Origin of the sequence: Dyadobacter subterraneus (assembly GCF_015221875.1) — a bacterium.
Taxonomy (GTDB): Bacteria; Bacteroidota; Bacteroidia; order Cytophagales; family Spirosomataceae; genus Dyadobacter; species Dyadobacter subterraneus.
Genome location: NZ_JACYGY010000003.1, coordinates 1 through 46,429 on the forward strand (window position 1 = coordinate 1; position 46,429 = coordinate 46,429).

General features: G+C 39.6%; 40 protein-coding genes and 1 pseudogene. 28 read left to right on the plus strand and 13 right to left on the minus strand.

The annotated features are described in order from the left end of the window. Nucleotides 1-111: 111 nt before the first annotated feature. From tnpC (IEE83_RS32245) to IEE83_RS32290, 10 genes are all read right to left on the minus strand, one after another. Entirely contained in the window at nt 112-1,464 is a 1,353-nt protein-coding gene (gene tnpC, locus IEE83_RS32245; RefSeq protein WP_228102193.1) for an IS66 family transposase, read from the minus strand. A gap of 63 nt (nt 1,465-1,527) precedes the next feature. Beyond that, nucleotides 1,528-1,869, minus strand: coding sequence for an IS66 family insertion sequence element accessory protein TnpB (gene tnpB, locus IEE83_RS32250; RefSeq protein ID WP_228102194.1), 342 nt, complete (start codon nt 1,867-1,869; stop codon nt 1,528-1,530). Nucleotide 1,870: 1 nt separating this feature from the next. Further along, the gene (gene tnpA / locus IEE83_RS32255) at nt 1,871-2,179 is read right to left on the minus strand and encodes an IS66 family insertion sequence element accessory protein TnpA (protein ID WP_194124882.1); all 309 of its coding nucleotides are present in this window, start codon (nt 2,177-2,179) and stop codon (nt 1,871-1,873) included. Between the two features lie 629 nt (nt 2,180-2,808). Further along, complete coding sequence (locus IEE83_RS33685; protein WP_194124883.1) at nt 2,809-2,997, minus strand: transposase domain-containing protein; 189 nt, start codon at nt 2,995-2,997, stop codon at nt 2,809-2,811. Further along, on the minus strand, nt 2,994-3,374 hold the full coding sequence (locus IEE83_RS33690; protein WP_369009361.1) for an IS66 family transposase: 381 nt from the start codon (nt 3,372-3,374) through the stop codon (nt 2,994-2,996). Before IEE83_RS33690 ends, IEE83_RS33685 begins: the two co-directional genes overlap by 4 nt. A gap of 14 nt (nt 3,375-3,388) precedes the next feature. Continuing rightward, entirely contained in the window at nt 3,389-4,585 is a 1,197-nt protein-coding gene (locus tag IEE83_RS32270) for a PepSY-associated TM helix domain-containing protein (RefSeq protein ID WP_194124885.1), read from the minus strand. A gap of 70 nt (nt 4,586-4,655) precedes the next feature. Beyond that, complete coding sequence (locus tag IEE83_RS32275; protein ID WP_194124886.1) at nt 4,656-5,894, minus strand: DUF4374 domain-containing protein; 1,239 nt, start codon at nt 5,892-5,894, stop codon at nt 4,656-4,658. Between the two features lie 58 nt (nt 5,895-5,952). Further along, the gene (locus IEE83_RS32280; RefSeq protein ID WP_194124887.1) at nt 5,953-8,355 is read right to left on the minus strand and encodes a TonB-dependent receptor; all 2,403 of its coding nucleotides are present in this window, start codon (nt 8,353-8,355) and stop codon (nt 5,953-5,955) included. Between the two features lie 88 nt (nt 8,356-8,443). Then, on the minus strand, nt 8,444-9,121 hold the full coding sequence (locus IEE83_RS32285) for a hypothetical protein (protein WP_194124888.1): 678 nt from the start codon (nt 9,119-9,121) through the stop codon (nt 8,444-8,446). A 57-nt stretch (nt 9,122-9,178) separates the two neighbouring features. After that, entirely contained in the window at nt 9,179-9,727 is a 549-nt protein-coding gene (locus IEE83_RS32290; RefSeq protein WP_194124889.1) for an RNA polymerase sigma-70 factor, read from the minus strand. A gap of 533 nt (nt 9,728-10,260) precedes the next feature. On the opposite strand from IEE83_RS32290, the gene IEE83_RS32295 reads away from it, so the two are divergent. Together IEE83_RS32295 and IEE83_RS32300 are read left to right on the plus strand one after the other, a co-directional pair. Then, on the plus strand, nt 10,261-10,938 hold the full coding sequence (locus IEE83_RS32295) for a hypothetical protein (RefSeq protein WP_194124890.1): 678 nt from the start codon (nt 10,261-10,263) through the stop codon (nt 10,936-10,938). Between the two features lie 1,309 nt (nt 10,939-12,247). Beyond that, entirely contained in the window at nt 12,248-13,255 is a 1,008-nt protein-coding gene (locus IEE83_RS32300; protein ID WP_194124891.1) for a S1 family peptidase, read from the plus strand. A 53-nt stretch (nt 13,256-13,308) separates the two neighbouring features. Here the strand turns inward: IEE83_RS32300 and IEE83_RS33775 are convergent, their stop codons facing one another. Continuing rightward, the gene (locus tag IEE83_RS33775) at nt 13,309-13,482 is read right to left on the minus strand and encodes a transposase domain-containing protein (protein WP_379992395.1); all 174 of its coding nucleotides are present in this window, start codon (nt 13,480-13,482) and stop codon (nt 13,309-13,311) included. Nucleotides 13,483-13,491: 9 nt separating this feature from the next. Between IEE83_RS33775 and IEE83_RS32305 the strand changes: the two are divergent. Then, nucleotides 13,492-13,701: pseudogene (locus IEE83_RS32305) on the plus strand (IS66 family transposase); the annotation flags it as partial. A gap of 295 nt (nt 13,702-13,996) precedes the next feature. Here IEE83_RS32305 and IEE83_RS32310 read toward each other — a convergent pair. Further along, on the minus strand, nt 13,997-14,641 hold the full coding sequence (locus tag IEE83_RS32310) for a 3-keto-disaccharide hydrolase (protein ID WP_194124892.1): 645 nt from the start codon (nt 14,639-14,641) through the stop codon (nt 13,997-13,999). Nucleotides 14,642-14,817: 176 nt separating this feature from the next. On the opposite strand from IEE83_RS32310, the gene IEE83_RS32315 reads away from it, so the two are divergent. Next, nucleotides 14,818-16,590, plus strand: coding sequence for an ABC transporter ATP-binding protein (locus tag IEE83_RS32315; protein WP_194124893.1), 1,773 nt, complete (start codon nt 14,818-14,820; stop codon nt 16,588-16,590). A gap of 326 nt (nt 16,591-16,916) precedes the next feature. On the opposite strand, the gene IEE83_RS32320 is transcribed toward IEE83_RS32315, so the two are convergent. After that, on the minus strand, nt 16,917-18,656 hold the full coding sequence (locus IEE83_RS32320) for a T9SS type B sorting domain-containing protein (protein WP_194124894.1): 1,740 nt from the start codon (nt 18,654-18,656) through the stop codon (nt 16,917-16,919). Between the two features lie 444 nt (nt 18,657-19,100). Between IEE83_RS32320 and IEE83_RS32325 the strand changes: the two genes are divergently transcribed. From IEE83_RS32325 to tnpC (IEE83_RS32440), 24 genes are all read left to right on the plus strand, one after another. Next, a complete protein-coding gene (locus IEE83_RS32325) occupies nt 19,101-19,835 on the plus strand; it encodes a tyrosine-protein phosphatase (protein WP_194124895.1) in 735 nt (244 codons plus the stop codon). A 228-nt stretch (nt 19,836-20,063) separates the two neighbouring features. Continuing rightward, nucleotides 20,064-20,891 (plus strand): polysaccharide biosynthesis/export family protein, encoded by an 828-nt coding sequence (locus tag IEE83_RS32330; RefSeq protein ID WP_194124896.1) that lies wholly within the window; start codon nt 20,064-20,066, stop codon nt 20,889-20,891. A gap of 31 nt (nt 20,892-20,922) precedes the next feature. Continuing rightward, nucleotides 20,923-23,298: a GumC family protein gene (locus tag IEE83_RS32335; RefSeq protein ID WP_194124897.1), complete on the plus strand. Its 2,376-nt coding sequence runs from the start codon at nt 20,923-20,925 to the stop codon at nt 23,296-23,298. Between the two features lie 527 nt (nt 23,299-23,825). Continuing rightward, entirely contained in the window at nt 23,826-25,151 is a 1,326-nt protein-coding gene (locus IEE83_RS32340; protein ID WP_194124898.1) for a UDP-glucose dehydrogenase family protein, read from the plus strand. Between the two features lie 182 nt (nt 25,152-25,333). Continuing rightward, nucleotides 25,334-26,338 (plus strand): mannose-1-phosphate guanylyltransferase, encoded by a 1,005-nt coding sequence (locus tag IEE83_RS32345; RefSeq protein ID WP_194124899.1) that lies wholly within the window; start codon nt 25,334-25,336, stop codon nt 26,336-26,338. A 47-nt stretch (nt 26,339-26,385) separates the two neighbouring features. Further along, nucleotides 26,386-27,327 (plus strand): GDP-L-fucose synthase, encoded by a 942-nt coding sequence (gene fcl, locus IEE83_RS32350; RefSeq protein ID WP_194124900.1) that lies wholly within the window; start codon nt 26,386-26,388, stop codon nt 27,325-27,327. Between the two features lie 49 nt (nt 27,328-27,376). Continuing rightward, nucleotides 27,377-28,519, plus strand: coding sequence for a GDP-mannose 4,6-dehydratase (gene gmd / locus IEE83_RS32355; protein WP_194124901.1), 1,143 nt, complete (start codon nt 27,377-27,379; stop codon nt 28,517-28,519). 55 nt (nt 28,520-28,574) lie between these two features. After that, nucleotides 28,575-29,588 carry an NAD-dependent epimerase/dehydratase family protein gene (locus IEE83_RS32360; RefSeq protein WP_194124902.1) on the plus strand — a complete coding sequence of 338 codons (1,014 nt, stop codon included), beginning with the start codon at nt 28,575-28,577 and terminating at the stop codon, nt 29,586-29,588. A 102-nt stretch (nt 29,589-29,690) separates the two neighbouring features. Then, a complete protein-coding gene (locus IEE83_RS32365; protein ID WP_194124903.1) occupies nt 29,691-30,995 on the plus strand; it encodes an oligosaccharide flippase family protein in 1,305 nt (434 codons plus the stop codon). A gap of 4 nt (nt 30,996-30,999) precedes the next feature. Beyond that, nucleotides 31,000-32,280 (plus strand): hypothetical protein, encoded by a 1,281-nt coding sequence (locus IEE83_RS32370; RefSeq protein ID WP_194124904.1) that lies wholly within the window; start codon nt 31,000-31,002, stop codon nt 32,278-32,280. 59 nt (nt 32,281-32,339) lie between these two features. Continuing rightward, nucleotides 32,340-33,524 carry a glycosyltransferase gene (locus IEE83_RS32375; RefSeq protein WP_194124905.1) on the plus strand — a complete coding sequence of 395 codons (1,185 nt, stop codon included), beginning with the start codon at nt 32,340-32,342 and terminating at the stop codon, nt 33,522-33,524. A gap of 116 nt (nt 33,525-33,640) precedes the next feature. Beyond that, complete coding sequence (locus IEE83_RS32380) at nt 33,641-34,780, plus strand: glycosyltransferase (protein ID WP_194124906.1); 1,140 nt, start codon at nt 33,641-33,643, stop codon at nt 34,778-34,780. Next, nucleotides 34,743-35,225, plus strand: coding sequence for a serine O-acetyltransferase (locus IEE83_RS33375; protein ID WP_194124907.1), 483 nt, complete (start codon nt 34,743-34,745; stop codon nt 35,223-35,225). Before IEE83_RS32380 ends, IEE83_RS33375 begins: the two co-directional genes overlap by 38 nt. A gap of 200 nt (nt 35,226-35,425) precedes the next feature. Then, complete coding sequence (locus IEE83_RS32390; RefSeq protein ID WP_194124908.1) at nt 35,426-36,472, plus strand: glycosyltransferase family 4 protein; 1,047 nt, start codon at nt 35,426-35,428, stop codon at nt 36,470-36,472. Nucleotides 36,473-36,604: 132 nt separating this feature from the next. Continuing rightward, nucleotides 36,605-38,344 (plus strand): right-handed parallel beta-helix repeat-containing protein, encoded by a 1,740-nt coding sequence (locus IEE83_RS32395; RefSeq protein ID WP_194124909.1) that lies wholly within the window; start codon nt 36,605-36,607, stop codon nt 38,342-38,344. Between the two features lie 94 nt (nt 38,345-38,438). After that, on the plus strand, nt 38,439-39,227 hold the full coding sequence (locus tag IEE83_RS32400; protein ID WP_194124910.1) for a WecB/TagA/CpsF family glycosyltransferase: 789 nt from the start codon (nt 38,439-38,441) through the stop codon (nt 39,225-39,227). A gap of 32 nt (nt 39,228-39,259) precedes the next feature. Continuing rightward, a complete protein-coding gene (locus tag IEE83_RS32405; RefSeq protein WP_194124911.1) occupies nt 39,260-40,849 on the plus strand; it encodes a capsule assembly Wzi family protein in 1,590 nt (529 codons plus the stop codon). A gap of 144 nt (nt 40,850-40,993) precedes the next feature. Beyond that, a complete protein-coding gene (locus tag IEE83_RS32410) occupies nt 40,994-42,208 on the plus strand; it encodes a DUF5723 family protein (RefSeq protein WP_194124912.1) in 1,215 nt (404 codons plus the stop codon). Between the two features lie 121 nt (nt 42,209-42,329). Beyond that, nucleotides 42,330-43,427, plus strand: coding sequence for a glycoside hydrolase family protein (locus tag IEE83_RS32415; RefSeq protein WP_194124913.1), 1,098 nt, complete (start codon nt 42,330-42,332; stop codon nt 43,425-43,427). A gap of 208 nt (nt 43,428-43,635) precedes the next feature. After that, on the plus strand, nt 43,636-43,929 hold the full coding sequence (tnpA, locus tag IEE83_RS32420) for an IS66 family insertion sequence element accessory protein TnpA (RefSeq protein ID WP_194124914.1): 294 nt from the start codon (nt 43,636-43,638) through the stop codon (nt 43,927-43,929). Further along, the gene (tnpB, locus tag IEE83_RS33695) at nt 43,929-44,216 is read left to right on the plus strand and encodes an IS66 family insertion sequence element accessory protein TnpB (RefSeq protein ID WP_369009362.1); all 288 of its coding nucleotides are present in this window, start codon (nt 43,929-43,931) and stop codon (nt 44,214-44,216) included. The genes tnpA (IEE83_RS32420) and tnpB (IEE83_RS33695) overlap by 1 nt, the downstream gene beginning before the upstream one ends. Nucleotides 44,217-44,239: 23 nt before the next feature. Next, nucleotides 44,240-44,542 carry an IS66 family insertion sequence element accessory protein TnpA gene (tnpA, locus tag IEE83_RS32430; RefSeq protein WP_131962890.1) on the plus strand — a complete coding sequence of 101 codons (303 nt, stop codon included), beginning with the start codon at nt 44,240-44,242 and terminating at the stop codon, nt 44,540-44,542. 3 nt (nt 44,543-44,545) lie between these two features. Beyond that, a complete protein-coding gene (gene tnpB, locus IEE83_RS32435; RefSeq protein WP_194124916.1) occupies nt 44,546-44,893 on the plus strand; it encodes an IS66 family insertion sequence element accessory protein TnpB in 348 nt (115 codons plus the stop codon). 71 nt (nt 44,894-44,964) lie between these two features. Beyond that, entirely contained in the window at nt 44,965-46,317 is a 1,353-nt protein-coding gene (tnpC, locus tag IEE83_RS32440) for an IS66 family transposase (protein ID WP_194124917.1), read from the plus strand. The last annotated feature ends 112 nt before the right edge of the window (nt 46,318-46,429 follow it).

Genomic DNA, 46,429 nt, shown 5'->3' on the forward strand with positions numbered 1-46,429 from the left:
CGAACTTTTGAAGGTGAAAATGAATAATATTATGCAAAGCGATTTATCGGAAATATAGAGTCAACTACCTGGAAACATTGATTTTAGACTATTGCTTTGCATAATCTTTAACTATCCATAACCAATTGCTATTGGCCTGATGGCATTTTCCGCTAAGTTATTATCAATCTCAATTTGCCCGTGAAGTGCGTAAGCACTCAGTCCCTCCCAACGTGATAAGCTGTAAGCAATAGCCTGACCTAGGGGACTTTTTGGAATAACTAGCGGAAGCTGGTGTGTCATCCACTCCTTTAATTCCAAAAGAACCGGAACCGACTTTTCCTGTCTCAACTTTGTTTTCTCTTCCCAATCCAATTTTTCTTCCCGCATTTGCTGCTCGAGAGCGTAGAGTACCTGCATGCGTTCAAGCACATAAGTCGATCTTTCTTTATCGTATTTAAGGGCGTCTACGAATTTGCGGCGGGCATGAGCCATACAGTAGACCAAAAGAATATCCGGATCATTACCAAAAAGCTTTTCGTAGACGGAATAACCGTCCACTTGCAATATACCGGCATATCCTTCCAGCATCTGTTTAGGACCGCTTTGGTCTCGGCCTTTCTGGTAATCAAACAGCGTCAGTTTATCACAAGGGGCATTATATATCCAAATATAGCCTTGATGGATACCATTTTTATGATCTCTGTCAAGTACCTTCAATGGTGTTTCGTCGGCCTGCAAATATTTCTGGTTGAGAACCAGGAGTTTTAATAGCTCCCATAATGGAGCTAAATGCTGCCATCCCTTCATGATCCAGTCAGAAGCGGTGGAAGCAGGAACATTTACTCCTAACCGCCTGTACTTGTCAATCTGGCGGTGAAGTGGAAGGCCAAATACATATTTGTCTACAACCATTTGGGCAATGACCGCTTCGGAAGGGATACCCTTTTCGATCACACGATCCGGAAGTGATGCGGTTATAATGCCCTCACCATTAGCATGGGCATATTTGTAACGGATATATCGCTTTACATAGAACTCAGCAGGAATCAGATCCAAAACCTCTGTGACTTCTTCTCCGATGATAGTGCAGCCGGTAACATCTTCTGTGGGTTCAATGATAATAATTTCACGGCGTAGGTTTTCCGGAAGCGCCATTCGGCCTGCTCCTTTTTCACGTTTTTTAGCTGGCGCTTTTTCCTTTACAACTTCAACTGCCTGCTCGGAAAGCTCTTCCTGCTGATGTTGGACGGTACCCAGTTCAAAGAGGTCGATCTGGTTTACGTCCGTGTGGACGCCGGCCAGTTTCTCATTCTTTTTTCCGAATATGTACCGCTTGTATTTATCAAGTTCAAAGTTCAGCTCCTGGATCTGCTGATCCTTTTCGGATATTAATTCCAGCGACTTTTTATGCGCGGCAAGTGCCTGCTCATAGAGTAATTTATAGTCCGTCGCTGTATCTTCCATTACCCGAAGATAAGGCATAAAAACTAGCTATACAACCTTATAAGGCACTTTTTTGTGGCTTTTTCTGCCTGATTTATTGACCTAATTCACCCGTTGATATCGTTTTCTAAGGCGAACCGAATCCAGCATTACACCTTGCAGAAGAAGTGTTAACTGCTGGCTGGTGATGGATATATCTTCACCTTTTGGCCATTCAAAAGTACCTTGTTCCAGTTTTTTGACATACATGGCAAAACCATCCCGATCCCATTGTAAGAGTCGGATCTGATTAAGTCGTTTGCCCAGAAAAATGAAAACATCACCACTTGACGGATCAAAGCCCAGTTCATTCCGGACCAGGCCAGCCAGGCTATAGATGCCAAAACGCATATCTGTCGGACTCCGGTACAAAAAGTACCGACAGCTGTGAGATAAAGCCAGCATATTAAAGAATGAGCTTCTTGATAAAAGATGCGTCAAGAGATCCGAACAGCTCTATACGCGCTCCTGATGGAAAAGTAATTGCTGCCAGAGCTTGTTGGTTTTGCTCAATTACATCTGGTTGTTGAACTGGTATCTGGCTGAACCCACGGGTTGGTTCGACGGGAGCGACATTCTTGCGGCGGATTTTTTTAACCCAGTAATTGAACTTATGGTATCCCATACCATTTTGATTGCAAAAAGCCTGTTTGCTTATGCCTTGCGTCTGCCACTGATCGTATAGCTCACGCATTTTTTCTGTCTCATTTTTCATGAAACAAGATTACGAACTATGCGGATCTGTTAAAATATGGGTTTATCGGACGCATACGTTTCTTTTGCTTTTGATAGGAGCTATCCCTTTTCAATGGTTTCGAGGGTGTCGAAATTTTTACCCCCATGATTTGGGTTTGTCCCTTTCCACCTCTATCATAGCAGATTTCTTCCGGTAAGTATCCTTGCAAATTTTTCATTGTTCTAATAGAGGCTTGATCGTTTTGCTGTCGTGCGGATTGCTCTCAAATGGATCTATCGCAGTAACTACCAGTGTTTTGGAGTTGATAAACAAGCCCACTTTGCTGCCGAACTCATACTGTTTATGGCCTTTCCCTTTTGCGATGCAAGCTACAAAGAGTTTATGTAAACTGTATATTTTGTTGCTCCCAGCACGAGTCTGTGCCAAAACGGTCGTACAAGCTAAGTTCTTTATCCAATATATTCATTAAGGCTATTGCCCAATTTCGCCCTTAGCTCCCGCAGTTGCCTACCTGCAAGTGTCTTCAACTTCCGCATGGCTTTTAAAGCCTTTCTTTTCCTTTTAGGATGCTTGGCATTGTAAGTCTCCCGTACTAGCTGTTTCGAAATGCGTCGATAGTTTGTCTCGCTCCGACAAAACCCGTCTTGCTAATTTAGCAAACGTAGTTCTGGGTTACTTTCGAGATTTCTGGACTTCTCCCAGTTGTTTGGTAGCAATTGATAAAGATCTTTATGTTTATGGGATTCTTTTCTTTTAAACACATCGGCCAGCCACAGTTGCTCATCAACACCATTCTTTTTGCATGTTGCCACAAAGGAGTACATAGCTGCTGTCATTTCAGCTGCCTGGTGAGAGCCTGCGAACAAAAACGACTTTCACCCAATTGCAAGGGGGGCCAGATTACGTTCTCAGCAAGATTATTGCGGGTCGCCGCGCGATCAATCTCAATTTGCCCGTGCAGTGCGTAGGCACTTAGTCCTTCCCACCGTGGTAAGCTGTAAGCTATAGCTTGACTTAGAGGACTTTTGGGGATTACCAGCGGGAGCTGCTGTGTCATCCACACCTTTAATTCCAAAAGAATCGGAGCCGATTTTTCCTGTCTCAACTTTGTTTTCTCTTCCCAATCCAGTTGCTGTTCCCGCATTTGCTGCTCCAGAGCGTAGAGTACCTGCATGGGTTCAAGCACGTAAGTCGCAACATACAGAAAAGACATTGGCTACGCCGCGGTCAAACTAAAGACAATTTCCTCTCCAGGTTTTTCCTTTTCCGTCCCAGCCAAATCAACAACCCCGTAATTGGTAAGCTTGCTGAGAACAGACAAACCACAAAGGCCAGTATTTTGGTAGGCCGGCCGTAAAGACTCCCAACATGAATCGGATAATTAAGATTTCTTAGCTTTTGTCCTGCATGCATCTGTTCATTATGGATAGCAAAAAATTCCCGTCCATTGGTCACATCATAATAAAGCTCATCGCTTTTTGGCAAAATCGACCCATCCCAGTAGGTGCTGTAAGCCACAATCTGACCTGGCTCTAGAAGAATCACTGACAGCTCTTGCAGATGTTTCTTCTGATAACGTTTAAAAATATGCGAAACGGCATTATCCAAAGGATGTCCATCTATCTTTTGAGACGGGGATACCGGTGGCGCCGGAACTTCGATCGCTTTAATTTGTGAAACGCCCAATACAAAGTTAATGCCTTGCTGCCACCATCGAAATGACCATGCAAGGCCGGTAATCATTAAAATGAGCAGAAACGGATGCGCATAAAATCCTCCTACGTTGTGCACATCATGATTAAGCCGCTTGAATTTAGCATTCCACTTAATTTTAAACCGCTGTTTGAAAGCTGCCTTGTTTCTGGGAAACCATAAAATTAGCCCCGAAATAATCATCAAAATAAAAACAAGCGAACTAGTGGCCACAATCAAATGACCAATCTCATAGCGAAGAAGAAGCTGTTGATGCATCACTCTGAATAAATAAACCGGCTCATAGCGCATGTCCAACACGCCTGTAACTTTGGCTGTGTACGGATTGACAAAAACGCGGTGCCACCGTTCATATTCACTGAAATAAAAATAACCAGGCGTGTTTGGATTGTACTTTTTGGAAACAAACATCCAGGCGTGATCCGCTTTATCGGTAGTATATAAAAAGTCGATTACCTTTCCCCCCATGGCGTTTTCTGCCGCCGCCAGCATTTGCGACACCGGCTTTCTTTCCTTCGCTGGATGCACAATCACAATATCCTCATAAAAGAAATCGGTAAGCTCATTTTCGAAGACAAAGACTGCGGCCGCCACAGATATTACAACGATGACAGCTCCGACAACCAGCCCCAGCCACAGGTGAATTTGGCTGGTGATTTTTAGCCATTTTCGCTGCAGTTTAACTGTCTTTTTGACTTTGATCTGATTCATGCAGTTTGCAAACAAACAGATCATTGATTCCGGAAGTATCCGTAATCAATGATCTGTTGTTAATTTTAATTTACTTAACCGGATGTGGCGCAATCATGTTTGGCCATACATCATTTCCATCCAGTTTCATTCCTTTTTTAAAACCATTCGCATCACCCGCAGGGTCGAACTCATAAATATTGGCTTCGCCCGCTGATGGCAGTAGCGCGGTGTAATATTTCCCATTAAATACAAGCGGACTGCGGAACTGACCCACCGGACTCAGCGGCGTATTCATGGCCATGGCCGTTTTATTTTTCAGATCGATTTTGATAACCTGTGCAACTGACTTGTAACGATCTGATAGTGCGCTCATCAAATCTTCATATTGAACCGTTCCGAAAGCGATTCCATTGCCCATATAGCTGATTCCGGTAAGACATGCTTTTTTCCCAAGCAAGGTAGTTACGTCAAGAAAATAACTCTCGTCAAACACAGCTGTACCTTTTTTGATTCGTAATATCCCAGAGTTGCCACCATTGCCCAGCCAGTATTTTCCGGCGCTTGCCACAAAATAGTGATCTTCGTTTTCATCCACGGCCAAAGTTGAAAGATACTCCTGTCCTACGGTCGATGTGGTAGCGCTGCTTTTGACCAAAGTCATATTGGTCATGCCAGGATAGTCGTAAACCAGAGCATAAGAACCTTCATTGCTGCCTCCACCATATGCATATGTTGTCACATTATAGCGGTTCGTACCCATTATAAATTTGCCATTATCAACAAATCCTTTACCAAGATCAGACGCCATTCCTGTCGTAGCATCGTATGGAAGTTTGAAGGTGCCTTTATCAATTACAGTGAATTCAGGGATTTTGATACGTGCCCAGCCTGCATTTCCCATGTGCTCGTTCTCCGCGCCTAGTGCCAAAAATGTGTTGTCATCAACGATCGTTATTGAGTTGAAATAATTGGGTGTTATACCAGACGTCAGAATCGAAGCCACTTCCGTAATTTTCCCGTCCGCCCCCATTTTATACTGGATGAACTTTTTTGTGGCCGTATTCATCAGATAAATGTATTCTTTGTGATACAAATAACGGGCTGCACTGGTTTCTATACCGTTTCCTACAAATGATAATTCGCCTGTCAAAAGAGAAGCAGTACTAGCCAAATACTCCGATCCATTTGACTGCGAAACCACTGTAAAATATTGTTTGGAAACCGGATCCGGATCTTTATTATCATCACTGCTGCTGCATCCTTGTAGAGAAAAAGCAAGCATCACAAGTGAGGCTGCTTTCAGAGAACTTTTAAATAACTGGTACATAAAATTATTGTTATCGATTGAATTGAATTAAAATTGACCTATTGCTTGATTTAAGAGTTTAGCGCGTAATAAAATACCTGGCTTTTATACTGAAAGAACGGCCGGGCTTTTGAAGTAGATAATTGTCAAAAACCTGCTTGTCAAAAAGATTCCGGCATTCCAGACTCAGGTTATATTTGCTATTGTAAAAACTGTAACTAAGTCCTATATCCTGAACAAACTGCATAGGAATTACCGACTTGGTATCTTTTGCGCCAAGGCTTGGCCAGTTGAGATAATATTGGTGCACATAACTTGCATTCCAGTAAAAGGAGGCGTTGGCATCATCACGGAATAACTTCGCTTTATTAAACCTGACCTCGCCATTACTCATTAATAAAGGCGTATTTCTCAGCCGATCACGGTACACAATACTTTTTGAACCAGATTGCGGATCGTATTTCTGGTTGTTTCGAATATCCTGAAACGTGATATTGCCAGTAAATTCCAGCCAGCTTTTACGCCTGTACCGTAGTTCAGCTTCAACGCCTTTCCCTTCTGTTTTGGCAATATTTTCATAATTGCTGCGGCCAAGGTAATTTGCTGGAGCAAGCAGAATCAGATCGTTTGTCTTGCGGTAAAAAAGAGAAGTTTGAAATGCAAAACGATTATCCCGGATCGCCTTACTTAGCTGCACACCTAGATTCGCATTATAACTATTCTCAGGATGCAGGTCTGGAGAATTCAGAATGGTATTGCCATTTCCCAAAACTTCGATGGCTTCGGGCAGGCGGATCGCTTTTTCCGCTGAGAGCTTTAAAAGGATATTTTGGCTCACCGTAAATCTGGTCGCATAGCCATAGCCCCATTGGCTGGATTTACTTTGAATCTCGATCGCTAGCGGATCAGCACCGCTGTTTTGATTGGTAAGCCCTTGCGCATGAGCCAGGTAATTGTAATTTTTGACGAAAAAAGTATTTATCCACCGATCCTGTGCCGCATTTGATTGATAAGATAATCCTGAAATCTGTTTGGTGAAATCCTGAGGAAGACGGTAAGGGATGGTCCATTGGGCTGCTAACGGATCAGTCCCTTTTCTGGTTGTTGAAGTGTAATTGTAGTTGAAATTAAATGAGTGAAAATCAGAAAGTTTATAGGAGGCATTCAGGCGGTGAAGCTGTGTGCGATCAGTAAAAGTCAGCATGGATTTTTGAGCACCAATCCCCCCGATTTCTCCTCCTTTTGCTATTTCGATCACTTCGCCTTTCCAGTTGTAGCGGCGGGAACTAGTATCAACCGTGGTAGCTCTGACCCGGTTGAGCGATGCAAATGCGTCCATATTTAACCCTTTGACAAAAAGATCCTTTTTTGAATATTTAAGTGAAGGCATCACAAAACTCTCGTGATAGGAAGCTTCCCCAAAGACATAGGCCATGGTTTGCCCGGTCTGAATTCCTTTATCAAGGTTGGAATAGGTAAGTCCAAGCAGTAGCTGATTGGCCCAGGCCACATTTGTAAACCCAGTTTCAAGCTGAGCGGTGCTGGATCTATAATGGTCATTAAACCGTCTGGCTACAACCGGAACCGGTCTGCCGCTCACGTCGGCCACTTCCACGGTTGGCCCCCAGACTTTGTAATTGTTGTCCGAATAATTATGAAAAACGTTTGCAGTTGTTGTAAAACCACTTTTTGCATCCTTCCATCTCCCACTTACAGCGGCCCGGTGCGTATTAAAGGAGCCGTAGCTGTAAGAAGCGTCCAGGTAACTATTGATATTTTGGTTGGTGATTACGTTGATCGCACCACCCAAGGCATCACTCCCAAGTTCCACCGGTGTGACACCTTTATAGACTTCAATCCGTTCCACCAGATTGATAGGAAGATTGTTGATACTATAGGAAGAACCAAAACTTTCCATGGGAATGCCATCAATAAAGAACTTAATCGCTTTTCCCGAAAGTCCATGGATGGAATAGTTAAAATCCGAACCCATACCACCCGTTTCACGTACACGGACGCCCATTGTCCGGTCGAGCAAACGGTTCATATCTACATTTCTGTTCTGGACTTTTACAGCATCAATCGCATCTACATTGAAGGCCTGTTGTCTTACATTTTTCAGCTCAGACTGCCCAGTAATATCTACCTGCTGCATTTGCTGAGCAAGCTGGGCAAGTGTGAAAGAAATTTTAAAAGTTTTACCGGCAGTTACCAGTATTGTCTTTTTTTGTGGTTGATAGCCCAATCCGGAAACGAGAAGAACCTGCTGTCCCGCAGAGATATTTTTTAAAACGAAATGACCGTCATTGTCTGTTATTGTTCCTTGGGAAGTGCCCTCAATTCTAACAGATATTCCGGTCAAAGCTTCTTTCGAAACCGAAATGACAGTCCCGGTAAACTGTCCGTATACTGCCGATTGTGACCTTACGGAAAATGATAAGGTCAAAAGAATTCCTATCGAGAAAATTTCTCTAAATTGCATTGTTTAACTTGTTTTAGCGAACCGGGTAAACAAATCCTGTTTCAGCAGGATTCAAAATCAGCTGCGCGGCTCGAACCGCGTAGCTTTTTTATATTGATAATTTAAATCTTTCTGTCAATCTCAAATTAAACGGCCTGGGAATTCCATCTTCCAGTTCCTGGGTAGTTGCTGCTACCATTTTAAAGGTCTGATCCGTCATTGCCAGGTAGGTGTTTCCCTTTTTCAAGCGGATAAGCTCGGATGCTTTCCTGGAGCCCCCTGTCTGATCCATTGAAATTCTTAAACTTCTGGTTTTTTGAGAACGGTTTTTAACTGAGACAGCTCCGTGAAAACTGATAGTACTTTCAGATCCAAAATAAGGAACCTTGACTTCACAACGACTATTGGAAGCAATTGTTAAATCGAGATTATTGTAATGCACATTTTTGGATACTGCACTACCTGAATTATCGAATGTGGTCGTGTGGCTTAAAAAATATGTATTCTGCTTAACAATCAAAAATCCGGTTAAAAGCACCACACAGGCAGCAATACGGTACAGATGATTCCAGTTAAAAATTATGGTAGACTTTGCCGACCCTTTCTTTTCAAAACCAGTTATGTGCTTCCACATTTCCGTTTTTATGCTATTTTTATCCTGTCCAAGTGGAAAATCGAACTGTGTATCGATTTCTCCATTACTTAGCCACTGCTCAATAAGATGATTTTCAGAGACGTTAGTCAATCCCCGATAATATTTTTCCAGTAACTCGGGAGTAATTTTCATCGTGCTATTTTTATCAATGTTGCATAAGTCGGATAATACCCCCAGTCAAAAAAGAAATTATTTTAAGATGATGTGCTTTCTTAAAAAATTAAGTGCCTTAGTAAGATGGTTTTCAGCTGTTTTAGGAGATATTGAAAGCTGTGAAGATATTTCCTGCGTGCTAAATCCGTTTTCCCTGCTCAACAGAAAAACCCGTTGACACTGTTCAGGAAGCCTCTCTACAAGATCGGATATTTGATCTTTCAAAGCATTGAATAACACTATATTTTCTGTGCTGTTTTCTGATTTCTTTAAATCACGCGTAATAGCTTCAAGATGTTTTTGATGAATATTATTGGTGCGGTAATACTGTGCTACTTTCAGTTTGACAGACCGAAAAAGATAATTTTCGATTGGTCCGTCTACATCAAGTTCATTTCTGCGTTCCCAGATTGATTTAAAAATATCTTGAACTATCTCTTTTGATTGCTCCTGATCCTTGATGTAGTAAAAACACAAAGAGTATAAATCTTTCCAATATTTATTATATATAGTCTCAAAAGCCTCTGCGTTGATCGGGTAAGAAATTACAATGGGAAGAAAAGAGGGATCTCCGCAGGCGGTCATGAGCTGGCAAATTTAATTTTTGCAAAGCTAAAACTTATTTAGACATGTTAAAAATAAGTTAAAGTAAAGTTTTATAGATCTTCATTTAGCATTATTTAAGGATGTAAATTTCATTGACCTTTGCAGAGAGTTGTCGAATCACGGTCTAAATGAACTACAAATTCCGTTGAGTCGCCAATTGTTTCACGCCCATCTGACCCTTCGATGGTTCAAAGTCTAAATAACCATCTTAGCAATTTATTGTAAGTCTTCTAAAAAGTGGTTCGATAACTGTTCGGGAAGGGGTATAAAATGGGCAACGGTTGTTTATGAAAGTTCTTAGAATAGTGCAAGGGCAGATCCATTCTTCTATTTTATTCCGCAAAGCAGGTGCACTAGGTATCGGTGAGGCTCTCGTCCATCCCATGCGACTGGTCCGCCTACCATGCGTATGGTGCTTTTTGTTCAATTTTCTCATGCAGTGTTTTATGCTCATAACCATTACCATATATTTTTATACTTTACATGTAACCATTAACTTCAAATATGTAAAGATGTTTGCTTCCATTTGCTGCACTAGCCTTACTTTGCAAATTTCCTACCAAAAAGCTGCCGAAGGTCTGAATGATATGCCTTCAATTCGTGCGGTTTCGTTAATCGGTGTTCCGCAGAAAGATGTGACTTTTGACAGCCGCACTTCTACCATTACCTTAAAGTTGTCCGCAATTTTGGAAAACGGCTTGAAACCAGAGCTTGAACTTTCCGACGGAGCGGAGGTTGTCAGTGGACTTTTGCCGGACAATACGATCGATCTCGCATCCTATCGCCTGTGCAACCCGACCGCGGAAAAGCAGATTTTCCTGCGAATTTCTGACGGATCTGAAAATTCCACTTATATTCTCCAAATCGTCCAAACCGGTAAACTAAAAGTTATCAGTGAAATCCGCGATCTCACTTTTTCAAGAAAAACGAAGCGACTTGAAATGAGCTTGCAAGTTGAAATTTTGTATACCAATCCCAGCATTACCACGCTCATTTTTACAAATCTTGCAACCGGCGCATCTGCCCTAATCAACGCCGATGCAGCCTGCCTCAATTCCTGTAAAAGTACCGCTTTAAATCAGCTAATTTTTCCGCTCGGCTCGCCGATCGAGCACGACTTGACCCCGGGCACTTACAGCATTGCTTTTAATGGTTTAGAATTCCCTCAAAAGCTTATTACCACAGAATAACACAAAAATTAATAGAAATCGTCTCTGACTTTCGGCATACTGCCGAAACAAATTAGAGTATAGGGTTGACTAAAAAATGCGGCAGCGACCTCTGCCGTACTTTCTTTTAATCTAACCCATTATCATAAAATTACTTTTACAACAAATAAATGGTGTTACAACCAATGTGCAAAATTTAGGGTCTTATTGAGAAATAGACTTTCACTTATGAGACAAGCACTTACTATTCTGGTACTGTTGCATTTGCAGCTAGGCTGCAAAAAGGGCACTGACAACAAGCCAGGTGAAATTGAAGCTACTATAAAAGGGTATGTTATCTCCGGGTAACTGGGACAAAGGCTGTAGTAGGGAGGGGTTTGAAATTAAAATTAGCGCTGATAGCTATTTGATTAGTAACTCAATTCGATCCGATTACGAAAACCCAAACTCATGGCAGGTCTCAGTTTGGATACGCTACGAATCAGCCAGTCCAGATAGTTGCAGTTAAGCCACGAATCGGATTAAATTCTGTCTATTCGAAAGAAATTATAATTAGAATATTGCGAATTATAAGTTGAAAGGGTTAATTCTCTGGTTCAGAACACTTAGACTCTTCATAAATAAGGAAAAGCGGCATTCACGTCCTGGTACCTGATGAATGATTGGCTAAGTCAGTTTGCGTCTAAGGTTGACTTTTCGTGGTGGCTGATTGCTTTTACAGGCATAATGTCTTTATGCATTGCCCTGTTCACGATAAGCTTTCAGGCCATCAAGGCGGCCTTAATGATTCCTGTGCAATCATTAAGGGGCGAGGTATCCAGCTAGGGGCTTAGGTTCTTACAACCGGGATGAAGGCCTAGAAAATCCTTTACACGAAAGTTGTGACGGTTTTTGGCAGTTCTTTTAATTTAATCCGTTTTAAGCAATCGAATCGTATAAATAGTAAATAGCAAACGGGAACATGTTCTTCTTGATGCTTACTGAATATTAATTAAAAACCAGACCATGTCGGAACAAAGCAGTATCGAGGAAATCTTTTTCAGATATCTCTTGCAATATCAATTTGAAAAACTGCTTAGCCTATTCTATGGCAATAGGTATACATCTATATCTGAAGCCCCTTTCTGTTAAAAGTAATTCAAGTCTATGGTTTTTTAACGTCTACAAAAGGCAAAACCATTTTTATTCTTCGAATTTTCAGGAAGCTGCCAGGATTGACTATGGGAAAAGCGGACAGCATTTTTGTGAAAGCAAAATTCACGAAAAAGACAGGCGGAATTTGAGAGTCAACCATATCAAATACTTTTACCCTTTCTAAGCTCATTATATTATGCAAGCAAAAACAGTATTATCAGTTTTATTAATAATCTTTGGAACATCATTCCAATCATGCAAACAAAATAATCCAATTGTTCCAAGAAGTGATCTGCATGTCCCCAAAATTGAGGAAATACTAAATGGTAACGACCAAAACCTGATCAACCTGCTCAACAAGGTAAGGGGAAGCGTTGGAAGACGAGGCGCAGTGTCAAAAACCATATGGAGTAGAAAAAACGATTATGGCTTGGGTTTGTATATAAGTGCTAATCATGTTTATAACATATCTGGATGGAATTCCCGAAATGCCCAATTCTTTGATTTATCGTCGGAAAACCTTGGCATTTTCGAAACTTCACAAATTCCTCCAATTAACGGAAGCATAGCCTTAGGCAATACGCTGATAGCAGATTTTCCTCTCATGCATTTTAATATTTCTTCTGGTGCCACCAATAAGACCCTATTACCTATAGAGGATTTTTATTTGGGCATCATCGATAATCAAAGGGCTGAGCAAGGACCGTTACCCAAATATCCTGAGCTTATTAAAACCTCTGCACCATTACAGCTATATGATCCAGAAAACCGTACAAGAGCAAATCAAACATGGAATACCTCTATTGCAGGTGAAAAAGTAATTGCAGTTGGCTATCCTCAGGATGAGACCAACTATCCCAATGGGGCAGTTGCTTATGGTAAAATATTATCAGATACAGAAGCTGCGCAAGCCATCCAAAAATTGAAGAGCGCCGGAGATGCCGAAGGAGATATTGCTTATAATTCGAGTGCCGAATTTTTTGTAGAAGCGCAAGCAATAGCTGGTATGAGCGGAGGGGGCGTATTTAACTCAGATGGGCAATTATTAGGGATCATGGTAAGAGCGAGCGATAATGAAAATGCCCCTAAGATCATCAGAGTAGTTAAAATGTCTTATATTATATCTACAATGAAAGATTTTTACAATAGCCTATCTGAAACAGTCAAGAGCAAAATAAGGCCGTTTATAAGTGGTGAAATATGATCAGGCATGAGATTAAATAAGATGTATCCACCTAAGAATTTACATCTTGGCATTTAGGAATTTTTAGCTACAAAATTATTTTGCGGCAGTAAATTGAAGTATTGGCTTGGTTTTGTATCGAGTATATTTTCGAAAACATAAGTCAGCCATTGGTGTGCGTCTACTTTATGGCGTTTGCACTGGTCAGCGAAGCTGAAGATAACGGCGCTGCCTTTGCGCACCTTCATGACTGCCTGCGAAAAAATTACCTTTTTGCAGGATCACACTAAGCAGCACAGCGGGCTGCCATGATCTACTCCTTCTTTGCTATCTGCAAAAAACACAACGTCAATCCCTACAACTGGCTAAAAAACACCCTGACAAATATCTCGACAATTAACCATAAAAACGTCACCGATCTGTACCCGCAAAACGTTAACAGGGTTCAGCAATTAACAAATATGTAGTTGTTAGGCCGGATACATTCAGCATAATCTCTTAAGTTGAAGCAATCGGTTCCATTACCCGTAATTTTGCTATTGGAGCAGTTTACTATTTTGCAAATAAGATTGTAGAGGCTGAGGTAATCAAATCTACTGAAAACAATGCGTAATATGAGGTATCGTTACTTCATTTTTGTCCTGGTTTTTAGCCCGCAGAACCGTATGATAACCCTTTGAAGCTTAACCTTAATCGCGAAGCTTCACTATTGAACTCAATGGTTTTTATAGCGAAGCTCCGCGTAACATAGTGTCAAACCTCTTACTCTGTCAAAGGTTTAACCATGATGTCCTTAAAGTAAACTGTACTTTTAGGATCATGCGCCTGCAAAGCAAAGGTTCCGCTGCTCAGGATTCTGTCTTTTTCACCTTCCGATCTTTTATCGGTGTCGTTTTCTTCGTAGTCAACAACGGTTTTGTCATTGATTTTGATGGTGATGTGTTTTCCTTCCACTTTGATATATTCGGTATACCACTCATTGTCTTTTGCGTAAGTCTCTTTTACATCGCGGATGTTATAAAGACTTCCTGTGCGCTTCCAGTCAGTATGTGAGTTGTTAACCTGCACTTCATAGCCCTTCGACGGCCAGCCAGTTTCCTGATAGGTGGTATGAATATAAATGCCTGAGTTCGATCCTGGCTTGGTCATCACCTGGGCTTTAAATTCGAAGTTTTTGAACATGTGGTTTTTTATTGGCCCTTCGTAAAACAGGTGACCTACCGGCCCGTTCACCTTAATGGCGCCGTCTTCAATTGAAAATGAGCTGGCGTTATTGCCGACTTTCCACCCTTTCAGGGATTTACCGTCAAAGATAGAGATCCATCCGTCTTGCTTAGGGGCTGAAACGGCGCTGATCAGAACTACAAGGGCTAAAAGAGCCGAAAATAAATTCATTGTCTTCTTCATAAGATTGGTCTTGACACCGTTTGGATTAAATGTTGTTTTTTATTTGTAAAAAGAAGAAAATTTATTCAAAACTACTCCCTGTTGCAAGGAAATAATATTTCAGGGCAAGCGCCCCTTAACCTGATTTCTACCAGAACAACAATCCCGTTATCTTTGCATTTGTAATAACTTTCTGAATGCGTAATCCTTATCTATCCCTGCTAGCTACCAGCTGGCGTTATGCCCGTCAGCAGAAAAACCGTTATCTGCTGGTTTACGGCATGTTTATCATGTCCAATCTTGTGCTGGCTTTACAGCCGATTCTTTATGGTTGGTTTGTTCAGTCCCTGCAAACCAAAGGCACACAGGTACTGCAAAATGTCTGGTGGTATGCAGGCGCCTACATTGGTCTTAATCTTTTAGAATGGGCTTTTCACGGCCCGGCGCGCGTGATGGAAAGAAAGCTTGCCTTTGATCTGAGCCGCAATTTTCTTGATGAGCTCTACCATCAGTCACTTCATTTGCCCATCCGCTGGCACCAAGACCACCACAGCGGCGCGACCATCAACCGGATCAGAAAAGCTTATGAGGCACTGAAAGATTTCTTTCAGAACGGTTTTATGTTTCTTCATGCCTTTTCAAAGTTCGTTTTCTCGTTTGCCGCCATTGTATACTTTTCTCCTTTATATGGAAGTATTGGTGTTGTAATCGGAATCATTACAGTCTGGGTGATTTTCAAGTTTGATAAACCTTTCATCAAGGCACTTGATGAGACCAACGAAAAAGAGCACGTTGTCTCCTCGACGCTTTTTGACAGTCTTTCCAATATCATTACCGTGATCACGCTTCGGCTTGAAAAAAGAATGCAGGTAAGTCTTCAAATGAAAATTGCCGACGTGTTTCCTTCTTTTTTAAGAACAGTCGTAATCAACGAGTGGAAATGGTTTGTGGCAAGCCTATTCATCGGACTGATTTATGTGGTGATCACCGTAGGTTATATCTACCAGAATTATGTGCCCGGGACCATTTTTCTTGTCGGCGGGCTTGTAACGCTACTCGGCTACGTCAACCAGTTTACAAGCGTTTTTCAGGATGTGGCCTGGCAGTATACAGAAATCATCCGCTATAATACAGAGGTTCAGACGGCCCGCAGTATCGGGGAGGCTTACGCTTCTGCTCACAGTGCGGACAGCGCAGAACCACTTCCCGAAAACTGGCAGCAGATCCAGATCAAAAATCTTAACTTTTCTCATTCGGCGGTTTACGAGAACGAGCAGAAAGCGCATAGTCTACACGGGCTTAATATCCGCATTCAAAGAGGTCAGCGCATCGCTTTTATCGGAGAAAGCGGAAGTGGCAAAAGTACGCTTCTGGCGCTACTGCGCGGACTTTACGAGGCAGAGAAAGATGCTGAGCTTTATGTAGACGGATCGGGTAATCTTCCGCTCGAAATGCTCGCAGATACTGTCACGCTTTTTCCGCAGGATCCTGAAATCTTTGAAAATACAATCGCCTATAACATCACGCTTGGACTACCCTTTCCTGAAACTCAGATCAGACATGTCTGCGATACGGCCCAGTTCAGCACTGTGCTTGAAAAGCTGCCCAATGGTATTGAGTCTAATATCCAGGAAAAAGGTGTCAACCTTTCAGGCGGACAGAAGCAGCGCTTAGCCCTGGCAAGAGGTGTTTTGGCGGCAAAAAGCAGTGATATCATTCTTCTTGATGAACCTACCAGCAGCGTTGATCCGAAAACAGAAGCGCTCATTTATGATAACATGTTTGAAGAGTTCAAGGATAAAGCTGTGCTTTCAGCGCTTCACCGCTTGCATCTTCTGCCCAAGTTTGATTATATCTATATTCTGAAAGACGGGCGGCTGATTGAGGAAGGGACTTATACGGAGCTCCGGGCAAACAGTCAGATATTTTCAGATCTGATGGGTAAGGATGAGCGCGAATCAGTCGGCTGATATCTTCTATTACTAATGGCAAAATGTCAGATGATGGATCGAGCCATCCGTCCGACGGCTTTTTCCGCCGCCCTTCGGGTAAGAAAACTATCTTAGATCCATAAGAAAATTAAAACCTGTCAATTTATCCAGCTCTAAATTTCACAGAAATAAGAACATCTTTGCCTTATGAATGACTTCTGGTGTTTCATCCTGTGACTTTTAATAATTAGTTGTTTTATTCCAGCTCAAAATACAAGAGTTTTTAGACGGTAAGCCCATGGAAACTTTTCAATACCCTTCGGACGGCAAAAAAGCCGTCCGACGGGAGGATCCGGGTAGCAAGCCTACTTCACCAGCGTCACAATTCCTCTGTAATCCACAAGCTCACCGCTTTTAAATTCCACCTTGATCTTATAAGGATAAACGCCGGGCTCCGTCGGTTGGCCTTTGTAGTTTCCGTCCCAGCCGTTTGAAGGCTCTGAGGCCGCAAAATTCTCTTTCATATATATTACCTCACCCCAGCGGTTGTAGATAACCATTTTTCTGACTCTACTCACGCAGCTATTCCCGTAGACAAAAAACACATCATTATCCCCATCATGATTTGGCGAAAAAGCGGTTGGCGGATAAATTCCGCAGGGCCTTACCTCGACGGTCACTCTCCCATCCCGGCTGCAAATCTGGTTTACATCTGAAACTTTCAGTGTGTAAAGCGTGGTGGAAGCCGGCTTCGCCCAGGCGTCCGGACAGTTCGGACAAACAAGACTTGCAGGCGGCTGCCAGATGTAATTATAACTGCCAGCGGGATCCACTACTGCATGCAGCTGCACGCTGTCTCCCTGGGTAATGTATAAATTCTGCATCGATGCAAGATTGAGCTGATCCACTTTCAGCTCAGTGGTGACCGTGCTGTCGCAGCCAAGTTTCGTGCTGAGCACATTGACATAAGTGCCAGCAGTCCTATAAAGTGTGTCGCCAACGGCTAGACTATCCCCTTCACAAATGGTAATGCTCTGACTGTATTTGGCGACCGGGTTCACGGTCAAAGAAAGATGAACGGTACTATCACATACGTTGCTTCGTGTTATATGCCTGATAAAATTTCCGCTCGTTTTGTAGGTGGTATCTCCTACCGCCACAGATTCCCCCTCACAGATTGTTTTGACAATCGTGGAATCACTCTGCTTGAATTCAATGGTATAATCCATTTGCAGCTCACAGGACTCATCAAGGCTTCCCACCGGCACAAGCTTTACTGAATACTTATCACCCAGATTCGCCGTTACCTTGGTCTCTGACGTTGTAACTCCGTTGCTCCATGTGTATTTTCCAAAACCGTTTGGCGCGACTAGGGTCAGATAACCTTCTTCATCAGGACAGCTCGCTGCCTGTCTGACTTCCGACTTTGTGCACTGCGCATCAAAGTAGGCATAACCAAAATGTTTCTTTTTCGTGCAGCCGTGCGCTGTGACCTCCACGGTAATCGTTTCACCGATGTGATCTCTTAAATCCATCGCGCCTGTCGTCCAGTTGCGGTACTGGATATCACCCTGGGTTTTAAAACCATCTACCGTATTGTTCTCTTCAAGCTGAATATCATAATTGCTGCAGGAGATATCATTTCCGCTCGCATCATAGATCCGGATATTAAAGCCCGGCTTTTGGTAAGGCTGATGATCGTTGGTAGGATTCTCTAACAGAATGGCAAACTTGTATTGAAAAAGGGTATTGTCAGGGCCGACTACAAAAGAAGTCTTCGCCCTGTCAAAGCGGCTTCCCATCAGCGTATTTCCGATCCGAAGTGAATAACTGCTTCCTGGCGCAACCATCGGAATCGCCTCTGCTGTGATCTTGGGATCATTTCCGTCACTTGTTTTTGTAACCAAATGACCATTTGCGTATATACCAACAGTTTCATTGGTGTAAACCACTGAGGTTCCTACGTTTTCCACAGTCCCGTTCGTTAAAATCCAGCCATTGGTGCTTCCTTCTTCAAAACCAATGTTGCCGCAGTCTACTTTCTGCCCGAAAACAGCAAAGGGCAAACAGAAAATAAGCTCTGTCAAAAATAGAATTTTTCCCATAACAAGTTGAAAGGATCAAAAACCTGAAAAAGCGTTCAATCATCCTTACGTCAGATCACTTCAACCTGTTGCATAAGGCTTATCTTAACGGAGCGTTTTTCTAACTTTTCTACCGTATAACAATCATTTTTTAATTGCAGACTGAACATTTCGTAAAACTCAAGCCCAACGCTTATCAAATTTCAGCTACGAGCAAATAGAATTTATCGCCGGACCATTATAGAAAAAAATATAATCCATTTTAAAAATGGAATTTTGATAAACAAATCAAATAATTATGAATTTTGAATTAAAATTGAAATATTCCAAGCAATATTCTGTGAAGTGTCCCGTTTTTTACATTAAATTTGTCATACCCTTTAATAGACAATATTCCTGAAATAAGTAACAGCCCATCCCGCGCACATCCGGGTGAGGTCTTTTTTCAGGGCACAAAAAGAAAATATGCTCAACTGGTTATTCGATAAGAAGAAGAAAGAAGTAAACCTTGAAAGGATTGGAATGGACATCCATTCACATCTGATCCCAGGTATTGACGACGGCGTAGAAACCCTCGAAGAGTCCGTGGCAATGGTTCATAAAATGCAGGATCTTGGTTATTCCAAAATTTACACAACGCCACACGTGATGTGGGACTGCTACCGAAACACCCCCGAAATTATTTTATCAGGACTGAATGATGTCCGAAGCGCCTGTAAGACCGCCGGACTTACTGTTGAGATTAATGCGGCCGCCGAATATTTCATTGACGAGCACTTTGTTGAGACGCTCAATACCGGGCATGGACTTTTAACTTTACCGGGAAACAGGCTTTTGGTGGAGCTTCCCTACTCCACCCCTTTAATGAATACCTCCGAGACTCTTTTCAAAATCATCGAAAAAGGATTCCAACCGGTTTTGGCACATCCGGAGCGTTACACATACTTCTATTCTGATCCCTATGTTTTCAAAAAATTATCTGACCAGGGCTGCGAGTTGCAAGTCAACATTTTATCGCTTGGCGGTTACTATGGCGAGAATGTGCACAAAATGGCAGATTGGCTTCTGCGTCATAATCTGATTACCTTTTTGGGTACTGACGCGCACCGGATGCAGCATTTGGATCTAATAGCCAAAGGTGACAAAGCATCATGGTTGACCAAATACAAATTCCAAAACGAAAAACTTTTAAGTATCTAGTTTGAAATGATAGAATTTATTCTACGTTTTCACGAGAGATTTTTTGTCACTTTTAGTAGTAATGAAAATAAGTTTATATAACTTTGCTAAGATTTAAGCTAAATCACTTGGAGCAAAAATAAGCATTTTCCAAAATAGATTTCTCAGCGCTAATTTTCTTACAAACTCGTTCAAGCTACTTACTATTAACAATTTAATTTTTACACTCGGACTTTTTCAAATCCACTTATGAAGAATACTTTTTCTAAACTATCCGGTTACAGTACTTTAATGGCTTTTGTCTTTTTGGGGATTTGGGGAGCGACCACCTCCTGTGTTTCGCCCAAGTCGATTATATATTTTCAAGGCGACAGTTCCAGGTTGCATTCTCAACAAATTATACAAAATTACATTCCTAAGATTCAAAGTAATGACATATTGTCGATCGTAGTAGGGAGTTTAAATTCAGAAGCGAACGAGATGTTTAATACAGCTAACACAGCAATGACTGCAAGTGCAAACTACTCTGCTCAAAGTAGCGGTGCAAGACTTCAGCCATTAGGTTACCTGGTGAATGTGGATGGTTCAGTGGAAATGCCCATGATTGGAAAAATTAATATAAAGGGGCTAACAACATCAGAAGCTGCGGATACCATTCGGACAAAATTATTAGCCTATCTAAAAGAACCGTCTGTTATGGTTAGAAACCTAAATTTTAAAGTTTCTGTGATGGGAGAGGTTAAATTCCCTGCGGTTTACGTCATACCAGATGAAAAAATTACTCTTCCTGAGGTGTTGAGTTTAGCTGGTGATCTGACAATTTATGGTAATAGAAGTAATGTTATGATTATTCGCGAGGAAAACGGTAAAAGGGAATATGCCCGCATGGATCTTACATCCACCAACGTATTTAACTCTCCGTATTATTATATTCACAAAAATGATATAATTTATATAGAACCCGTAAAGTCCAAAATGCTTGATACTGACAGTCGAATAAGAACAGTTCCATTAATTGTTTCTATAGTAGGTGGTATTAGCACACTTGGAATCCTTATACTTAATCTTACAAATTAGAAATAAGCAATACACGCAACATCTTTAAGTTATGAATAATAATTACAATAATCAAGCACAGGAAAGCTTTGAAGACAGCGAAGAGTTTGACCTGAATAGTTACATACGTAGATATTTCCGCTATTGGTACCTATTTCCATTATTTCTTACATTATCACTAATTACGGGGTTTTTGTACTTACAAATTACCCGCCCAGTCTATAGTACAAGATCTAGTATACTTATCAAAGAGGAAAAGAGTATAGGTGGAGCTCAGGGTGACATTCTTACAGAAATGAGCACCCAATTCGGTGGGAACAAACTTGTTGAAAACGAGCTAGAAATCATCAAATCGCAAAATTTGATGGAGCAAGTAATTAAAGATCTTAGCCTCGAGGTTTCCTACACTGCAAAAGACGGTTTGCGTACCGTCGATCTTTATAAAAAGAGCCCTGTTATAATTAAGGCTGAAGTAGTTACTCCATTTGGCTACCTCAATCCCTTAGTCGTACATATGGTCGATAGTTCCCATTTTAAATTTAATGATGAAGAAACAATTTATAAAACCGGACTGCGATTTAATAATGCCTGGGGCGCCTTTGTTGTACTACCAGGCAAAAAAACACAGTACTCGGACATGACGGTTCGGTTTACCGACGTTGACGAATTAGCCGAGAACATGCTTAATCGCCTTTCGATTCAACAGCCTAACATTAAAAGTACTGTTCTGGAATTGGTTTACGAAGATACTGATATACAGCGCTCTAAGGACGTTTTAAATCAACTTCTTGATGTGTATGTACTCGCTTCACTATCCGATAAAAATACAGAGGCAAGTAACACTTTGAAGTTTATCGAAAACCGTCTTGGATTGATCACGGGGGAACTGGGCGATGTTGAAAAGGATGTAGAATCTTATAAAACCAGCAAAGGAATAACTGATATTAGTGCAGAATCACAACTTTTTTTGGAGAACATCAAGGAAAACGATTCGAAGCTTAATGAGGTAAACACTAAAATTAGTATCCTGGAAAGTGTCGATAACTTTATCCAAAACGCTAACTCTGGTGCAGCAGCGCCTGCAACCTATATGATTGATGATCCTGTTTTGGTTTCCCTGCTGACAAAGTACACTGAATTAGATCTTCAGCGTGAGCGGTATGCAAGAACAACCACATCTAAAAACCCCTTACTGGAAACAATTAATACGCAATTGGAAGGTACACGGCAGGCAATACGTGAAAACGTACAAAATTTAAAAAGAGGAATGGCAGTCACCAAACGTAATCTGGAGGGCATCAACACGCGATTCTCAGCAGGTCTAAGAAGCATTCCGAAAAAAGAAAGAGAGTTTGTTGGTATCAAACGTCAGCAATCTATCAAGGAAGAACTCTATCTTTATTTACTTCAGAAACGAGAAGAGACCGCTCTCGGATATGCATCAACAGTTACAGATAGTCGTTTGATTGATGCACCTATAGCCACTGTCAATCCTGTTAAACCAAGAAAATTATTTATATGGCTTGGATCGATTGCCGCTGGTGTATTAATTCCCCTACTTTTGATCAACCTCATTTTCCTTCTTAATAATACCGTTCAGAACAAGGATGAAATAGAACAACGAACCGGCGCAACGGTGATGGGAGAACTTGGGTTAATGAAAGCAGTTAAAGGCGCAAGCGCATCAGACGCGATTATTAAGATGACTAGCCGCAGTGCTGTTGCTGAGCAGTTTAGAGCACTTAGGACTAATCTGCAATATCTGGGCGACGGAACATGCCGGACACTGATGCTCACATCATCCATTGGGGGCGAAGGCAAAAGTTTTATTAGTATCAACCTGGCAGCCAGTTTGGCGTATTCCGACAAAAGAGTAATTTTGCTAGGTATGGATTTAAGAAAGCCTACCCTTCATGACAGACTTCTGGTTGATAACAGAAAAGGGGTTTCAAACTACATGGTAGGACAAACCAATCTGGAGGATTTGATACAATCCACCAGCGTGCACCCAAAATTTGATGTGATGACAAGTGGCCCGCTGCCACCGAACCCCTCAGAACTGTTAGGGAACGGGCGTTTGAAGACACTGATTACTGAACTCAAAGAAAGATATGATTACATTCTAATTGACTCTCCTCCATATGGATTGGTCACAGATTCTGCCCTGATCGCTGAATACGTGGATGCAACGTTGTACGTTGTCCGTTTCAATTATACGCTCCTTGGCCATCTAAACCGTATTGGTGAGCTGCGGAATAGTAAAAGATTTGCCAATCTTACCGTTATATACAATGGAGTTAATTACGGTGCTGGCTACGGTTACGGATATGGGTATGGAGGATACGGTTATGGATACTACACTGACGACAAAAAGCAAAAGAACTCCAATTTAGGCGATAAGCTTAAAAAGCTGGTTGGTATTGGGTAAAGCCTTATTAAAATTGGGATATTTGATTTTTCGGCGATTTATGCTGCAATCAATATCCCATTGGGCTCAAAGTTCGTGTACATTAAGGGCTTTGAATGGTCAGCTACCCAATTCTATCATGCAAATTTTTTTGTTATAAACTTAAAAAAGCTTTTATTGGATATTTCATATTTTCAGAAGAAAATGTTGATTCAATCTTAAAAAAGTTTTATTTTCGATCTGGTTAAATATCGTTAATACACATTTTTAACCATAAAAACATTCTATACTTAACGTTATTACCTATGAACTTAAATCACTACAATCCCATGTCGATTCTTGACGGACTGGATACCAAAACTTACCACTGGGGTAGTTTGATCAGCGGGCCTGCAGATTGTTGAAACAGGCTGTTGATTATGCAGCTTGAATGAATGGTGTCATCTGCCTTCACAAACAATAATCATAAGAAATACCGGTACTTCTTACAATCAAACAATTTAGGGTTGTGAAAAATATTTTGTCCTGATTCTTAAAAAATTTTTAATATGAAAATTGCAGTTATTGGCACAGGTTACGTTGGACTAGTAACAGGAACATGTTTTGCTGAAACAGGAAACCAGGTAACATGTGTAGATATTGATAGAGAAAAAGTAGCACGTCTTCAAAAAGGAGAAATTCCAATTTATGAGCCTGGCCTAGATGTGCTTTTTGACCGTAATATTGCTGAAGGGCGCCTTAAATTCACTACTGACTTGTTGGAAGGGATACAAGATGTGGAGGTAATTTTTCTTGCACTGCCTACTCCTCCCGGTGAGGACGGATCAGCTGATTTGAAATATATCCTAGGTGTCGCAAATGACCTGGGACCTATACTGGGCCATTACGTGGTAATAATCGATAAAAGCACTGTTCCTGTAGGAACTGCCGAGAAGGTACATGCAGCTATCGTCGCTAAAGCAACCGTTGATTTTGACGTGGTATCCAATCCAGAGTTTCTTCGTGAAGGTGTGGCCGTGGAAGACTTTATGAAGCCGGACCGTGTCGTAGTCGGTACGACCTCGGATAGGGCGAAAAAGGTTATGGAGAAACTTTATGCCCCGCTAGTTCGCCAGGGAAACCCGGTGATATTTATGGACGAACGTTCAGCCGAAATGACCAAATACGCAGCCAATTCATTCCTAGCTTTGAAAATTACCTTCATGAACGAAATCGCCAACCTTTGCGAAAAGGTTGGTGCGAATGTAGACGATATTCGCCGTGGTATAGGTACAGACAGCCGAATCGGAAAGCGTTTTCTTTTTGCAGGTATAGGATATGGCGGAAGCTGTTTTCCCAAGGATGTGCAAGCCCTGGCTAAAACCTCTTTGGATTACGGCTACGACTTTCGAACTCTGCGTTCAGTCATGTCAGTAAACAACGATCAGAAGAAAAAGCTGCTTCCGGTTGTAAGTGAGTATTTCGAAGGAAATCTCAAAGGTAAAACCATTGCTGTATGGGGACTTGCTTTTAAACCTTATACAGATGATATACGTGAAGCTCCGGCTTTGGAAAACATTAAAGCACTGATAGATGCAGGGGCAAACATTACCGTGTATGATCCTGAAGCAATGGATAATGTCAAAAAACTAATCCCCAATATAACATATTGCCATACTGCTTATGCTGCGTTGGACGATGCGGATGCCCTAATGATATTTACCGAATGGCCACAGTTCCGCACACCGGATTTTGAAAAAATGAGTAAACTTCTAAAAGAAAAAGTAATTTTCGATGGAAGGAATCTATATGAACTCGAAACAATGCGCGAGAACGGATTTATCTATTATAGCATAGGAAGAGAATTGGTGAAACCAGTTGCTTTGTCGGTGTAGTTGAATGTCAGTCTGAGCGATGTCAAAGACGGTCAAAAAAGAATTTTTAGGAGTAGAAATCCGCACGTTTAGGGAAAACACTACATTTCGCGGAAGGAACATTGCTCTTACATTAATCAATACTCAACGTTATCTAACTTAAAAAATAGCCAAAGGCCTACTGCCGAAAGCTGATAGCAAAAATGTCAAAAGTTATCCACGTCATACTATCCGGAGGAGTTGGTAGCCGCTTATGGCCAGTCTCACGGAAATCAATGCCCAAGCAATACATTCCGATGTTTGGAGAAAAATCACTCTTTCAGCTTACAGTCGAAAGAAGCAAATCGCTTGTTAATAGCACTCTGGTAGTAGGCAACAAAGATAACTACCTCCTCTCCCAGGCGGACATGATGCGTGCCGGGGTCAATGAGTTTACAGAAATTATAGAATCTGCTCCACGTAATACAGCAGCAGCTATTGCTTTTGCGGCATTTGCATCTCAGCCTGATGATATTCTCTTGGTAACCCCATCCGACCACATCATCACTAATGAAGCTGCTTATGCCGACGCAATATCGAAAGCGGTTGCTATGGCAGAACAAGGGAACTTGGTGACTTTTGGAATAACCCCAACCAAACCTGAAACCGGGTACGGCTATATCGAATACTCCGGTAACGAAGTGGTATCCTTCAGAGAAAAGCCTAACGAAAATACAGCTAAGGAATTTATAAATTCAGGCAGTTTTTTGTGGAACAGTGGTATGTTTTGCTTTAAAGCCGGTATTTATCTTGATGAACTAAGCAAATTTGAACCAGCCATCCTGGAAAAATCCCTTCGCTGCTTCGAAGGTGGTGTAGGTGGTTTGCTCCCAGAAACCCAAACGATGTTAATTCCATCAAAAAGCATCGACTACGCCGTTATGGAGCGCTCAGAAAAAATCAAAGTCATTCAATCCAGTTTTGGATGGTCGGATTTGGGATCTTTTGAGTCCATCTGGGAACACTGGGAAAGTCAGGGAGAAATACACCGTTTTAAAGACAACAACTGTGTGGTAGGATCCGAAAAACATGTTGAGTTTTTAGGTGTGACCAACATCGTTTTAGTTGAAACCAGTGACGCTATACTTGTACTTGCCAAAACAAGTTCACAGGATGTGAAGAAGATATACGAAAGACTAGAACTAGAAAAGCCTGAACTGGTGAATTAAACGCAGCGGAACCAGAGGTTAAATAATTGATAAAATAAGATAAGACTATGCAATCATCCTCAAAAATTTACATAGCCGGACATCGAGGCATGGTGGGATCCGCCATTGAAAGAGCCTTGCGCGCCAAAGGGTTCGACTATATTCTGACCCGCACCTCTTCTGAGCTTGACCTTCGCAACCAGCAGGCGGTTGCTGACTTTTTTGCAACCGAAAAACCGGAATACGTATTTCTGGCAGCAGCTAAGGTGGGTGGTATTGTAGCGAACAATACATATCGCGCAGATTTCATCTATGAGAATCTGATGATCGAAGCAAACATTATACATCAGGCGCATGTATACGGAGTAAAAAAGCTAATGTTCCTGGGTTCGTCCTGCATATACCCAAAGCTGGCACCACAGCCATTGAAGGAAGAATATCTTTTAACCGGATTACTTGAAGAAACCAACGAACCCTACGCCATTGCCAAAATAGCTGGGATTAAATTGTGCGAGGCATACCACGATCAGTATGGCAGTAATTTTATCAGCGTAATGCCTACCAACCTCTACGGATATGGTGATAATTATGATTTAAAAAATTCCCATGTACTCCCTGCCCTGATCCGCAAATTTCATGAAGCAAAAGAAGAAAACAAACCTTTTGTAGAGGCCTGGGGAACAGGATCTCCCAAACGCGAGTTTCTGTTTGCCGATGATCTGGCAGCGGCTTGTTTATATATCATGGAAACGTACAGCGGCAGAGAACTGATAAATGTAGGAACCGGCGAGGATCTTAGTATCAAAGAACTTACAGAACTGGTAGCTAAAACCACAGGTTATGAAGGAGAAATAAAATGGGATACTTCCAAACCTGACGGGACCCCACGTAAACTCATGGACGTATCCAAACTTCATAACCAGGGCTGGAAACATACAATAGAATTACCTGAAGGCGTTGCCCTTGCATATCAGGATTTCCTTAAAAACCGGGAAGTTTACCAAGTTTAACATATACCAACTGCCGAAAGCTGAAAGCTGAAAGCCAAACCTCAAAAAAATGACAAAAGTAGCCCTAATTACCGGAGTAACTGGCCAAGATGGCGCTTATCTGAGTGAACTTCTTTTAAGCAAAGGTTATATTGTACATGGTCTTAAACGCAGAAGTTCGTTATTCAACACGGATCGTATCGATCACCTTTATCAGGATCCACACGTAGACAATGCTCGTTTTATCCTGCATTATGGTGACCTGACCGACTCGATGAACCTGACCCGTATAATCCAGGAAGTACAGCCCGATGAGATCTACAACCTGGCGGCGATGAGCCATGTTCAGGTAAGTTTTGAAATGCCGGAATATACTGCCAATGCAGATGGTATCGGTACGCTTCGTATCCTTGAAGCTGTCCGGTTGTTAGGACTGACCAAAAAAACAAAGATATACCAGGCATCCACTTCCGAATTATACGGTCTGGTACAGCAGGTACCACAATCGGAAACTACGCCCTTCTACCCGCGCTCACCTTATGCGGTTGCGAAAATGTACGCTTACTGGATCACAGTTAACTATCGTGAGGCTTATGAAATGTTTGCCTGTAACGGTATCCTTTTCAACCACGAGTCGCCGCTACGCGGAGAAACCTTTGTAACACGTAAAATTACAAGAGCGGCTGCAAAGATCGTTTTGGGGTTACAGGATTGCCTGTATATGGGTAACATCGATTCGCAGCGTGACTGGGGACATGCCAAAGACTACGTTGAAGCAATGTATCTAATCCTTCAGCAGGAAAAACCGGAAGACTTTGTTATTGCTACCGGCGTAACCACCCGTGTTCGTGAGTTTATCCGTAAAACATTCGCATTCTTAGGTGTTGAATTAACTTTTACCGGCGAAGCAGAAGATGAAGTTGGAACAATATCAGCCATTGACACAGCACGTCTTGAACAGCTTGGTATCACAGCGGGCGAACATTTGAAAATTGGAACTACCATACTGAAGATCGATCCAAGATACTACCGCCCTACTGAAGTAGAACTGCTGATCGGTAACCCAGGAAAATGCGATGAAAAATTGGGGTGGAAACCAAAACATACCCTGGACATGCTTATTGAAGACATGGCTACTTCGGATCTTCGCCTGTTTCAGAAAGACCAGTTATTGCTGAAAGAAGGTTTTGGTATTTTGAATTATTTTGAATAACATATGAAGTTGATACCAGCCTAGATTAGGCTGGTAATTTTCTAAATTCTCCATTATGAAAGTTTTAGTTACAGGTGCTGCCGGCTTTATAGGCTTTCACACAGTAAATCAATTATTGTTAGATGGGTTTGAAGTGATCGGTTTAGATAACATCAACGACTACTATTCTCCTCAGTTAAAATATGCAAGATTAAAAAAAGCTGGTATTGATCAGGATGATATTAGATGGTATCACCCAACTCAGAGCAGTAGTAGTTCTTCATACCGTTTTATCCGTATGAACTTGGAAGATAAGCAACAGCTTTTCAGCCTTTTCCAGTCAGAAAATTTTGACTATGTTATAAATCTGGCGGCACAGGCGGGCGTTCGTTATTCCATTGAAAATCCTGATGTATACGTACAGTCTAATATCGTAGGCTTTCATTATATTTTAGAAGCTTGTAGATACTTCCCTGTTAAACATCTGGTTCATGCCTCTTCGTCGTCAGTATACGGGGCAAATGCAAAAATTCCTTTTTCAGAGGACGACAAAGTAGATTCGCCTGTAAGTTTATATGCAGCCACCAAAAAGAGTAACGAGTTAATGGCCCATGCGTATAGCCATTTGTATGACATTCCCGTAACCTGCCTTAGGTTCTTTACAGTTTATGGACCATGGGGAAGACCGGATATGGCTCCCATGCTGTTTGCAAAGGCAATTTCGGATAGTAAACCAATTAAGGTTTTTAATAATGGAGATATGCAGCGTGATTTTACTTACGTAGGAGACATAGTAAATGGTGTTATAAAAACAACTCTAACTGATTTTGACATTAGTCCAAAATATCGGGTATTAAACATCGGAAACGGTTCACCAGTTAATCTGATGGAATTTATTAGTGAGTTGGAAACCGGATTAGGCAAACCGGCCTTAAAAAATTATATGCCGATGCAGCCCGGAGATGTCCCAAAAACTTGGGCTGATCAAAATCAACTCGAAAAAATTACTGGGTACAAAACAGAAATGACTCTTCAAAAAGGTTTAAATAAGTTTGCTACATGGTACAAAAGCCATTTCAATACTATTTGAAAACTTTTCTACAAGGATATGTTAATAATCTCAGACTACATTAATAACCTAACAGTTAAATTCTTGTTAGGTATATACTACAATTAGTAAATAAAGTTAGGAATGGCTATATCCCAGCCTATTATATCAAAATTGGCTCAATACCTAAAATCTGCGAAACTAAGGCAGATAATTCTTTTATATTCGATCAACGTTGCCAGTATACCTCTCGGGATACTTACCAATATGCTTGTTACTAGCTACTTGGGAGCCAATGCATATGGAGATTATCAGTTCATAAATAATATTTTTACCTTTTTTGTAGTTTTATTTACATTTGGCTTTTTCCAAGCTGCAAATCGTGCCATAGTAACAACGCACAAAGCAGATGATATTAAGGAAATATATGGCGCGACATTGGTAATAACTATTTCTCTGTCTATTTTAATGTCAATTGGGTTGTTCGCTTATTCGATTCTGGATACCAATATTCAGAACAAGAAACTTGACAGTATCCTGCAGATCCTCATACCATTTAGCTGGATATATTTAATTTTAAATTATTTTGAAGTATTATTTCAAGCGGATAATAAGATCACATTGTTATCGATTGTTAGGCTAGTACCTAAGGTGGGATTTTTACTGGCAGTAGTTGGTATACAACATTTTTACAGAGATTCTTTCTACGATAAAGTTTTACTAATTTGGCAATTCTATATAGGTACCCAAATTATTGTCTATGTGTATACAATATACAAGATTGGTCCAAAGTTTTCGAATTTAATAAATCGGATCAAGTCTTTGTGGATTTACAATAAATCATTTGGTTTAGATGTCTATTGGGGAACTGTATTCTCCGTTGGACTGTCTCAGATGACCGGAATCCTAATCAGCTATTTCGGATTAGATAATTCAGGTGTAGGATTTTTCTCATTAGCGATGGCATTTTCAACTCCTTTATTATTTATTCCAAATACCATTGCGACTACACAGTATAAAGAATTTTCTAAAAGCCCCTTTATTCCTAGGAAACTACTTTTATTTACAGCTTCCCTCAGTATAGTTTCATTACTAATCCTTTGGCTGATTATTCCTCCGTTTATAAATCATTTCTATGGAGCAAGTTTTCAACCGGTTATTTATTTAAATTTTGTGGTTAGCATTGGAATTATTTTCCATGGCATGGCTGATTTTTACAATAGATTTCTGGGGTCTCATGGTCAAGGGAAAATTTTGAGAAACAGTTCCGTAATAGTTGGAATTGTGACGCTTATTGCCAACTTTTCTCTCATACCGAATTTTGGTGAAAATGGGGCAGTTTATGCCAGAATGATTAGCGGGATAACCTATTTTATTTGCATGCTTTTATACTATTTATATTATACAAGAGCGAAGCATGATAAGATCCTTCAAATAATTAAAAATTAGACGTATGCTATTTCAAAATAGAGTTCCTTTCAAAAAAAACAAAGCCGGCTATATACTTACAGGTCTAATGATAATTTATGCCGGCGGAGCAACAACATTTGTACGGTCTCTGGAAACATGGGAAGAGCTGCTCGGTTTATTGCTTCCCGTAACAGTTGCTTTATTTTGTTTGATTAATAAAAGAATAAGGTTGTCATCAAACTTCTATAAATTTCTAATATTATTCTCTGTTTATTTTATAATTACCAGTATAATCTTTGATTCATTACATCCCAGATTCTTTAGTATATATGTTACCTCATTTTTAATAGCCTATGTTATTATCAATTTATTAGGTGAAAAATTCTTATTGGTATATCAAAATATCCTCTATTTTCTTTGTATCACCTCAATTATATTTTGGCTACTTCATGTCCTGATACCCGGTCCATTTATATCGCTTCTGAATGCGATTCCGTTTTCCAAACCAGCTACTGACAATGTTGATGTAAATATTCTGATTTATACTATCAATAACGAACAATTAGGTTCAGTTACTCGCAACGCTGGCTTTGCTTGGGAGCCCGGTGCCTTTGGATGCTATGTATGTTTAGCGCTATATGCTAATCTAATCACTAATAACTTTAAAGTTAAAGGAAATTTACGATTTTGGGTATTTTTAATAACCATTTTAACGACCCAGTCTAGCACTGCATATTCTATTTTAATGATCATACTTTTATTATACGTATATAACCAACAAACCAAGCTTGTCATCGCTCTTGCCCCATTTATTATTATTATAGCGGCTTACTTTTTATCTCTTCCATTCATGCTAAAAAAAGTTTTAGACTTATCTAACCAAGATTTTAATGAATTAATTGCAAACTCAATTGAATACGAAAGTAGATATGCACCTCAGCGAATCACCTCATTTCAAATTGACTTTATCGATTTTCTAAACAATCCAATTTTTGGATATGGAGGGCACACAGAAGAGAGATGGACAGAGAAGGCTGGAGCTAATATTGCAACCATTTCTGGTATAGGTAAGATTCTCGCTCGTTTTGGCTTGGTTGGGTTCATATTTTTCATTTACAATTTAACATGGACTTCAATATATCTTACCAAAATATTTAAATTCAGAGGTAGGCTACTCGAAGTTTTGATATTTATCTTTATAGCAATAAGCTACTCTATCATCGAACAGCCAATTTTATTATGTTTCTGGCTGTTACCTTTCCTCAAATATTCAAAATCAAAAATTGGGAAAGCCGGAGCTATAAATCGCAGGTTAGCTATTTAGCCATTTATTCTTGGATGTAAATATTATTTAGTCCATCAATCAATCAACTAAGTATTAAAATGAAAGATTTAATTATACATGTCGGTGTTTCCGGATTTCCTAAGGGTAATGCAACAGCCCAAAGGATCAAGATGACTTTCTGGGCTTTAAAGGAGGCTGGATTTAAGGTTATAATATTCAATAAAGAAAGTGTTAACAAAAATAATCCAAATACTCATGTTATAAGTTGGTTTGAAGGATTACCTATAATACAGACTTCATGTATACTAAATCGCCCGTCTAATTTTATAATTAGAAATATTAATAAGATATCTGGCCTTTTAGGCGAGCTAAAAGCTATTTTTAGACTAAGACATAAAATCGAAGCAGCAATAGTATATACTCCGTCATTTTTTGAGCTTGTTTATTACTATTTACTTTCTAAAATATTTAAGTTTTCGGTTATTCTATCTTATGTTGAATTACGGTCCTCCATATCAACGCGTCAGACAGCTATGTTTAGATTTAACGATTATTTGTTCGACCAATATTGTAGTTATTTCTGTGATTCAATTATTGCGATAAGCGATTTTTTAATTAATAATGTAAGGAATCAAAATTCTAAGCTACCAATTTTAAAAATTCCAGCCATTACAAACTTTAAAGAATTCGATGACATTTTAAGGACCATTGAAAAGTATAACTATTTAATGTATTGTGGAACAATTCAATATACCGATGTGATTTTATTTTTATTAGACTTATTTAGTGAGCTTAAAAATCAAATTTCTTATCCGGGTAAACTTGTGTTGATAATATCGGGTGATAGCCCAACTAATTATACAACTATAAAAAATAGAATAAAAGAAACCGGTTTACAAGATCATATTATTTTTTTTAGTAACATTCCCTACAACCAATTACTTAGTTTATATAAGGGAGCTGATGCTCTTCTTATTCCATTACGCCACTCTACTCAGGATATTGCAAGATTTCCTCACAAGATCAGTGAATATTCTGCATCGGGAAGACCTATTATTTCAACAAGAGTTGGAGAAGTTAGCATATACTTCGAAAACACCAAATCGGCATTTTTAGCGGAAGAATATAGTGTAGAATCATATCTGGCAGTATTACAAAATTTGAATGATAAGGAACACCTTACAACAGTTGGGAATGAAGGAAAAAAGATTGGTGAAACTCACTTTCACTATTCAAACTACACTGAGAAGCTTAAATCATTTATTCAACTTAGTTCAATGTAGAAGTAGAGTCAAAATAATAAATGACATATTATTTAGTTGAACTATTGAAATAAAGTATTTGACCGATAACTTCAATCCTATCTGCCCTTTCTACGCTTAGCCTAAACTATTTATTTATGAAAATTCTTCTTGTAAATGATTCACTTAGGGCCGGTGGTGCCCAACGACAATTTGTTGAACTAGTAAAAGGCTTAACACAACAAAAAGATGTTAAAGTAGAAGTTCTGCTTTTTTCTGATGAAATTGAATATCCGGAGATATACTCGACTCAGGTAACCATCAACATGTACCCAAGAAAAAAGTCATTCGATTTAACAAGTTTTAAAGGAGTATCCGAAACTATACGCAGATTTCAACCCGATGTTATTCACTCTTGGCACTTTGTTACCAACCTATATTTGTTTCCTCTATTACTTGGAAAAAAAATTTTATTCATCGACGGTTCTATAAGAGACGCACATCCACCTGCGCAATTATCTGCAAGAACATTGATTAATTTTTTAAGCAAAAAAATTTCTACTGCTACTATATCGAATAGTGCTGCTGGCTTGAGAGCTTATAAAATAGGATCGAAAGGTTATGTAATTTATAACGGTATTGATTTGAATAGATTCACCAAAAACAAGACTTCGGTATCTTTGGAATCTATTGTTGGAAGTGAAAATATGCAAATTGAAAGTCCCAAAGTTATAGGAATGGTTGCTCGTTTTGATACCAGTAAAGATTATGCCACCTTTCTAAGCGTTGCAAACACAATTTCAGTGCAACGGCCAAATATTCTTTTTGTAGCCATTGGAGAAGGAAAAGATTTAGAGCATTTTAAGCAACTATATAAAGATAATCACCAACTTATTTTTCCAGGTAGAATTGTTAATGTTGAAGCGTTCGTTGAACACTTTGATATTGGAGTGTTACTTTCTAATCCAGCAGTACACGCCGAAGGTATCTCAAACTCTATATTAGAATATATGGCTTCTGGAAAAGCAGTTATAGCTACCAGAGATGGAGGTACAACCGAGTTGGTTGATGATGGCGTAACAGGTTATCTGATTGATCCAAAATCAGAGGAAAGCCTAGCTAGGTCAATTAATAATCTTATAGATGATAAAGATATGAATATGAAACTAGGTGGGGCTGGCTTAAATAAAATTCGTTCTGAATTCAGTTTTGAAAAAATGATTAATGAATACATCAAGCTTTATCAAACACTTATGAAAAATGGAAAATTTGTTGTACGACCTAAAAATATGTCGTAATAATACAAAAGGAGCTATCTTTATCCTTGCATTTAGAACTAGCTCCTTTTTCGCCAAAAGTATACTACTTAAAATTATTGGCTTTCCTATTCGAATGATTTACAAAATTCTTATACAATGGGTATTTGGGATTGACATTCCCGATACTACAGTTATTGGCCGAGGATTTCAAGTGTTTCATGGTCAGGGGCTAGTTATTAACGAAAATACTATTATTCTTAATAATGTCACCGTCCGACAAAACACCACAATCGGCAATACGAAACCTGGTGGACCTTCACCAATTATTGAAAGTAACGTTGAGATTGGAGCCAACTGTGTTGTAATTGGAAATATCAATATTGGATCAAACTCAATTATTGGTGCTGGCACTGTTGTTGTTAAAAGCATTCCAGCAAACTCGATAGTTGTCGGCCAGCCGGGTAAAATTATTAAGCAAATCTAGTATATTTTAGAAATAAATTATATCAATATTTTGTAGCTAAGTGTGCTCATAATATTACATAATAAATTAAAAAATACTGATAGACCATTATTCAAGATATTCTATAAATAGATAGAATCTGAAATTTTTGATTTGTTAACTCGCAATTTGAATTAAACTTTTATAATCATAATCTATAACTAAATTTAATTTTTAATGAAATGAAAGTGATTGTAATCGCTCCTAGTAGAAAAACGAGAGGTGGAATAACTGCAGTTGTTAATGCTTATTCAAAAATGAGCCTTTGGAAAAACTGGAATTGTTATTGGGTAGAGTCTCAAATAGATCGAGGCTTACTGCTAAAGCTACTTTTTTTTATAAAAGCTATTACAAATTATTTATTTCAACTTCCATCAGCTCAAATAGTTCATATTCATTTAAGCCAACCAGTTTCCGCTGTTAGAAAAATATTTTTTTTTATACCTGCATATCTGATGAAAAAAAAAGTAATTCTTCATTTCCATGCATATGCGCCTGAATCAACGATAAATGGAAATTTTAGAATAATTTATAAGTTCATGTTTTCACGGGCAGACCGTATAATCGTCCTGTCGCAAGTTTGGAAAGATGCACTTGAGAAAAGCTTGGGTCTAGGATTAAAAATAACAATAGTGTATAATCCCAGCGTGTCTCCACAAAAACGCACTACTGCTGACGATACCAATAGGCTGCCCCATATCTTATTTGCAGGTACCTTGAATGCCAGAAAGGGGTATTCTGATCTTTTAAAGGCATTTGCCAATATTTCTCCGGAATTTCCAGACTGGACTCTGGTATTCGCTGGGAATGGAGAGATAAATGAAGGATTATTACTGGCAAAAAAATTGCATGTAGATCAGAAAGTTATCTTTAAAGGCTGGGTGGATGGTGTTGAGAAAGAGAAATTATTTTTACTATCATCAATTTTTTGTTTGCCAAGCTATGCCGAAGGTTTTCCTATGGCTCTCTTAGATGCAATGGCTTATTCAATTCCCTCAATAGCGACACCTGTTGGAGGAACCTTAGACGTGTTCACAGATCGTGAGGAAGTGCTGATATTTAACCCGGGTGACATTGCTCAACTAACTAACTGCCTTAGAGAATTGATTAGTGATGCTGTATTACGAAAAAAGCTCTCAATTAATGCAGATAAAATTATTAAACAAGACTTTACGGTAGATGCAATAGAAGTGAAAGTTAATAAAATTTATTCGACTATAATGGATTAAACTATTGGATCGTTACAATTTGAATAAATTAATATGTTTGTGAGAATCGCATTAAAACAATATAAGGTCATACTATTCCTGCTGATTTGGTCATTTAGCTATTCAGAAACTAGGCCTCAGTATAGTATTTATATGGCAACTAACGGCAACGATAAAAATCCTGGTACAATATCTGAACCTGTATTAAGTTTACAAAATGCTTTACTAATATCGAGGAAAACGAAAGCAAACCAGATAATAATTAAAGGAGGAGATTATTACAATGTAAATGTGACGCTTGAAGCTCAGGACTCTGGATTAAGCATAAGAAGTTTCGATAGTAGTCGTGTGAGGCTTTATGCTGGATCTGTTTTAAAAGCAGACAAAGTGCTGCAAAACGGATGGCTTGAATTTGATATCCCTGAATCGAAGGATAAATCGTGGGATTTTCGTATGATACTGATAAACGGTAATTTACGGGAAAGAGCACACATTCCCCAAATTGGCAGTTTTATTTATTTAAATAAGTGGGTTGTAAAAGGTCTTTCTGCATCAGACGGGTACTGGGAAAGAAAACCCTCATTTGAAGAGTTAAATGTGTTAAAGTACTCAAGCACAGATTTTGGAGCAATTGACATTAATAATGCTGAAATTACAATCAAACATCAATGGGAAGAAAGCTATTTAGGTATTAAAGAGCAAGACAAAGAAAATAATTCTTTTACGTTTATATATCCAGCGTCATTTCCTCTTGGCTCGTTTAGTAAAGAAAGGAACAATGCTTATACAATATGGAATACAGAAAGTGGAATGCAAAAAAAGGGCCAATGGTATCTAAATAGATCTGTCGGAAAATTATTTTATTGGCCAAATGCAGGAGAGACTAAAAATAATGTTACGGCGATCGTACCACGATTTTCCAGTATCATCGAAATGAAATCTGGAGTTAAAAATATTACTATTTCTGATCTTAGCCTACTATGTGGTACAAATAAACTTCAAAATGAAGGCTTCGCCGGCAGAGAAATTGATGCTCTGATTTCAGGTAATAACGTTGAAGGCATATCAATAACGAATCTAAAAATAGAAAGAACAACTGGATCTGGCATCAAATTTTACGGAAGGGAAATCAAGATTTCGAATTGTACACTAACTAATATCGGCGGGGGCGGAATATTTCTTTCAGGCAACGGTAATAATGAAGTTACAAATACGTCCATAAGCCATGTGGGAACAATTTTTAAAAGCTCGGTAGGAATACTAGCGGGAAAAAAAACCCGGATAAACCGAGCTTCTATAAGTGATATTCCCTACTCAGGAATTATAGTAAATGGAGATTCTACGACGGTTGAAAATTGCTCCATTGAAGGTGTTATGCAATTTTTAAATGACGGTGCCGCAGTTTATGCATCATCTCATAGGAATGTAGTTTTTAATAGTAATCATATAATTGGCGACGATAATATGAAAATAGGAATTTACTACGACGAAAAATCAAGCGATTGCGTAGCCACAAATAATATGGTGATCAACACTTCCACTCCAATTCATTGTCATATAGCATCAGATATTACATTTACAGGTAATATTTTCTATAATTATGATTCTCAGACAATTAGTTGTCAGCGTTCCGATAACATTAAGATTGACAACAATACCTTCATCTGCAAGAAAATTATTTTTGTAGATCATGATCTACAATTCAATAAAAAAGGACTTATTTCTTTTAGCCGAAACAAGCTAATTGGCCTTGAAGGCGATAATATCAATAATTTTAGGTCTTCTTTACCAATCGTAGTAGATGACATGAAAGTAGACCAAAGAATACAAATTGATTTCAGACGGACGATTAGCGTCAAGGATGTGACAAAAATGCTTAGGAAAATAAAATAGTGGAAAGAAGACAAGATAAATTTTCACTTCACTTTAGTATTAGGAGTATAATTTATTAACGGGTAACAATGCAATGCTCAACCATCAGAATAAAATGGAAACATTACCATATAATAAAAAAGAGTATGAAAAATGTTCATTTCTTAGTATTGACATTACACTAGGGAATTATTATACTTTTATAGAAAGAATAACCAACCTAATGAAGGTTGGAAAGTCTGAGTATATTTGTGTAGCAAACGTACACATGTTAGTTGAAGCAAGTAAAGATTCCAGTTTTGCGAAAATAGTTAACCAGGCATTTATGTGTACTCCAGACGGGATGCCACTTACCTGGGGAATGAAATTACTGCATGGAATTACTCAGGATCGGGTTGCTGGCATGGACCTACTACCTGATTTACTATTTAAAGCCGAATCTGGCAATTTGCCTGTTTATTTTTATGGAGGTACTCAGGACATGCTGGACTTAACTGATTTATTTTTAGCCGAAAGATTCCCCAAACTTCAAATTGCTGGCATGTATAGTCCGCCTTTTAGACCTCTTTCTATTGAGGAAGAGCAGCATGTTGTTTCACTAATTAACAATAGTAATGCAAAGATCGTCTTTGTTGCTTTGGGATGTCCTAAACAAGAAAAATGGATGGCTTCAATGAAAGGACGAGTCAACATACCTATGATTGGAATAGGTGGAGCCTTGCCGGTTATGATTGGAATTCAAAAACGAGCTCCTGAATGGGTCCAAAAAACTAGTCTAGAATGGTTGTTTCGTTTGATACAAGAGCCTCGCCGCTTGATGAAACGTTATGCAGTGACTAACTCAATTTTTATTTGGCTATTGATGAAATCATTTTTTTTAAAAAATATCAGAACGCAGAGTTAAATTAAATCGTCTCAACGTCTATCATCATTCTCATGAAGCAACCACTACCTATCCTACCGGTAATTTTATTGTTATTATTGATAAATCCTTTTTGGGTCTTATCTCAGCCTTTGATTCCTGTAGATAAAAAGGATGGAATCAGTAACCTTCAAAAAGAAGTTACTGATTCCATCGGTATTGCTTCAAAAAGTCAGAGTTTGGTTGGGATTGAATTAGAAGCATTTGCCGGATTTAATAGTAATGAAAGTGTTCCTTATTGGATGCGTGCTAATAGATTTGGTAGCACACCCATATCAGGAACCTCCGGAGGTTTTATAGCGAGTATCTCAAAAATCTATGATTCCAAAAAACGCGGTAAGTTGTTCGACTGGGCTGCTGGAGCGCAAGCTCGTTTTAATACCGGAAATCATACAGAGGTACTATTAATTGAAGGTTATTTAAAAGCACGTCTTGGAATTTTTGAGTTTAAGGGAGGAAGGTCGAAGGATATAATGGGCATAGTAGACTCTACGCTTTCCCTGGGATCATTTTCGGTTTCTGGAAATTCGCTGGGTATTCCCAAAATTCAATTAGCCGTAACTGACTATTGGCGCATTCCAATATGGGATGGACTATTGTCTTTTAAAGGAAACTTCGCTTATGGCTGGTTTGGTAATACGCCAATAGCCACATATATTGGTGATTTTCAACGGACTAATATTTCCGTAGTAAATTCCTATTTCCATCAAAAATCGTTTTACGCCCGACTTGGTAAGCCGTCCGCGAAATTAAATTTAATTGGAGGATTTAACCACCAAACTATGTTTGGAAGCGAAGATAAAATATTCACGAACTTTGACTTGACAAAATTCCAGTCATTTTACTACGCTGTTGTTGGTAAAACTTGGTATGATAATAATGGAGCAAATACTAAATTAGGTAATCAGATTGGTTCCATTGACCTTGGGGCGACCTATGATTTTAACAAGCTTTATTTGTTTGTTTATAGGCAACAATTTTATGACGTCGGCGCACTTGCTCATTTAGCGAATGTAAGGGATGGATTGACTGGCATTAGTTTAAAAAACAAAACTATACGAGCTGGAGAGTTCTACTGGAAAAAGATTTTGTTGGAGAATTTTTATTCAAAGAATCAGGCAGGCGAGTCCTGGTCCAAACCTACCCCATCCGGAGATGAAGCATATTATAATAATTTCATGTATTTGCAAGGTTGGTCGTATAGAGGGATGGGCATTGGTAATCCGCTTATTACTCCCCGTCATGAAGCCCGAAATGGACTGAGGTATAAAGAAGATGAATACTTTGTTAATAATAGAGTCATTGCTTTTCATCTTGGCATGGAAGCCGCAATTGGTAGTCTTAATTTTCTTGCGAAACTATCATACTCTCAAAATTATGGTACCTACGGAACAAGTCCTTTAGGGACTTCCAGAAACAAACTGAGATGGCCAATTCCTCCTCCGTATTTTCAAAAGGTCAATCAGTTTTCAGGATATATTGAATGTAATAAGATTTTGCAGAAAAACTGGCAGATTGGTATCTCGGCGGCAATCGATTCAGGAAAGCTCTTAAACGATTCCTTTGGATTAGCGCTCAATATAAGAAAATCATTGAATCTGTAGTAATTTATGATAGTTTCAATTAATGGTCTATTGAATTTGAACGTCGTTCCAATTCTGTTTTTTCTCTCCTTCGCCAAACTTAGCGTTGCCCAACCTATTTTTTCGAGCAGTGGTGTTGTAAGTGTCCAGGACAACCCCTCTATTATGAAAACGGAAGAAAATTCATGGAATTTAAATCTTCTGTCAGTAAATGCATGGACTTCATCTAATTCGGCCTCAGTAAAGCTTCAAAATTACACAAATATTAATTCCGATTTGTTAAGATCTAATATCATTGGAACATCAGGCCATTGCATAGGATCTTCTGGTATAGACCTTACAGGTCCCTCATTGACTGTGAGTAAAGGTAATAAACTTGCTTATGGCTTCATAACTAGAAGCCGTACTGTTGCTAGCTTTTGGAACTTGGATGGTAGACTATTGTCAGAAATAGGTGAAATAATAAAGGTATCACAAGAATATCCATACCAGCTTGACCGTACTATGGATATGAGGACAAATATAGTATCATTTTCTGAACTGGCTTTCATGGGCGCTTTTGAAGTTTTAAACTCTGGAAAACATCGATTGATAGGGGGGGTAACTTTGAAGTATATAAATGGTATTTCTCATACTTCAATCGAGACAAATCAACTGACCGGAGAAATCAAATTAAATAGAGACGATGTAGCCTATCTTACAAATTCAACAGGATTTGTAAAGACCAGAACGGCAGGTGAACTTTTCGATAGGTTTACGGTTGGCAATTTTTTTAAGTTAGGAAAAGCTAGCTTAGGTATGAACGTAGGATTCACTTATACTTATGGGAAACCATATAAATTAAGACTTGGAGTTTCCTTAACTGACTTAGGATTTATTCGATACAAAGCTGATAAGAATTATAGCAAATCATACGATGTCCATATTGCAAGCAATCAAGGCTTATATTTTAATAACAACTTTGCAAATTCTTCATTCAGTAGAACGACAAAGGTTTTTGAGAAATACCCGGATCTTTTTACAAAGAAGTCCTCATCAGACTCTATTTATCGAATTGGTCTACCTACTACCTTTGGAGTTCAAGCTGATTACCAATTAAACAATAATTGGAATATTGAGTCAATGCTTGGGATAGGAATGCATACTATCAATAATTCTGATAATATTTACTATTTCTCAGTTATAAAAGTTATACCGAAATGGATTAAAAGAAATATTAGCATTTCAATTCCATTTTCGGTTCAAAAGTATACAGGTGTATATGCTGGTGCGAGGTTTGCATATAAGGGGATATTTATAGGAAGTAACAGTGTTATATCTTCCATAATAGAATCCCGTCAGATCGATATGCACCTAGGAATTGAATTGTTAAGTCATTAAAATCAGTTGTGTAATCATAAGTCATCTATTAGTTTTAATTTTTTAGTTGGAGAAGTCTATCTTACTATTTTATTCACAATCTCGTATTTTGATCGTTTAGCTAGCTAATAAGCTTTATACAATGATAAAAAAAAAAATTCTTAAAAAAGCCATGAGGTCTCTGTTTATCATGTCTGCTTCTTTTGCGATTTATTTTTTTAGTCAGTTGCTAAAGAATGACCATTTGGGTGCTTCATTAAATATTGGCGGAGGGATTGTTGAAGGAGGATTTAAAATGAAAGACTATTGGGTATGGGACGGATCCGCTATCCAGACAGAAGATGGCAAATTTCATCTTTTTGCATCCAGATGGCCAAAGAAATTCCCTTTCAGAAATGGTTATCTTCATTACTCAGAAATTGTTAGAGCATCAGCCGACAAACCAGAAGGGCCATACACGTTTCAAGAAGTAGTGCTACCAAACCGAGTAGAAGGTTATTTTGACGGACGCATGACACACAATCCTACAATCTGTAAAATTGGGGATCAGTTTGTACTTTTTTATATTGGGTCAACCTACAAAGGCGTCTGTCCGACGGTGGAACAATTAATGTACAAATACGAAAGTGACGTCTATCAAAACATCAGAATTGGGATGGCAACCGCCAAAGCAATTGGAGGACCCTGGCATCGGCTTAATACTCCTATATTAGCTCCAAAGTCAGGAAGTTGGGATAGCACCATAGTAACCAATCCTTCACCTTGCATACTTGCAAATGGTAATATAGTACTTGCATATCGGTCAAATACTCCAAAGGGACTGCGAGTGGGGATTGCTATTGCAAAATCACTAAAAGACTCTTTCCGTCGAATAAGTAATGGGCCAATAGGAGATTTTAATATAGAGGATCCATATTTATGGTTAAACAAAGACAATTTTGAAATTATTGCAAAGGACATGACCGGAGAATTAACTGGTGAAAAACACGCTGGGGTTCGCTTGATTTCAAAAGATTGTAGAAATTGGATGCTAGCTATTACACCTAAGGCATATTCAAGAACAATCTCTTGGTCAAATCTAGAAACAAAAACTCTAGGTTCACTAGAAAGACCACAGCTATTATTGTTAAAAAATAGGCCAAAGTATATTTTTGCTGCTTCGGCAGATAATCAAGGATGGGAACATGATGCAGAGAACACTTGGATAACTGTAAGATACGTAAACAATTATGCCTTATAAGTTTAGATTTTTTGTATGTTTTTGCTCGTATGGATTTTGAAAAATTAATTATTCTTAAACATTATAACCAGCTTTTATTTATTGTGATCCATAATGCCTAACCCTCTCACCAAAATTGGAAAGGGCTAAGAATATCGTAAACAGCCTATGAACCACATATTTCTTATCAAGAATGCGGTTTTTACTTTTGACTTAAAAACCAATCGAAATGGATCAGTCAGAAGAAATGTTCAAATTAGTAAGGGAATGGCGTGAGAGTGGCGTAAGTCAAAGTGAATTTTGCAAGCCACACGGCATTACAGTAGCCAAGTTCGGCTACTGGTCGGTGAAGGAAAAGTTGGCCGCACGGTTGACCGCCGAAAAGGTAGGTGGCTTTGTTCAGATATCCGGCCGACAATCGGTATCAAGTGATTCTTGCCGGATTATCTACCCAAATGGCGTGGAGGTAAGTTACGAAGGGAGAGACCTGGCTATGCTTTCCCAACTGATCAAGCTCTACTGATGTTCAGTCTGAGTTCATCGCACCGCTATTTTCTTTATCAGGGCCGCTGTGATATGCGTAAGGCATTTGACGGGCTCTGTGACCTGGTAAACACAGAGCTGGGCCGCAATCCCACAAGCGGTGAAGTATTCGTTTTTCTGAACCGACCCCGGACCCATATCAAATTGCTTCATTGGGAAAACGGGGGCTTTGTTTTGTATTATAAACGACTTGAAAAAGGAACGTTTTCTCTACCCAAAGCAATGGATGGTCGTAAGCAATCGCCTATATCCATCTTTCAAGGCTGATCACCAATAGTGAGCTTTGGGATATGAAAAAAGAACAACACAAATCCCAACAACGATATCGCCAGCTCTATCTTCGATGGAAAAGTAGCGGCAAAGGTGCTCGTGTATTCTGCGAGCAGGAATCAATCAAGTATTCGACATTCTGGTATTGGGCCAAAAAGTTTAAAGCCAGTGCTCTTCCCAAGCATGAGTTCATTGAAATGAAAGTTGATAAGATCGAAGTAAAGTCTTCTCAACCACTTGCCGAACTACGGCTAACTGATAAAGGTGCGCTGATTTTCTATGAGTTACCAGAGCCCGCATGGGTAAAAGCATTACTGGCTTAACCGATGCTGTCTTTATCTTCTTCGACACGTTACTTCTTGTACAACCACCCTGTGGATATGCGCTGCGGATTCTATTCGCTCGCAGGTCTGGTACAGAACGGTTTAAAGCTGAACCCGCTATCAGGTGATGTCTTTGTATTTATCGGAAAACGGGCTAATCAGGTGCGCCTGCTACAGTGGGATGGCGACGGCTACGCACTCTATTCAAAACGATTAGAGGCAGGTACCTTCGAGCGCCCGTCAGATAAAAAATTACTGATCTCTACAAGGGAACTGTCGCTGATTTTACAAGGTGTTAAGTTAAAATCCGTTCAGCTGCGCAAGCGTTATAAACAACTGTCCACCTATTAAAAGCGCATAATATTTTTTAGAAAGTGGCCTTCACACGTTGATAAGCCACTTTTTTTGCGTATTTTTATAGTATGACCACAGCCGAACCAGACTATAAATTGTTATACGAACAGGCCCAGCAGAAGCTGGAGCAGACCGAGCAAAAACTTAGGCTGGCGCTGTTGGATGCTAATGAATTGCGCAGAAAACTTTTCGGAATAAGATCCGATAACAGAGTCAAAAAACATCTTGAAGGCCAACTCGACCTGTTTCCGTTGGGTGCTACATTTGAGGATATACAAAACTCGGAAGAACTTACAGTTAAGGAAACTAAGAATCTTGACCAGGAGCAGGACAACCAAGGTGAAAAGCGTCTGAAAGCAGGGCGCAGCAGAATGGTATTGCCAGGCGACCTGGAAAGAGAAGAAATCATCATCGATCCACAAGGTGATCTGACTGATTATAAAGTAATCGGCCAGGAGGTGACTGAAATACTGGTAATGGTCCCTGCCTGCTTTCGTGTTCAAAGAATTATCCGCCGTAAGTGGGCATTGAAAGATCCTGTTAACTCAGATGCAAAAGGTGTACTGATTGCACCAATACCCTCCCGGACAATCAAACGAGGTCTTTTTGATGAATCCGTCCTTGCACATCTTCTTACCGGTAAATTCGTGGATCACCTTCCGTTGTACCGGCAAAAACAGATCTTCGAGCGGATAGGAATGAAAATTCCGCCTTCGACATTAACGGATAATACCAATGCAGCATGTAAATCCCTGGAACCGATCTATAACGCTTTGAAACGTGAAGTGTTGGCTAATCTGTATTTACAGATTGACGAGACCAGCATACAGGTACTGGAAAACAGTGGAAAGAAAGGGAGTTCTCACAAGGGCTACCTGTGGGCTTATCATGCGCCTGCGGATGGACTTGTCTTCTTTGACTATTGTCCGGGCCGCAATAAAACCGGGCCGGAAAGAATATTGAAAGACTTTTCCGGCGTAATCCAGACTGATGGATACAATGTGTATCAGAGCCTTTTTGAGAAAAATCAATCCATCTTTCATTACTTTTGTATGTCCCATATCCGCCGTCACTTCGATGAAGCGGTTAAATATGACAGCGAAAGAGCAAGTTGGGCAGTCGGAACTATAGGTCAACTTTACGGGATTGAAAAGGAAATCCGTGAACATACGGCACTGCTCAGTGAAGGTGAGATTGTTGAAAGAAGGATGACGCAAGCCCTGCCGATACTTACTCAATTAAACGAATGGATGCAGCAGGAGTATCCCAAAGTACTACCACAGAGCCCTATTGGAAAGGCGATGGGATATGCGCTTCCACTGATGGAAAGTATGAGACTATACGCGCTTCATGGAGATTTACAAATCGATAATAATCTGGTTGAGAATGCAATTAGGCCCATTGCCCTGGGTTATGCATAGCTAAGGGTTATGTAAAGCTTTACTAAAAAATGGCCATTGGGATCAAATCAAGGCTTATTGATTACCTTTTCACTTGACATAATATTTTGAAATTATCGTGGTATAGCTGCTG

Bases quoted from the DNA above. Each gene is read 5' to 3' on its own strand.
- tnpC (WP_228102193.1), bottom strand. From the start codon at position 1,464: ATGCCTTATCTTCGGGTAATGGAAGATACAGCGACGGACTATAAATTA.
- tnpB (WP_228102194.1), bottom strand. From the start codon at position 1,869: ATGCTGGCTTTATCTCACAGCTGTCGGTACTTTTTGTACCGGAGTCCG.
- tnpA (WP_194124882.1), bottom strand. From the start codon at position 2,179: ATGAAAAATGAGACAGAAAAAATGCGTGAGCTATACGATCAGTGGCAG.
- IEE83_RS33685 (WP_194124883.1), bottom strand. From the start codon at position 2,997: ATGACAGCAGCTATGTACTCCTTTGTGGCAACATGCAAAAAGAATGGT.
- IEE83_RS33690 (WP_369009361.1), bottom strand. From the start codon at position 3,374: ATGTCTTTTCTGTATGTTGCGACTTACGTGCTTGAACCCATGCAGGTA.
- IEE83_RS32270 (WP_194124885.1), bottom strand. From the start codon at position 4,585: ATGAATCAGATCAAAGTCAAAAAGACAGTTAAACTGCAGCGAAAATGG.
- IEE83_RS32275 (WP_194124886.1), bottom strand. From the start codon at position 5,894: ATGTACCAGTTATTTAAAAGTTCTCTGAAAGCAGCCTCACTTGTGATG.
- IEE83_RS32280 (WP_194124887.1), bottom strand. From the start codon at position 8,355: ATGCAATTTAGAGAAATTTTCTCGATAGGAATTCTTTTGACCTTATCA.
- IEE83_RS32285 (WP_194124888.1), bottom strand. From the start codon at position 9,121: ATGAAAATTACTCCCGAGTTACTGGAAAAATATTATCGGGGATTGACT.
- IEE83_RS32290 (WP_194124889.1), bottom strand. From the start codon at position 9,727: ATGACCGCCTGCGGAGATCCCTCTTTTCTTCCCATTGTAATTTCTTAC.
- IEE83_RS32295 (WP_194124890.1), top strand. From the start codon at position 10,261: ATGTTTGCTTCCATTTGCTGCACTAGCCTTACTTTGCAAATTTCCTAC.
- IEE83_RS32300 (WP_194124891.1), top strand. From the start codon at position 12,248: ATGCAAGCAAAAACAGTATTATCAGTTTTATTAATAATCTTTGGAACA.
- IEE83_RS33775 (WP_379992395.1), bottom strand. From the start codon at position 13,482: ATGAAGGTGCGCAAAGGCAGCGCCGTTATCTTCAGCTTCGCTGACCAG.
- IEE83_RS32310 (WP_194124892.1), bottom strand. From the start codon at position 14,641: ATGAAGAAGACAATGAATTTATTTTCGGCTCTTTTAGCCCTTGTAGTT.
- IEE83_RS32315 (WP_194124893.1), top strand. From the start codon at position 14,818: ATGCGTAATCCTTATCTATCCCTGCTAGCTACCAGCTGGCGTTATGCC.
- IEE83_RS32320 (WP_194124894.1), bottom strand. From the start codon at position 18,656: ATGGGAAAAATTCTATTTTTGACAGAGCTTATTTTCTGTTTGCCCTTT.
- IEE83_RS32325 (WP_194124895.1), top strand. From the start codon at position 19,101: ATGCTCAACTGGTTATTCGATAAGAAGAAGAAAGAAGTAAACCTTGAA.
- IEE83_RS32330 (WP_194124896.1), top strand. From the start codon at position 20,064: ATGAAGAATACTTTTTCTAAACTATCCGGTTACAGTACTTTAATGGCT.
- IEE83_RS32335 (WP_194124897.1), top strand. From the start codon at position 20,923: ATGAATAATAATTACAATAATCAAGCACAGGAAAGCTTTGAAGACAGC.
- IEE83_RS32340 (WP_194124898.1), top strand. From the start codon at position 23,826: ATGAAAATTGCAGTTATTGGCACAGGTTACGTTGGACTAGTAACAGGA.
- IEE83_RS32345 (WP_194124899.1), top strand. From the start codon at position 25,334: ATGTCAAAAGTTATCCACGTCATACTATCCGGAGGAGTTGGTAGCCGC.
- fcl (WP_194124900.1), top strand. From the start codon at position 26,386: ATGCAATCATCCTCAAAAATTTACATAGCCGGACATCGAGGCATGGTG.
- gmd (WP_194124901.1), top strand. From the start codon at position 27,377: ATGACAAAAGTAGCCCTAATTACCGGAGTAACTGGCCAAGATGGCGCT.
- IEE83_RS32360 (WP_194124902.1), top strand. From the start codon at position 28,575: ATGAAAGTTTTAGTTACAGGTGCTGCCGGCTTTATAGGCTTTCACACA.
- IEE83_RS32365 (WP_194124903.1), top strand. From the start codon at position 29,691: ATGGCTATATCCCAGCCTATTATATCAAAATTGGCTCAATACCTAAAA.
- IEE83_RS32370 (WP_194124904.1), top strand. From the start codon at position 31,000: ATGCTATTTCAAAATAGAGTTCCTTTCAAAAAAAACAAAGCCGGCTAT.
- IEE83_RS32375 (WP_194124905.1), top strand. From the start codon at position 32,340: ATGAAAGATTTAATTATACATGTCGGTGTTTCCGGATTTCCTAAGGGT.
- IEE83_RS32380 (WP_194124906.1), top strand. From the start codon at position 33,641: ATGAAAATTCTTCTTGTAAATGATTCACTTAGGGCCGGTGGTGCCCAA.
- IEE83_RS33375 (WP_194124907.1), top strand. From the start codon at position 34,743: ATGGAAAATTTGTTGTACGACCTAAAAATATGTCGTAATAATACAAAA.
- IEE83_RS32390 (WP_194124908.1), top strand. From the start codon at position 35,426: ATGAAAGTGATTGTAATCGCTCCTAGTAGAAAAACGAGAGGTGGAATA.
- IEE83_RS32395 (WP_194124909.1), top strand. From the start codon at position 36,605: ATGGCAACTAACGGCAACGATAAAAATCCTGGTACAATATCTGAACCT.
- IEE83_RS32400 (WP_194124910.1), top strand. From the start codon at position 38,439: ATGGAAACATTACCATATAATAAAAAAGAGTATGAAAAATGTTCATTT.
- IEE83_RS32405 (WP_194124911.1), top strand. From the start codon at position 39,260: ATGAAGCAACCACTACCTATCCTACCGGTAATTTTATTGTTATTATTG.
- IEE83_RS32410 (WP_194124912.1), top strand. From the start codon at position 40,994: ATGAAAACGGAAGAAAATTCATGGAATTTAAATCTTCTGTCAGTAAAT.
- IEE83_RS32415 (WP_194124913.1), top strand. From the start codon at position 42,330: ATGATAAAAAAAAAAATTCTTAAAAAAGCCATGAGGTCTCTGTTTATC.
- tnpA (WP_194124914.1), top strand. From the start codon at position 43,636: ATGGATCAGTCAGAAGAAATGTTCAAATTAGTAAGGGAATGGCGTGAG.
- tnpB (WP_369009362.1), top strand. From the start codon at position 43,929: ATGTTCAGTCTGAGTTCATCGCACCGCTATTTTCTTTATCAGGGCCGC.
- tnpA (WP_131962890.1), top strand. From the start codon at position 44,240: ATGAAAAAAGAACAACACAAATCCCAACAACGATATCGCCAGCTCTAT.
- tnpB (WP_194124916.1), top strand. From the start codon at position 44,546: ATGCTGTCTTTATCTTCTTCGACACGTTACTTCTTGTACAACCACCCT.
- tnpC (WP_194124917.1), top strand. From the start codon at position 44,965: ATGACCACAGCCGAACCAGACTATAAATTGTTATACGAACAGGCCCAG.